We start from the raw sequence: 57,134 nt of genomic DNA, 5'->3' as shown, positions 1-57,134 counted from the left end.
AATGCGATCCAGCGCATGCATCTGGGCAGCGCGCCGCCGTCCACGCTCATGACCGGCACCACCACGCAGGTGATGATCGACCTTGCCGACCTCTGCAGGGGCGTCTCCGGCGAGGCGCGCACGGCCGCCGTCGGCCGCCTGCGCAAGATGCTGCCCGCCCTGGCGGCGTTTGCGTCCGGCTGCGCCATTGCCGCGCTGCTGTACTGGGCGTCCCTCATGTGGTGTTTCATCCTGCCGCCCATCGTCGCCGCGCTGGCCACCCTGGGCATCAAACGCGCCCCAACTGACCCTACTTGAGGGGGGACGCGCCATACCTTCGAACAATGTCGAGACGCGAACGTTTCCCCTATCCTGACATTCTCGTTAAGGCCCCTCCATTTCAACCCAAGGTGATTTTCATGTCCCAAGCAAAGCTCGAAGTCCTGACCCCGCAGAACAGCCAGATCATCTTCATCGATCACCAGCCGCAAATGGCCTTTGGCGTGCAGTCGATCGACCGCCAGACGCTGAAGAACAATGCCGTGGGTCTGGCCAAGGCCGCCAAGGTGTTTGGCATTCCCACCACCATCACCACCGTCGAGACCGAGTCGTTCTCGGGTTACACCTACCCCGAACTGCTCGACGTGTTTCCTAACCAGAAGGTCCTGGAACGCACCTCGATGAACTCGTGGGACGACCAGAAGGTGCGCGACGCGCTGGCCGCCAATGGCCGCAAGAAGGTTGTCGTGGCCGGTCTCTGGACCGAAGTCTGCAACACCACGTTTGCGCTGTGCGCCATGCTGGAGGGCGAATACGAGATCTACATGGTCTCCGACGCGTCCGGCGGCACGTCCAAGGAAGCGCATGACATGGCCATGCAGCGCATGATCCAGGCCGGCGTCGTGCCAGTCACCTGGCAGCAGGTGCTGCTGGAATGGCAGCGTGACTGGGCCCGCCGCGACTCGTACGATGCCGTGATGGAAATCGTCAAGGAACACTCGGGCGCGTACGGCATGGGCGTGGACTACGCCTACACGATGGTGCACAAGGCCGGCCAGCGCACGCAGACCGCCCACGACGCCATCGCGCCGGTGGCCGCGCCCGTCATCGCCCGCTGATGCCGCTGGGGTCCGCAGCCGCTCTTGCAGCGGCGCGGGCCTTTTTTGCTTTCTCCCGCAGCCTGCCAGCCCATGACGACCGCCGACTCCCCGCCCGCCACCCCAACCCAGCCTTCCTCGCCTTTCTCCTACTCCGCCTTCTCGGTGATCTGGATCGCCACCGTGCTGTCCAACATCGGCACCTGGATGCACGACGTGGGCGCAGGCTGGCTCATGACGTCGTTGTCGCCGTCGCCGATGTTCGTGGCGCTGGTGCAGACGGCGGGCGCGCTGCCGGTTTTTCTGCTGTCGCTCCTGGCCGGTGCGCTCGCCGACACGATGGACCGCCGCAAGCTGCTGCTGATGGTGCAGATCGCGATGGGCGTCATTGCGCTGGCGCTGGGGCTGGTGGTGTGGTTTGGCTTGACGACGCCGTGGGTGCTGCTGGGCTTCACGTTGCTGATGGGCATTGGCACGGCGCTGTCGGCGCCGGCCTGGCAGGCCATCGTGCCCAGCCTGGTGCCGCGCCCTTCGCTGCAGCAGGCCATCGCCACCAACAGCGTGGGCATCAACGTCAGCCGCGCCATTGGTCCGGCGCTGGCCGGCGTGCTGATCACCAGCATCGGCGTGGCCATTCCGTTCTTCGTCAATGCGGTCAGCTTCATCGTGGTGGTCGCCGCGCTGATCTGGTGGAAGCCGCCCGCCGCCGCCGAGAAGCGCCTGCCGCGCGAGCAGCTCTTTCATGCCATGCGTGCCGGCGTGCGCTTTGCGCTGCACAGCAAGCCGCTCAAGTCCACGCTGGTTCGCGCCGTCGCGTTCTTCCTGTTTGCCAGCGCCTACTGGGCCTTGCTGCCGGTGATCGTGCGTCAGGTGCTGCAGGGCGGCGCCTTGCTCTACGGCATCATTCTGGGCTGCGTCGGCGCCGGGGCAGTGATAGGTGCGATGGTGCTGCCGCCGCTGCGCAAGAAGCTGGGTCCTGACCGCAGCGTCATGGCCGGCACGCTGGGAACCGCGTTCACACTGGTGGTGTTTGCGGTGGTGCCGCATCCCGTGGTGGCCGGTGCGTTCAGCTTTCTGGCGGGCGCCTCGTGGATCATGGTGCTGACTTCGCTCAACGTCTCGGCGCAGGTTGCCCTGCCGGACTGGGTGCGTGCTCGTGGCCTGGCGATCTTCGTGACGGTGTTCTTTGGCTCGATGACCGCCGGCAGCATGATCTGGGGTCAGACGGCGGTGCGTGCCGGTGTGCCCGCCGCGCTGCTGATCGCCGCCGCCGGTTCGGTCGTTGCGATGCTGCTGACCCGCAAGGCCAAATTGCAGCTGGGCGCGGACCTGGATCTTGCGCCGTCGATGCATTGGCCCGAGCCGCTGATCGATCAAGAGGTGTCGCATGATCGCGGTCCGGTCATGATCACGGTCGAATACCTGATCGACCCGGTGCAAGGCGCTGACTTCGTGCGCGCCATGCAGCACGCCGGCGCAGAGCGCCGCCGCGATGGGGCCTACGCCTGGGGGATCTTCGAGGACGCGGCCCAACCCGGCCGCTACCTGGAATACTTCCTGGTGACCTCCTGGCTGGAGCATCTGCGCCAGCACGAACGCGTCACGCACGCAGACGCGGACCAGCAGGCGGAAGTGCGCGCCTTTCACATCGGCGACACGCCCCCGCGGGTCTCGCACTTCGTGGCGCCGATCGTGCAATAGGCTGAACCAACAAGACACCCGGCGCTGCCGCACACACCGTTACATGAGAAGAATAATTCCTGATTAGAATTGCGCCGACAGGGATTATTGCCGCGCGCCGACAGGCCTCGGCTGGGTGTGCGACATGGATAGTGCTCCTCGCTTCGAGGCAGTCAACGGGGCCCGTTTCGAGGTCCTGTGGGTAGACGGCGACCGGGTCTTCGGACGCGGCGACGCAACCCTTGCCGTCTGGCTGCGACCGAACGACAGCTCGGAATGCGCGCGCCACCTGCTGGACCAGGAATACGGCCTGCGCGACTACCTGCATCCCGGCTGGGCCGCCGTGCCGACCGCGCTGGCGCGCGTCGGCGGCTCCACCGTCCTGTATCTGCAGGATCCCGGCGGACAGCCCTTGGCGTCGCATCGTCCGCAGCCCATGCCCGCCAAGGCATTTCTGCGCTTGGCCATCGCGGCGGCGAACGCCCTCGGGCAAATGCACAACGCAGGTTTGATCCATCGGAATCTCAAACCCGCGCACATCCTGTTCAACGCGCATGACGAAGCGGCGCACCTGACCGGCTTTTCCTTTTCCACGCCGCTCGGCGCCTATCAGGCGGCGCCAGGCTCGCAGCCGGCAGACATCGTCGGCACCCTCGCCTACATGGCGCCCGAACAATCCGCCCGCGCCGGGCATCGCGCCGACGCGCGCTCGGACCTGTATTCGCTGGGCGTCGTGTTCTACGAGGCACTGACCGGCGAGCTGCCTTTTCAAGGCCAGTCGGCGCTGACGTGGCTGCACAGCCATTCCGCGCGCGTGCCGGTAACGCCTGCCGAACGACGCAGCGCAATACCGGCGACACTGTCGGCCATCGTCATGAAGCTGCTGGAAAAGTCGCCGGACGACCGGTATCAGACGGCAGAGGGGCTGGCGGCCGACCTGCAGTGCTGTCTGGCCGCGCTGATGATGGACCCCCACGCCACGCCGGACTTCGCGCTGGGTCGCTACGACCACCCTGGCCGGGTGCGCGTGCCTGCAACCCTGTACGGCAGAGGCGCAGAGCTTGACGTCCTGCTGGGCGCCATGGGCCGGGTGGCGGGATCCGGGCGCGCCGAGGTCGTGCTCATCTCGGGCGAGGCGGGCGTCGGCAAGTCGATCCTCATCGAAGAGCTGCATCGCGTTGTCGGCAGCGAGTACACCTTGCTTGCCAAGGGCAAGGGCGATCCTCACAGCCACGCCGGCCCCTACGCCGCGCTGGTCGAGGCGGCAAGAGGCCTGCTTCAGGCGGTGCTTGCCAAGAACGAAAGCGACCTGGACGAGTGGCGGGAGAAACTGCGCGTGGTGGTCTCGGCCGGCGGCGGCAGCCTGCTCACGCTGATTCCCGAACTGGCGCTGATCGTGCCGGACGCCAAGGGCCTGCTGGCCGAGGCGGACGCCAAGGCACGGCTGCTCCTGGCCTTTCAGCATCTGTTCTGCGCGTTCTCGTCACCGGGCCATCCGCTGATCCTGTTCCTGGACGACCTGCAGTCGACCGATGCCGCGACCCTGCGCGTGATCGAACAGCTTGCGCAGACCGGTCTGCAGAACATCCTGGTCGTGGGCGTGTATCGGGCCGAAGACATGACGGCGCGCCACGCGCTGGCTGCGTTCATCGCCGGCCTGCGGGCCAGCGCGATCCCCCTCACCGAACTCGCGCTCCACAATCTGCAGACGCGCGACTGCGCCCACCTGATCGCCGATGCGCTGCAAAGCAGGTCGCCCTGGATCGATCCGCTCGTCGCCCTGGTGCAGGCCAAGACGGCCGGCAACCCCTGCTTCGTGCTCCGGTTCCTGTCCACGCTCGCGGCCGAGGGATTGCTGCGCTACGACGTGGGGCGCCAGCGCTGGCTTTGGGATGCGGATGCCATCCGCGAACAGGCCTACACCGACAATGTGGTCGGCATCATCCTCCAGCAGGTCGAGCGTTTGCCGCGAGACAGCCGCGAAGCGATTCAACACATGGCCTGCCTTGGGCACGACGCCTCGCTGGACAAGCTGGCGGCGGCGCTGGGCTGGCCGCGGCTCGACGTGGCCACGGCAATGCGCGAGTGCGAGCGCCAGAGCCTCGTCTTTCGTAGCGGCGACGTGTACCGCTTTCCGCACGACCGGGTGCAGGCGGCCAGCTATGGCCTGATTCCCGAACGGCAGCGCGCGGCCACCCATCTGTCGATCGGCCGCCGTCTTGCCCAGGACCTGGAACCGGAACAATTGAAGGCGCGCGCCTTTGAACTGGTCGACCAGTTCAACCGTGCATGGCAACTTGTCCACAGCCCCGACGAACGCGTCCGGCTTGCCCATCTGAACGCCTTGGCAGGCGCGTTGGCCAAGGACACCGCCGACTATTCAGCCGCCATCCGCTATCTGGAAGCGGCCTCGGCATTCCTGTCCGACGAGGGCCGCCAGCGCGAGCCCGCGCTTGCCTTCACGATCGAGATCACCCGCGCCGAGTGCGAGTTGCGCAGCGGTGCGGTGGGCAGCGCCAGGCATAGGCTGGCCCGCCTGGGCGAGCGCGATGCGCCATTGACGGAACTGGCCCGCGTGACCCAGCTGCGCGTGGAAGTTTTCATGGCGCTGGGCGAGCGGCACGAGGCCATTCAGGCCGCGCTGCATTATCTTCGCCGCGCCGGCATCGACTGGACCGACAACCCTTCCGATGAGGCCGTCTCGGACGAGTACGCCCAATTCAATGCGCTGCGGGCCGGCCGGCCCGCGGCTACGCTGCTGGACCTGCCCGCGATGGAGAACCCGGAAGCGGAAGCGACGATGGGCGTGCTGACCGCACTGCTGCCGCCGGCCTGGACGCTCTTTGCGAATCTGCGCGAGCGCGTCATCCTGCGCATGGCCAACCTGAGCTTGCGGCACGGCAACACGGATGCGTCCAGCCTGGGATACGCGTGGCTGGGCATGATCCTGGCCGCGCGTACCGGCGACTACGCAGACGGCTACGCCTTCGGCAAGCTGGGCGTCGACCAGGTCCAGCAGCGCGCGCAGGTCCGCTTCGCCGCGCGGGTCTATCAGGTGTTCGGCGGCCAGATCGTTCCCTGGTCGCAGCCGATCAGCGAGGCGCGCAACATGCTGCAGACCGCCTTCGAACTGGCCAGCCAGCAGGGCGACTGGACCTACGCATCCTTCGCGCTGAACAGCCTGGTCACGCATATGCTGGCCTCCGGCGGCGCGCTGGACGCCATCCGCGCCGACGCCAGCCGCGGCCTGGCATTCGCGCGCAAGGCCGGGCTTGAAGTCCTGGACCGGTACACGTCGCAACTGCAACTGGCCAAGATGCTGCAAGGCATGACGCCGCATTTCGGCACGCTGGACGACGCTGGATTCACCGAGGCCGATTTCGAGCGCAAGCTCCAGGCCGAGGCCGGCTGGAATGTCACGGCGTGCTGGCACTACCTGCGCAAGCTGCAGGCCAGGGTGTTCGGCGGCGATTTCCCGGACGCCGTGCGGGCAAGCGAGGTAGCCTCACGGTTCGTCTGGACATCTCTGGCGTTCGTCGAGGAAATGGAGTTCCACTTCTACTCCGCGCTGGCGCACGCTTGGTGCCCCACGCCCGCAAGTCCGGCGGGACAAGCTGCCACGCTGGCTGCGATAGAGGTCCATCTGGCGAAGCTGCGTCCGTGGGCGGCGTCCTGCCCCTCCAACTTCCAAAGCCAGCGGATGCTGATAGACGCCGAAGTCGCGCGGGTAAAGGGCGACATCCTGGACGCCATGCAGCGCTACGACGATGCCATCCATTGCGCCAGCGACCACGGCCTTGTCCATGTCGAAGGGCTGGCCAATGAATGCGCCGCTCGGTTTTTCCAAAGCCGTGGCCAGCAACGCATCGCGCATACGTACCTGCAACACGCGCGCGCCTGCTATCAGCATTGGGGCGCGTCCGGCAAGGTCAGGCAGATCGATGCGTTGCACCCCACGCTGTTCGTGGATCTTGGCACCGCCGCCCACGATTCCACAATCGAAACGCCGGTGGAGAGCCTGGATCTGGCCACCGTCATCGACATCTCCCGCGCGCTCGCCAGTGCGCTGGACTTGCAGACGCTGCTCGACAAGCTGATGAAGATCGCGCTGGAGCAGGCCGGCGCCACGCGCGGCGTGCTCGTCCTGCATGCCGATGGTGACCTGTATGTGCGCGCCATTGCCACCACGTCCGGCGATTCCGTTGCGATCAGCCAGCACGCGCAGTCGCTGGACGAGGCCGGCCTGCCGCAGCAGATCGTGAACTACGGCTGGCGCACGGGTGAAACCATCGTGCTGGACGATGCGTGGAGCGCCGGCGCCTTCACCGGCGACCCCTACGTGCGCGCCGCGCGGCTGCCGTCGGTGTTGTGCCTGGCGCTCACCACGCAGTCCAAATCCATCGGCGTGCTTTACCTGGAAAACACCCTGGCGCGCGGCGTCTTTGCGCCGCACCGCACCGCCGTGCTGCGCCTGCTGGCCTCGCAGGCCGCCATCGCGATCGAGCGCGCGCGGCTATACCGTGACCTGGCGCAGCGCGAGGCACGGATTCAACGGCTGGTCGAGGCCAACATCATCGGGATCTGGTTCTGGAGCATCGAGGGGCAAGTGCTGGAAGCCAACGACCACTTCCTGTCCATGACCGGTTACGACCGCGACGACGTAAGCTCGGGCCGCTTGAAGTGGACCGCGCTTGTGTCGCGCGGCGGCCCGGTGACGCTGGACGAGCTGCTGCTGCGCGAGACCGCCGAACCGGTGGAAACAGAACTGATCCGCAAGGATGGCCGGCGCGTGCCGGTGCTGCTCGGCGCGGCCCGGTTTGCCGCCGGCGACAACCAGGGCGTCTCGTTTGTGCTCGACCTGTCCGAACGCAAGGCCGCAGAGACCAAGATGCAGCAGATCCAGTCGGATCTGGCCCACGTCACCCGCATGACCACTGTCAGCTCGATGACCGCCTCCATCGCCCACGACGTCAGCCAGCCGGTCTCGGCAGTCCTGACAGAAGCGCAGGCGGCGCTGAACTGGATTGCGCGCACCCCGCCCAACACCGAAGAGGTGGCGGAATCATTGCGGCGCATCGTGCAAAGCGGCCAACGCGCCGGCTCGATCATTTCCGGCGTAAGGGCGCTCATCAAGAAAGCGCCGGCAGCTTTCGCCCCCGTCGAACTGAATGGACTTGTGAAGGAAACCCTGGCGCTGCTGAGATCCGAGCTCGATTGCAGCGACGTCGACGTCACGCTGGATCTGGCCGATGCGCCCCTGCAAACGAGCGGCGACCGCGTTCAGCTTCAGCAAGTCCTGCTCAACCTGTATGTCAATGCGGTCGATGCCATGAAGCAGGCGCCAGGCGCGCGGCAGTTGCGCGTCGTCACCCGGCCGTCTTCGGCGGACGAACTGCTGGTGGAGGTGCTCGATACCGGCAGCGGCATCGATGCGGCGTCGGTGAAGAAACTGTTCGATCCGTTCTTCACCACCAAGACCCAAGGCCTGGGAATGGGCCTGGCCATCTGCCGCGAAATCATCCAGCTGCATCACGGCCAGATGTGGGCGCGGCCCAACAGCCCGGTGGGCGCGGTGTTCTATTTTTCGTTGCCCGCGCAGGCCTGAATCATCCGGCCTTATTCGCCGTCGCCATCGCCATCGCCGCGCAATTGCACGGCGTGCGCGGCAACTCTCGGATTGACCTTGATGATCATCTGCACCAGTTGCGCAAAGCTGCGCGCCTGCATCTTGCGGTAGGCACTTGCCCGATGCGCCTTGACGGTCACTTCGCTGATGCCCAACTGCTGTGCGACTTCCTTGTTCAGGCAGCCTGACGCAATCATCCCGATCACCTGCTGCTCGCGCGCCGTCAATGTCCGGTACAGCGCCAGGATCTTCTCGAATTCCTGCTCCTTGGCGCGCCGCGCGGCATCCGATTCCAGCGCGCGATGCACGGAGTCCAGCAGCCGTTGCTCGGAGATGGGCTTTTCGAGAAAATCGATCGCACCGGCTTTCATCGCCTTGACCGTCTGCCGGATATCCCCAAAGCCCGTCACCACCACGATCGGAATGTGATCGCCCAGCTCGCGCAGGCGAGCCTGCAGCGTCAGCCCATCGCCGTCGGACAGTTGAAGATCCAGGATCAGGCAGGAAGGCACCGGGGGACGCGCCGCCGCCTGAAACGCGCTGATCGAGTCGAAGGTCTCGGCATGGATGCCGATCGATGACAGCAGGCGGAACAGCGACTGGCTGACCTCGGGGTGGTCGTCGACGATATAGACGATCGCCGAGGGCGCGCCCAGTTTGTGTATGTTCAACGCTATGACTCCTTGCGAGGCGGACAGGCTCCGATGATTTCGTGCCTCGCATGCCGCGTGGGGCAGCCATCCCACTGCAAATGCGGCGATTTTAAGCGTTGTTAACCGTCCCTCTAATTCGCAAATCAGCCTGCGGCAGGCGACGCGCTGATGGCGTCGCGCAGCGCCATGATAAAGGCGTTCAGGCCCGCGTCGCGGTCGGGCTCATTGGCGCTCAGGTATTTAGGCTCCGGATAGGCGGCAAGCTGCACCACCGCCAACTGCGCGCGGGTGTCGATGAAGATGCGCTGGCCGGAGTGGCCCATTGCCATCATGGCGCCGTCCTCGCGCAGCCACCAGCTGTAGCCGTAGGCCGTGAGCCCCAGGGCCTGGCGCTGCGCGGTATGAAGATCGGGCGGAATCCGAAACGCGGGCGTACCGGACTGCGCGACCCATCCCTCGGGCAGGATGCGCTCGCCATTGGCCACGCCATCATCAAGCACAAACTGGGCAAATCGGCCGATGTCGCGCAGCGTCATGCCGGCGCGGCTGCCGCCGATCTCCTGGCCGTCTTCGGATTCCAGCGTATAGAAGCCGTCGAATTCCATCCCGCAGGGCTGCCAGATGCGGCGCGACATGTAGTCGGCCAACGTGCCGCCAGTCGCCGCGCTCAGCACGGCGCCCAGCAAATAGGTGTCGCCGGTGTTGTAGTGCCAGAAGCGTCCGGCGTCGTGGGCACGATGGCACGCGCGCAGCAGCGACAGCACGCCGCCCGGCACCTTGTCGGCCAGCGACTTGCTGTAGCGGTTCACGTCGGACGCCTTGTCGGTGTAATTCTCTTCCCACGCGATGCCGGACGACATCGTGAGCAGATGCCGGACCGTGACGGCATCGTAGGCGCAGCCTGCCAGCGCCGGCACATAGGCGGTGACCGGATCGTCCAGGCTCTTGATGGCGCCATCGTGCAGCGCCGCGCCGGTCAGCATGGCCGTCATGGATTTCACGGTGGACATGGTGGACCAGCGCTCCTGCGGCTGAAAGCCCAGCCCATAACGTTCCAGCACGATGTGGCCGCGGTGGATCGCGATCAGGCCGGCCACGTTGTTGCGGTCCATCAGGTCGCCCACGCCGAACGTGTCGCCGTCCTGCGTATAACGCACGTCGATCTCTGGCGCGCGCGGCAGGGGCCGGGGCGTCGGACCGCGCTGGATGGTGCGGGTGGCGAACAGGCGGTCGACGATGCGGTAGCCATAGGACTGCAGGCAGGGCGGCCACAGCAGGAAGTCTTCCCCGCGCGGCAGGTGTTCAACGGCTTCGGCCAGCGGCGCGGTGGGGATTGCGTTCATGGATGCCTCAAGTAAAAGCCGGGCGCGGGGCCCGGCACAGATCAGTCGTTGCGGATGCCGAGGCGCTTGACGATCGGGCCCCAGACCTCGGCCTCGGTCTTCATCGATTGCGCCACCGATGCGGCGCCAAGTTCCTTGGGCGGCGTCATGTAGATCTCGTCCATCTGCTTGCGTACGGCCGGGTCGGCCCAGAACTTGCGCGTGGCCTCGGTGAGCCGCGTCACGATTTCCGGCGGCGTGCCCTTCGGGGCCATCAGGCCATACCAGGCATCGCCCGGAAAGCCTTGCACGCCGACCTCCGCGATCGTGGGGACGTCGGGCAACTGCGCAACACGATCGGCGCCGAAGATCACCAGCGGCACCGCCTTGCCGGTCTTGACTTGCGGTACTGCACCGGTCAGGGCGTCAGCCGTCAGGTCGATCTGCCCGCCGATCAGGTCCATCATGGCCGGCGCCGCGCCCTTGTAAGGCACGTGCGACATGTCGATCTGGAAGTGTTCGGCCAGGAACGCGACGTTCAAGTGCGTGGAGTTGCCGATGCCCGCCGAGCCGTAGTTCAGGTGGCCCGGATTGGCCTTGGCCTTCTTCACCAGATCGTCCACCGACCGTATACCAGTCGCGGGATTGGCCACCAGCACCTGCGAGGTGCCGGCGATCTTCGTGACCGGATCGAAATCGCGCGTCGGGTTGTAGGCCAGTTGCGAGTAGGTAAACGGATTCACCGACATGTTCGACGTACTGCCAAACAGCAGCGCGTAGCCGTCCGCCGGTTGCTTGGCCACGAAGGCGGCGGCGATGCTGCCGTTGGCGCCGGGCTTGTTCTCCACCACCACGGTGCCGCCGATTTCCTTGCTGGCATAGGCGGCCCAGGCGCGCGCCAGCGCATCGGCCGCGCCACCGGCAGCCACTGGCACCACCACCGACACCGGGCGCGCGGGCCAGTCCGCCGCCGCGGCAGGCGCGGCAAAGGCCAGGACCAGCGAACCGGCCGCAGCCAGGCCCATCAGCCGTTGAACGACGCGGGAATTCGACTGCGGAAAGGGCAAATCGCGGGCCATGGCCAGTGCTCCAGAGGAAATCGGACGTTGAAGACCCGCATTCTGGTAGCGCTTTTTCATTACGTCCAATGCATAATTCATCATCAAACCATAATTAACGCGTAATAAAATCAGGGGCCGCGGATGAACCTTCAGCAGCTCGAACACTTCCTCGTGCTGGTCGAAACCCGCTCTTTCAGCCGCGCGGCAGCCAAATTGCATCTGACGCAGCCAGCGCTCAGCCGCAGCATCCAGGCGCTTGAAGACACGCTGGGCGGACGTCTGCTGGAACGCGACAAAGGGAAAACACTGACGGCGCTGGGCGAGCTGGCCATCGTGCGCGCGCGCAGAATTCGCGTCGAACTTGCCGAATTGCGCCGCAGCGCCAGCCTGCTGGCCGACTATGCGGGGGGCTCGCTGCGGTTGGGACTGGGCCCGACACCCACCGCAATCCTGTCGCTACCGCTGCTGCGCGAGATGAAGGAACGCTACCCGGCCATCAAGCTGCTGCTGAGCGGCGGCACGCCCGAGATGCAGGTCCAGGAGCTACGCGAAGGCGCGGTGGACGCCCTGGTGGTGCATCGCAATCACATCCCCGCAGACGCCGACCTGCACCTGCGCTTCTTCCCGCGCACCCCGCTCGGCTTCGTGGTGCGCGCAGGCCATCCGCTGGCGGGCAAGAATGGCCTGGATTTCGACGCGCTGCGCCGCTACGCGGTGGCGGCCAGCGGCCGCGCCATGAGCGACGAAGTGCTGCACCGGCTCAACGCGTATTTCGGTCCGCCGGTCCACTTCATCGACGCGATCCAATACCAGTCGAATGACATCCAGGCGCTGGTTGATCTGGTCCGCACCACCGACACCGTCTTCTTCGGCGTGCTGCGCGTGGCGCAACCGGCCATCGCGCGCGGCGAACTCGTGCATGTCGACGTGCGCCCGGCGCTCGAGCTGTCGTCGCAGTTCGTCTTCGTCACGCTCGAGGGCAAGACCTTGCCCCCGGCACTGCTTCGGCTCAGCGAGCTGTGCACGCGGTACATGTCAGGCGCTGAAGATCCGCTGCCTGCCTGATTACTTCTTCTTGTTGAGTCGATCACGCTTGCGTGCTCGATGATTTCACCGCGTGGCAGAGGCGGCACTCGCAGCCGCAGGCTGACGCGCCATCTCGATGAACGCTCGCTGGTAATCCAGGGCGTCATCGGCCTCGCGCGATCCCAGAAAGATCTGCTTGGCGATGCCGCGCGGGCCCAAGCGCACCGGCACCAGATCCATCTTGACCGCGTACTCCTCGACCAGCCAGCGCGGCAGCGCCGCCACGCCGCGGCCGCTGGCCACCATCTGCAGCATGATGTCGGTGGTCTCGATCGCCTTGTGCCGCTTGGGCGTGACGCCCGCCTTCAAAAGGAATTGGTTGTAGATGTCCAGACGCTCGATATCGACGGGATAGCTGATGAGCACTTCCTGCGTCAGTTGCTCGGGCTTCACATACGCGACGGATGCCAAGGGGTGGCCCTTGGCCACCACCAGCACCTGCTCGTAATCGAACACCGGTTCAAACTTCAATCCCGGCTTGAACAGCGGGTCGGGCGTGACCAGCAGGTCGATTTCGTAGCCGAAAAGCGCCCCGATGCCGCCAAACTGAAACTTCTGCTTCACGTCCACATCCACGTCCGGCCACGCCGCAAGATAGGGCGCCACCACCTTGAGCAGCCACTGATAGCACGGGTGGCATTCCATGCCGATGCGCAGCGCGCCGCGTTCGCCCTGGGCGAACTGGCCCAGCCGCTCTTCGGCCAGGTCCAGCTGCGGCAACACCCGGTTCGCCACCGCCAGCAGATACTGGCCGGCCTGCGTCAGGCGAAGCCGCCTTCCTTCGCGCAGCCAGATATCGGTGCCCAGCTGCTGCTCCAGCTTTTTCATGCTGTGGCTCAGCGCCGATTGGGTCAGGTTCAGCACGCCCGCGGCGGCCGTCAAGGAGCCCTGTTTCTCGACCTGCTGCACGATGCTCAGATGGATGCGCTCAAGCATTTATATGATCCAGATTCATGGATTTGTGAAATAAAACCATTTTACGTCATGGATATTGATCTTTAGCATTGCATTCTTTGTTTGCCGCTGTGCTGCGCAAGTTGACCTGATCAACGCGCAAGTTCCATGGCAAGTCGACCTCTTTCGTGCCGATTGGCTCCATGGAAGCAAAGATGACACCCCCCCTGCGACTGGTCGCCGTTTCCGGCGGCATGCAACGTCCCTCCAAGACCACCGCCCTGGCAGAGCAGTTGCTGGCGCTGATCGCCAACGAAATTCCCTGCGAACCCCGCCTGGTCGAAATGGGCCGGCTGGCGCCGCAGCTTGCCGGCGCGGTGTGGCGCTCGCAGTTGCCCGACACGGTCGAGCGCGAGCTGGTTGCGGTCGAGCAAGCCGATGTCCTGGTGGTGGCAACGCCCGTCTACCGGGGCTCCTACACCGGCCTGTTCAAGCACTTCTTCGATTTCATTCATCAGGACGCCTTGATCGACAAGCCCGTCCTCTTGGCCGCGACCGGCGGCAGCCAGCGTCATGCGCTGGTGATCGACCACCAGTTGCGGCCGTTGTTCAGCTTCTTTCAGGCGCGCACCTTGCCGCTCGGCATCTACGCGACCGACGAGGACTTCGTCGACTACCGCCTGCAGAACGACGCACTGATCCAGCGGGCCGGCCTGGCGGTCCAGCGCGCCCTGCCGCTGGTCGAACTGACGCGGCATGCGCGCGCCGCCGCGGCCCAAGAAGCCCTGGCGGCCTGACGCCGGGCCACCCTTACCGATCGTCGAACACGCAGCGTGACAGCACACGCTGATCGCGCCGGCAACGAATTCACGTTTATCGCAGCATTTTTGGCATCCGACACCCATGAGCAACGACTTCACCTTCAGCATCAAGAGCATCCGCTTCGATGAGAACTATCAGCCGTCGGACAGCACACGCATCACGACCAACTTCGCGAACCTGGCCCGCGGCGCCAGCCGCCAGGAAAACCTGCGCAACACGCTCAAGATGATCGACAGCCGTTTCAATGACCTGGCGCATTGGGACAACCCCACGGGCGACCGCTACGCCGTTGAACTGGACATCATCACCGCCGAGATGACGCTGGGCGAAGACGGAAGCACGTTTCCGCTGATCGAAATGCTCAAGACCAACATCGTCGACAAGCAAACGGACAAGCGCATCGACGGCATCGTGGGGAACAACTTTTCTTCCTACGTGCGCGACTACGACTTCAGCGTGCTGCTGCCCGAATTCAACGACAACAAAGCCACGTTCAGCACGCCGGAAGATTTTGGCGACCTGCACGGCAAGCTCTTCAAGCACTTCGTGCAATCGCAGGCCTACCAGGCGCAATTTGCGAAGCCGCCGGTCATCTGCATCAGCGTCTCCAGCAGCAAGACCTACCACCGCACCGACAACCACCACCCGATCCTGGGCGTGGAATATCAGCAAAGCGAATTCTCCTCGACCGATCACTACTTCGAGAAGATGGGCCTGCAGGTCCGCTACTTCATGCCGCCCAACAGCGTGGCGCCGCTGGCGTTCTACTTCCAGGAAGACCTCTTGGGCGCCTACACCAATCTTGAACTCATCGGCACGATCAGCACGATGGAAGCGTTCCAGCGCATCTACCGGCCGGAAATCTACAACGCCAATTCCGCGGCTGGAAAGCGCTATCAACCCAGCCTGAAGAACCAGGACTACTCGCTGACGCAGATCGTGTACGACCGCGTCGAACGCAGTCAGCTCGCCATCAAGCAGGGCAAGTTTGCCGAGACGCACTTCATCAAGCCGTACAAGCACGTGCTTGATCAATGGGCTGCCAGCTACTCCCATCAATGAACCGAAAACAGACGGACACTATCGCCATGAAAAAAATCTTGCCCACCTCGACCGCCGGCAGCCTGCCCAAACCGTCCTGGCTTGCCCAGCCTGAAAAGCTTTGGTCGCCCTGGAGCCTGCAAGACGAACAGCTGGCCGAAGGCAAACGGGATGCGCTGCTCCTGGCCCTGAAGGAACAGGAACTGGCCGGCATCGATATCGTCAGCGACGGCGAGCAGACGCGCCAGCACTTCGTCACCACGTTCATCGAACATCTGGACGGCGTTGACTTCGAAAAGCGCGAGACCGTCCGGATCCGCGACCGCTACGACGCCAGCGTGCCCACCGTCGTCGGCGCCGTCAGCCGCCAGAAGCCGGTGTTCGTCGAAGACGCCAAATTCCTGCGCCAGCAGACGAAGCAGCCCATCAAATGGGCGCTGCCCGGTCCCATGACCATGATCGACACGCTGTACGACGCCCACTACAAGAGCCGCGAAAAGCTGGCCTGGGAATTTGCCAAGATCCTCAACCAGGAAGCGCGCGAACTGGAAGCCGCCGGCGTCGACATCATCCAGTTCGACGAGCCTGCCTTCAACGTTTTCTTTGACGAAGTGAACGACTGGGGCGTCGCCACGCTGGAGCGCGCGATCGAAGGCCTGAAGTGCGAAACCGCCGTGCACATCTGCTACGGCTACGGCATCAAGGCCAACACCGACTGGAAGAAGACGCTGGGATCCGAATGGCGCCAGTACGAGGAGTCGTTCCCCAAGCTGCAGAAATCCAGCATCGACATCGTGTCGCTGGAATGCCAGAACTCGCACGTGCCCATCGACCTGATCGAACTGATCCGCGGCAAGAAGGTGATGGTCGGCGCCATCGACGTGGCCAACCACGCCATCGAAACCCCCGAGCAAGTCGCCGCCACGCTGCGCCAGGCGCTCAAGTTCGTGGATGCCGACAAGCTGTACCCGTGCACCAACTGCGGCATGGCGCCGCTGCCGCGCGCGGTGGCCAACGGCAAGTTGAAGGCGTTGAGCGCGGGCGCGGAGTTGGTTCGTAACGAACTTTCGGCTTGATGTAGCCGGTCGCAGACGGTGCGCGGAGATGATGCGCACCCTGCGAATCCCACGGTGACGGCGGCCAGGCCGCCGTCACCGTCAGATAGAACAGGTTGTTCAGTTCGCCTCAGGCCTTCGTGTCGCAATGACCAGTCCCGCGCAAACCATCGCGAGCGCAACGAGCACCGTCATCGGCGCAAGCCGCTGCGACAGCAGCGACTCGATGAGCGCGGCGGTCACCGGACCCAGGGCTTGGAAGGCCGTGACCTTGCTGGCAGCCAGCCTGCCCAGCGCCCACAACCAGCAAAAATAGCCCACCCCGCTCGACAAGCCAATGAACACGACGTTGACCCACTGAAGCCGATTCAGCGAGGGAACCAGCGGCTGCGAGGTGAGCACGCAGAATCCCAGCAGGAACACCACCGCGGCAACCATCGCGAGCCGGCAGGTCGCAAGCGCCGGATAGCGGCGCAGATAGGGACCGTACAGGATGCTTGTCACGGCACCGACGATCGTGGCGGATACCAGCGCCACCATCCCCCAGCCGTTGTGCGCCACGCCCGCCGCGGACGCGGAAGGCGACAGCAGCAGATACGCAACGCCAGCCACTGCGGTGCACACGCCAACCAGACCTCGGCCACTGTATGGCTCCTTGCCGGTGATCACCGCCAGGCACATCGTCACGAGCGGCATCGTGGCAAACACCAGCGCGCACACGGTTGCTGACACCGTCAACAGCGCATGGTTGAGCAACAGCACCAGCACGGCGAACTGGAAAACGCCCAGCGTGGCGATGGCAATTGCATCCTTGACCATGAAGGTCGTGCGTACGGCCGGGCCCAACGGCAACAACAGGACCGCCGCACCGATCAGATAGCGCAGGAATGCAAGTGTTGCGGGCGAGATGGCGCTGGACACCACGCTTGTGGAAACCATCGCCGCGCCCACGAGCATTCCCACCGTCGCGGCGGCGGCAATTGCGGCGCGCCCGGTGCGCATGGCAGGTCGGCCGCGCGGGTATCAGGCCGTGGGCTTGACGCGGGTGAACTGCTGCTCGGTGACGATGCTGCCCCACTGATGGCCATCTTCCTCATGCACAAGCTTGAATCCCACGGACTCATACAACTTGCGCGCCGCATCCAGGCCTTTGAAGGTCCACAACTGGCACGCCGAGAAACCGAACCGGTCACAGAAGTCCAGCGCCGCACCGATCAGCTTGCGGCCGGTTCCGCTGCCCCGGCATCCGTCATCCAGGATGAACCAGCGCAGGTGCGCCTGGCGATTGCCCAAGTCTTGCCCATCTATGGCGATGGAGCCGACAATCCGGTCGTTCTGAATCGCCGTCCACACCCCATTGCACGGCTCGCCGAGCCGCCCCGCGAACTCGGCGATTCCCGTGGCCACCTGGCTTTCGAAGAACTGGCCAAAGCCCGAGTGCCGCGAATAGAAGGCCGCATGCATCTCGGCCACGCGTCCCACCAGACCGGGCCGATAGCCGGGCACGATCTGCACGGTATCGCGGACCGCCGCGGATTGCGCCCCACGGCTCGCCTTGAGCGCCCTGGCGTACTCCGACAACCCTTGCGCGACCGCCTGCTGTTGCGAGGGATTCAAGTGCGCCATCGCCGAGGTGACCTGATTGCGGCCGTATGCATGGATTCTCTTGACCAACGCCTTGCCTTGCCCGGTCAGCGTCAATTGCTTCAGACGCGCATCCTCTGCGCTTGCCGACTCGGCAATGTCCCCGGCCGCGATCAGTTTGGCCAGCATGCGGCTCACGCTGGATTTTTCCAGGCCAAGCGCAGTGACCAGATGGGCCGCCGCCACCCCGCCTTGGGCATCGATTTCCAGCAACGCGTGCACGGCCGAGGCGGAGTAGGCGGTGCCCGCCAACGTCGGCCGCATGAAGCCCAGTTCGCGCACGATGGTGCGCGATGCGGACCGGATTTCGTCGATTGATTTGGCGGGCATCTGCATGGCGCGTCCATTAGGTTGTATTGCACAACCATAATGTTGCGCACTACAACCACCCTGTCAAGCTGCGAGCCACGCCGGGATTACCCGTAATAACAAAAATCTCTCAATTCGGCGGGCATTTGTGATTACTGACGGCCCAACCCTGCGTGCTAATTTTCCCTTCGGTCGACAGACCGTTTCATAACACCCAAGGGGAATCACACCATGCAAGCCGTGGGAAAAGCATGCCGCAAGGCAGGGATGGCTTCGTCCATTCGCCGCACGTTTCTGAAGTCGATGGCGCCGGCGCTGATCGCCGGCGTGGCCCTTGCCGTTTCCGCCGCGCCGGTGCAGGCCGCGGACTTTCCGGGCGACAAGCCCATCAGTCTGGTCGTGCCGTTTCCGGCTGGCGGCGGCACCGACTTCATCGGCCGCCTGCTCGCCGCGGAAATGGGCAAGGCGCTCAAGAGCACCATCGTGGTCGAGAACAAGGGCGGCGCCAATAGCAACATCGGGACCGCCTACGTGACGCAGGCGCGACCCGACGGCCACACGCTCCTGGTGTCGGGCGTGGGCATCGCCACCAATCAAGGGCTCTACAGCAAGCTGCCTTATAAGCTCGATCAGCTCGACCAGATTGCGATCCTTGCCTTTGGCTCTGACGTGCTCGTGACCGCGCCGGGATTTCCGGCCAAGACGCTGGCCGAGTTCGTCGATCTGGTGCACAAGGCGCCTGGCAAGTACTCCTACGCCTCGTCGGGCAACGGGACCACCGGTCACCTGGGCATGGAAATGCTCAAGCAACGCGCCAAGCTGGACATCATGCACGTGCCTTACAACGGCGGCTCGGCTGCGATCAACGATGTGCTGGCGGGCCGCGTCGACGTGCTGTTCGTCAATCAGGACACTGCGCTGCCGCACGTGCGCGCCGGCAAGCTGCGCGCGCTGGCCATTGGCAGCCCCCAACGCAATCCCACCTACCCCGACACGCCCACCGTGGCCGAGAGCGGTTACCCAGGCTTTTCTTCCGAGTACTGGTTTGGCCTGTCCGCCCCGGCTGGCCTGCCCGCGCCGGTGTCCCAGAAACTGTTCGAGGCCACGCGCACCGCCATGCAGTCGCCCGCCATCCAGGAGAAGCTGGGCGCGGTCGGCCTGGTGATTCCGCAGCTCACCGACCCCAAGCAGTTCGTGACGCTGGTGGATGCCGAAGTCCAGAAGTGGGGCGAGGTCGTGCGAGTGTCAGGCGCGCGGATCGATTGAATCCCACGCCGCGCGGCGCGAACCCGCCGCGCCGCACGCGATGGCATCACGCCGTTCGGGGCCGCGCAAGCGGCCCCTTTGTCATGCCTATGCCTTGCGGACAGGCGTGGGATCGGCCTCGATGGGCGCCAGGAAGTTCAGGCGCGTGAGGGTGTCGCGCGTGATGTCCACGATGGAATCGATGTGCGCGCCGTGCGAGGCCGTCAGGTACGAGATGTAGAAGCGCGCCGGCGGGATCGGCGGATCGGCGGGCAAGGCGCGCAGCACGCCCATGGTCAGCATGTCCTGCAGCAGCGGCACGGGCAGAATGCCGATGGCGTGGCCGGCCGCGATCAGACGCGAGATCAGCGCCAGCGAGTTGGTGGTGCTGGGACCCGACATGTCCACCCCGCCCGAGGCCAGCCAGTTCTCGACCACGGTGTACAGCGTCGAGGGAGGTGAGTGCGTGGCGATGTGATGGCCACGCGCGTGTTCCGCGCGAAAGGGATCGGCCGTGATGTGCAGCGTGGGCGAAGCGACCCAGTGAAATGTCATCCAGCCGATGAACACGTCGGTGATGGTGTCGCCCGTGGCCGGGTTGGTCAGCAGCGCCATGTCCAGCTCGCCCGCGTTGAGCTTGCTGTTCAGCACTGAACCCACGTCCACCGTCATCTCCAGCGCCAGCGTGGGATAGTGCTCCTTGAGCTGCGCGATCACGGCAGTCAGGCCCACGTTGGCCGAGCACTCATCCGCGCCCAGCCGCAGCTTGCCGCCCAGGCTGCGATCCTTGCCAAAGTGTTCCAGCTGCCGCGTGCTGTGCAGCGCGCTTTCGGCATGACGCAGCGCCGACTGGCCCACGTCGGTCAGGGTCACGCGCTGGCGCGAGCGGTCAAAGAGCTGCACTTCCAGCGCGCCTTCAAGTTCGCGCAGGCGGGCCGACACCGCCGGCTGCGTCACGTGCAGATGGCGCGCGGCCGCGTGGATACTGCCCAGCTTGGCGGTCCAGTAGAAGGCCTCAAGCTGGCTTAGGGTTATCCGCATGATAAGAACTCTTTTTCAAACTGCGCCGAAACTTTGATTATTGGCCCGGAAAGCCCGCGTGATACCTTTTTTTCACCGGCTTTCAGAGCCTTTTTCATTGTAGTGAAGACGACGCGATGTATCTGATTCATCCCCTGCCCGAGGCCTTGCCCCCCGAGGATCTGGCGCTGTTGCTCAAGGCCGAGCCGGCCACCATCGGCCACTTCCAGACCACCGGTTTCATGCGCGGCGACATCCGCGCGCACCAGCCGGATGTGCGCATTGCCGGGACTGCCGTGACGGTGCGCATGCCCGGCAACGACGGCGGCATCCTGCATCACGCGATGGGCTGCGTGCGGCCCGGTGACGTGCTGGTGATCGACCGGGCCGGCGAAGCGGTGACGGCAGCCTTCGGCGGCGCAATGGCCTACGCCGCCAAAGAGGCCGGCGTGGCGGGCATCATCGTCGACGGTCTGGTGACCGACCTGGGCGAACTGCGCCAGCACGGCATGCCGGTATGGTCGCGGGGGCCGTCGCCCATCACCACGCGCCTGCTGGGCCATGAGGGCGAGTTCTGCGGCACGATCCATTGCGGCGGCATAGCGGTGCAGCCCGGCGCGGCCGTGCTGGCCGACGAGAACGGTGTGCTAGTGCTGGACCGCCGCGCCGTGCGCGCCGCCGCACAGCAGGCCATCGGCTTCCAGACGCAGGAACAGACCACGCTGGCGCGCCTGCGCGCCGGCGAGAAATTCCCCGACATCGTGGGCTCGCGCGCGCTGATCGAACGCGCCATCGCGGCGGGCCAAGGAGCACTCGCATGAGCATCGATCTCACCATCACCGACCTCGCGCCGCGCCTGCGCCGCCGCGAGCTTCGCGCCGAAACGCTGGTGAGCGACTACCTGGCCCGCATCGCAGCGCTGGACGGCTGGCTGCATGCCTATGTCGCCGTGTACGCCGACGAGGCCCTGGCGGCCGCGCGCGCCGCCGACCTGCAGATGGACCAGGGCATCTGGCTTGGCCCGCTGCACGGCGTGCCGATCGCGTTGAAAGACCTGATCGACATCGCCGGCCGGCCCACCACCATCGGCTCGCCCATCCACGCCAAAACCATCGCCTCAAGCACGGCCCAGCTGGTGCAGCAGCTGCAGCGCGCCGGCGCCATCATCCTGGGAAAGACCCACATGGTGCAGTTCGCCATGGGCGCCTGGGGCCCGAACCAGCACATGGGCACGCCGCGCAATCCGTGGGACGACCGCGTGCACCGCATCCCCGGCGGATCAAGCAGCGGCTCGGCGGTCGCGGTGGCTGGGCGTCTGGCGCCCGCCGCCATCGGCACCGACACCGGCGGCTCGGTGCGCGTGCCCGCCAGCTACTGCGGCATCACCGGCCTGAAGCCGACCGTTGGCCGCATCTCGTCGCAGGGCGTGGTCACGCTGAGCCAGACCCTGGACAGCGTCGGCGTGTTCGCGCACAGCGCGGCCGACGCGCGCCTGTTGTTCGACGTGCTGGCGCCCGCCACGCCCGGCGAGTGGCACGAGCCGCTCGACGCCTCCCGCTTCGGCATTGCCGGCGCGACGCTGGGCCGTCTGCCCGACGCGTTCCTGGCCGACGTAACGCCGGCGGTTCGCCAAGCCTACGAGGCGTCCATCGCGCTTTTTGACAGCCTGGGCGCGCAGATCGTCGAGATCACCCCGCCCGCCACGCTGGCCGAATTCAAGGCCGTGACCGGCGACATCATGATGACGGAAGGCGTGGCCTCGTTCGAGCGCGAGATGACCGACCTGGACCTGCCCGTCGACGACTCGGTGCGTCCGCGGATGCTGGTCGGGCTGGAAGTCTCTGCGGTGCGCTACCTGGCCGCGCTGCGCGAACGCGATCGCCTGCAGGCCGCAATGCAAGCGCGGCTAGCGGGCGTGGCCGGGCTGCTTACGCCCACCACGCTCACCACCGCGCTGCCGCTCGATGAGGTGGATCACGGCAACGCGCCGGTGCAATACACGCGTATCGGCAACCTGCTGCAGATGTGCGGCGTCTCGGTGCCCAACGGCCGCGACGACGCGGGCCTGCCTACCGGCCTGCAGATTCTTTGCCCGGGCGGCGAAGACCGGCTGGCGCTGTACCTGGCCGAAGTCTTCCAGCGTCATTCCGATTGGTATCGCGTGCGCGCCAACCCGTGCACGCCAACGACCGTGGCATAACCCGATGCCGCGGCGGGGCGCACGCACCGCGCGCGCCCATACACAACAGGGGGGAAACATGAAACGAAGCATCCTGGCGGCGCTAATGGCGTCTGCCGTGACCGCGCTCGCAGTTGCCGGACCAGCAAGCGCGCAGACCGCCGCCTTGCCCGAAACCCACTTCGCGGTGGTCGGCGGCGGCAGCCACAACTACACCTTCGGCGCGGTTGAAAAGCCGTTCTGGGAAAAGACCCTGCCCGAGGCCTCCGGCGGCCGGGTCAAGGCCGAGCTGATCGGCCTGTCCGAGAGCGGCCTGAAAGGACCCGAGATCGTGCGCCTGATGCGCGCCGGCGCGCTGGACGTGGGCATGGGCGTGTTCGCCTTCGTGAGCGGCGACGACCCGACCTTCGAAGGCGTGGATCTGCCGGGCATGGCCACCGACTTTGCCACTGCGCGCAAGATGGTCGCCGCCTACCGGCCGGTGCTGGAGCAGCGCATGCTCAAGCGCCACGGTGTGCGGCTGCTGGCCACCGTGCCGTACACGGCCCAGGTGTTCTTCTGCCGCACGCCGGTCACAAGCCTGTCCGACCTGAAGGGCCGAAAGGTGCGCACGCGCGGCAGCAACATGGCCGAGTACGTGCGCGCGCTGGGCGCCTCGCCGGTGACCATTGCGTTTGCCGAGGTGATTCCCGCCCTGCAGACCGGCGTGGTCGATTGCGCGGTGACCGGCATCGGCTCGGGCAACGCGGCCAAGTGGTACGACGTGGCCAAGAACCTCTACCTGCTGCCGATCGACTGGTCCATCGGCTTTTACGCCATTGCCGAACGCCGCTGGCAGAAGCTCGATCCCGCCGTGCAGCAGTTCATGCTCAAGGAAGCGCAGGTGCTCGAAGAACGCCTGTGGGACGAGACTGGCCGCGAGGGCGGCTACGCGCTGGCCTGCAACACCGGACAGGGCGAATGCCGCATCCACAGCCAGGCCGACATGCAAGCCACAGCACCCACCGAGGCCGAGCGCGCCACCCTGCGCGAGGTGGCCACCGACATGGCAAGCCGCTGGGCCAAGCGTTGCGGCGACGAATGCGCCGCCAATTGGAGCGCCTCCGTCGGCCAGGCGCTGGGCGTCACGCTGCGCTGAACATCAAGGAACTCTTATGACGACAGAAACGCATGGTTCGCTACGCCTGCTTGATCGTGTGGCCCGCATCGGCGCCTGGATAGGCGGTCTGGGGCTGCTGCTCGTGTCCTGGCTCATCGTGGCCGACCTCGCCGCGCGCAAATTGGCCGGCGTCTCCCTTGGCGGCGCCGACGAGCTGGCCGGGTACACCCTCGCCGTGGCGAGCGCCTGGGCCTTCCCCATCACCTTGCTGCGCCGCTCGCACATCCGCGTCGACGTGGTCTACACCCACCTGCCCGCCAAGGCCCGCGTGGCGCTGGACCTGTTCGCGCTGGCATGCCTGGGCGTATTCGTGGGCACGCTGACCTGGCACGCGTGGTTCGTGCTGGCCGACTCCATCGCCTTCCAGTCGGTGTCCAACACGCCGCTGCAGGTGCCGCAATGGATCCCGCAGTCGCTTTGGTTTGCCGGCTACGCCTTCTTCCTCTTCACCATCGTGGTGCTGGGCGCCTGCGCGCTTGGCCGCGTGATGCGCGGCCGCTGGCAGGCGGTCAATGCGCTGATCGGCATCCACTCGGTGGAAGAGGGCATCGAAGAAGAAACCGCCGACGCGCCCGTGCCGGCGCGCACGCAACCCCAGGAGTGAGCCATGTTGATAATGACGATTTCCATGCTGCTCGGCCTCTTGGCGCTGAGCGTTACCGCCGCCGCCACGGTGGGTCTGTTGGGCATGAGCCTGGCCGGCGTCTACTCGCCGCTGAAACTGACCAACGCCATCGGTGAACTGGCCTGGGGCACCAGCGCCGAATTCCTGCTGGTCGCCATTCCGCTCTACGTCCTGATGGGCGAACTGCTGGTGCATTCCGGCGTGGCTGGCCGTATGTATGGCGCCGTGTCCAAGTGGGTGTCGTGGCTGCCGGGCGGACTGATGAACGCCAACATCGGCGCCTCCGCCATGTTCTCGGCCACCAGCGGTTCAAGCGTCGCCACCGCCGCCACCATCGCCACGCTGGCCCTGCCCGAGCAGCGCAAGTCGGGCTATAACGCGCCGCTGTTCCTGGGCTCGATAGCCGCGGGCGGCACGCTCGGCATCCTGATCCCGCCGTCGATCAACATGATCGTGTACGCGCTGATTGCCAACGTGTCGGTGCCCAAGCTTTACCTGGCCGCCACCTTGCCCAGCATTCTTCTCACCACGCTTTTCATCGCACTGATCGTCGGCCTGTGCCTGTGGCGGCCAAGCCTGGCCGGCAAGCGCCCGACGGTAAGCTGGGCTGAACGCATCGCGGCGCTTCCGCATCTGGTCCCGCCGCTTGCCATCTTCGCGCTCGTCATCGGCGTGATCTACGGCGGCATCGCCACCGCCAGCGAATCGGCCGCGCTCGGCGTGGTGGCCGCCACCCTGCTGTGCGCCTACAAGCGCGTGTTGACTTGGGAGATGCTGGGCCGCGCCTTCGAGGCCACGCTGCGCACCACCGGCATGATCATCCTGATCACGCTGGCCGCGTTCTTCCTGAACTTCGTGCTGTCCTCCATCGGCCTGACGACCCTGCTGGTCAATGCCGTGACCAGCCTGGACCTGCCGCCGCTGGGCATGATGCTGGCCATCATCCTCTTCTACCTCCTGCTCGGCTGCTTCATGGACACGCTCGCCATGCTGGTCACCACCGCGCCGCTCACCGTGCCCATCGTCATGGCGCTGGGCTACGACCCGGTGTGGTTCGGCGTGATGCTGATCGTGCTGTGCGAAATGGGCCAGCTCACGCCGCCCTTCGGCATGAATCTGTTCGTGGTGCACAGCGTGCGCGGCCAGGGCAAGTTCATGGACGTGGTGGTGGGCGTGCTGCCGTTTCTTGCCATGCTGCTGCTGATGATCGTGCTGCTGCTGGCCGTGCCGCAACTGGCGCTGTGGTTGCCGGGGCAGATGTCGACGCTGTGAGGGCGGGGCGTGGCAAGGCCAGCCCCGGCTCGCCTTGCCTTCCGTCTTCAGTGACTGATCATCCAAGGCCGGGCGCCAGCGAACGTCTTGCCGCCGTCGGCGGTCTGACGCGTCCGGCCCGCGGCGTTCGCGCCTGAGCAACAACTGCACCCCATGCCGTGGCCGCCCCGCGTGCTGCGGGGTTCATGGGCGGCGCGTTCGTTGACGGCGCGGGCGCGGTTCATTGCCGAGGACAGCGCCGAGACCGCGGGTGCGCCGCTGACGAAGCGCTCGCAGGAGACGCCGCAATCGGGGCAGGACGCGGGGTCACGCCATTGCGATAACGGCCTCAGAACCGAGAACTCGCCGCAGTCCTGGCAGCGATAGTCATAGAGCGGCATGCCGGCTCCTTAAAGGTCTTTGGCAATGGGCATGTCCATGCCGCGCTTGATCTGCGGCACGTCGCCCAGCGCATTGGGCTGGATGTCGATATCGAAGATCTCGGTCGGCAGCCACAACGTCGCGCACGCATTGGGAATGTCCACCACGCCGCTGATGTGGCCCTGCACCGGCGCCGTGCCCAATATCGAATACGCCTGCGCGCCCGAATAGCCAAACTTCTTCAGATATTCAATGGCGTTCAGGCAGGCCTGGCGATAGGCGATATGCACGTCCAGATAGTGCTGCTTGCCGCCTTCGTCGACCGAAATGCCTTCGAAGATCAGGTAGTCCTTGTAGTTGGGCGTGATGGGGCTGGGCTTGAAGATGGGATTGCGAATGCCGTACTTGGCCATGCCGCCCTTGATGAGAGAGACCCGCATGTGCACCCAACCCGCCATTTCGATGGCGCCGCAGAAGGTGATCTCGCCATCGCCCTGCGAGAAGTGCAGGTCGCCGACCGACAGGCCGCCGCCTTTGACGTAAACCGGAAAGAACACCCGGGATCCGCGCGACAGGTCCTTGATATCGCAATTGCCGCCGTGCTCGCGCGGCGGCACGGTGCGCGCACCGGTGGCGGCGGCACGATCGCGCTCGGCGCCCTTGAGCTTGCCCATGTGCGCCGTCTTGGGCGCGGGGGGATTGGCCAGGGGTGGCACGCGGTCGGGGTCGCTGTCTATCAGCTTCTGTTCGCGCTCATTCCACTTGTCCAGCAGCGCCTGATCCGGCAGGCAGCCGATCAGGCCCGGATGGATCAGGCCGGCGAAACGCACGCCAGGAATATGGCGCGAGGTCGTGAACATGCCTTCGAAATCCCAGATCGACTTTTGCGCCGACGGGAAGTGTTCGGTCAGAAAGCCGCCGCCATTGTTCTTGCTGAAAAAGCCATTGAAGCCCCACAGGCTTTCCTGCTTGGCGCCGATATCCAGCAGATCCACCACCAGCAAGTCCCCGGGCTCGGCGCCTTCGACGCCGACCGGGCCAGACAGAAAGTGCACCGTGGACAGGTCCACGTCGCGCACATCGGAGGCGTCGTCATCGTTCTTGATCGCGCCGCCGGTCCAGTCGTAGGTTTCGAGCACGAAATCATCGCCCGGCCGGACCCACGTCGCCATGGGGATATCGGGATGCCAGCGATTGTGCACGCCTTCGTTTTCGTAGGGGGATTGGGCCAGGTCGACCTTGATCAGGGTTTCAGGCATGTCATGCTCCTTTTGGATGGACAACGGCTTCAGACAGACAGGTATTTGCTGATCGTCTTTTCGTCCACGCGCCCGCGCGGGTCTTCGTGCACGAAGCGGCCCTTGTCGATCACGATGAGCCGGTCGGCGATCTGCATGGTGAAACTCAAGACTTGCTCGGACACCACAATGGCCAGGCTGCGCAATTTGCGGATTTCCAGCAGGCTACGGGCGATGTCCTTGATGATGGACGGCTGTATGCCCTCGGTGGGCTCGTCCAGCAGCAGCACGCGGGGGTTGGTGACCAGGGCGCGCGCGATGGCAAGCTGCTGCTGCTGCCCGCCAGAAAGATCGCCCCCACGCCGGCCGCGCATCTCGTGCAACACCGGAAACAGCGCGTAGATGTCCTCCGGGATGGTGTTGCGCAATGCCCGCCCGCGCATGCCGGTACGGATGTTTTCCTCGACAGTGAGGGTCGGGAAGATCATGCGGCCTTGCGGCACGTAGGCCACGCCGCTGCGCACGCGCTGATGGCTTTCCAGGCGTTCCAGCGCCTTGCCATCGAGCGAGATCGAGCCCTGCATGGCGGGCAGCATCCCCATCATGGTATTGAATAGCGTGGTCTTGCCCATGCCGTTTCGCCCCATCACGGCGACGATTTCACCGGGGGCCACGGCCAGATCGACACCGTGGATGACTTTGCTTTGCCCATAGCCCGACACCAGGCCAGCGATATTGAACATATTGCCTCCTGGCCTTAGTGGCCGAGATAGACTTCAACCACGCGCGGATCGGATTGCACCTTGTCCATGCTGCCCTCGGCCAGCACACGGCCCTGGTGCAGCACCGTGACCTTGTGCGCGATGTTCTTGACGAACTCCATGTCATGCTCGATCACGATCAGCGATCGATTCCGGCTGATTCGATTGAGCAGTTCGGCCGTGCGTTCGCGCTCGGACACGCTCATGCCGGCCACAGGTTCGTCCAGCATCATCAGCTCGGGCTCCTGCATCAGCAGCATGCCGATCTCCAGCCATTGCTTCTGGCCGTGCGAGAGCAGCTCCGCCGAGCGGTCAAGCTGGTCGGCAAGAAATATCTCTTCGGCCACCTGTTCCACCCGCTCGATCACGGCCGCGCTGCGCCTGAAGGTCAGCGCGCCCAGCACGCTGCGCCCGGCCGGAAACGAGACTTCCAGGTTTTCCCGAACGGACAGGGTTTCATAGATGGAGGGCGTCTGGAATTTGCGGCCCACGCCGGCGCGCACGATTTCGTACTCGGCCAGACCGGTCAGCTCGGTATCCTTGAATCGGATCGAGCCCGCGGTCGCCTTGGTGCGGCCGCAGATCAGGTCCAGCAGCGTGGTCTTGCCGGCGCCATTCGGGCCGATGACCACGCGCAGCTCTCCTTGGTCGACGTACAGGTTCAGGTCGTTGACGGCGACAAAGCCGTTGAACGACACGGTCAGGCCTTCGATGTACAACGCGAATTCTGACGGGTTCATGCTGCCTCCGCGGCGCCATCCGCCTGCTGGCGCGATGCTTTACGCGCCAGGCGCTTCTGGGTGTATTGGTGATACAGACCGGCCAGCCCGTTGGGAAACGCCATCACGACCGCAATGAACAGCCCGCCCATCAGGAACAGCCAGAGCTGCGGGAAACTCTCGGAGAAATAGCTCTTGCCGAAGTTGACCAGCAGCGTGCCGTAGACCGCGCCCAACAAGGACAGCCGGCCGCCGACCGCGGCAAAGATGACCATTTCAATGGATGGCACGATCCCCACGAAGGAAGGCGACATGAAGCCGACCTGCAAGGTGAACATGGCGCCACCGATCGCCGAGAACACGGCGGCCACGCAGAACACGAATACCTTGAAGCTGGCGACGTCATAGCCCGAGAAGCGCACGCGTTCCTCTTTGTCGCGCATGGCCATCAGAAGCTTGCCCAGTTTTGACGAAAGCAGGTAGCGGCCGAACAGGATGCACGCGAACAGCAGCACACCGTTGATGAAATACAGCACCAGCCGGGCGCTGTCCGTGCGAATATCCCAGCCCAGCAACGTCTTCAGATCGGTGATGCCATTGACGCCCCCCGTCCAGCCTTGCTGGCCGATGATGAGCACCGACAGGATCAGGGCCACGGCCTGCGTCACGATGGCGAAGTAGGTGTCGCCCACGCGGCGCTTGAACATGGCCGCGCCCAGAATCAACGCCAGCAGGCAGGGCAGCACCGGCACCGCCATCACGGTGAACCAGAAGCTCTTGAAGGGCACCCAGAACCAGGGCAGCGACGTCAGCTGGTTCCAATCCATGAAGTCCGGGATACCGGGCGTGGATTGAATCTTCGTGGCTTCCGGCGTCGAGGCTTCCAGCTTCAGAAACATCGCCATGCAATACCCGCCCAGCCCGAAGAACGCCCCCTGGCCCAGGCTCAGGATGCCGCCATAGCCCCAGCACAGCACCAGGCCCAGCGCCACAAAGGCATAAGACAGGTACTTGCCGATCAGGTTGAGCCGGAAGACGTCCAGGGCCAATGGAAACACCACGAACAGCAGCAGCGCCAGAATGGCCAGCCCTGCCAGCCCTTCGCGCCCGCCGATCACGTTGTGAAAGAATTTCTGCATGATGCGCCCCCTACCTGCGTACCTTGATGCTGAACAGGCCTTGCGGGCGCAGCATCAGAATGATCACGATGGCCGACAGCGTCAGCACTTTGGCCATCGAACCGGTCATGAAGAACTCGGAGATCGATTGCGTCTGCGCGATGACAAAGGCCGAAGCGATGGTGCCGAACAAGCTGGCCGCGCCGCCAAACACCACCGTCAGGAACGTATCGACGATGTAGAGCGAACCGCTGGTCGGGCCGGTGGAACCGATCGTCGTGAAAGCGGCGCCGGCAATCCCGGCAATCCCGCAACCCAACGAGAACGTCACGCGGTCCACACGCTTCGTATCGATGCCCACCGCGCCGCTCATGGCGCGGTTCTGCACCGTCGCGCGCACGTGCAAGCCCCAGGTCGACCGGAACAACGCCAGGAGCAGCGCGCCAGTCAGCACGATGCTGATGGACATGACGAACAGGCCATTGATCGGGATGTCCACCCCGTCCAGCGGCTGCCAGGATCCCATCAGCCAATCGGGCAGCGTGGGGCTGACTTCACGCGGACCGAACAGCGAACGCAGGGTCTGCTGCAGCACCAGCGACAAGCCCCAGGTCGCCAGCAGCGTGTCCAGCGGCCTGCGGTACAGATGACGGATCATCAGCCACTCGGTCAGCCAGCCCAGGCTGAAGGTCACCGCGAAGGCCAGCAGGATGGCGACAAAGAAGTAGGCCGGCATCAGGCCCGGCGCGTACTGCTGGACCAGTTCGGAACAGAGGTAGGTGCAATAGGCGCCCACCGCCAGGAACTCGCCATGGGCCATGTTGATGACGCCCATCTGGCCAAAGATGATCGCCAGGCCCAGGGCCATCAGCAACAGCACGCTGAAGACCGATAAGCCATTAAAGCCCTGCATCAGCAGGATGGCCCCAAGATCGGAGAAGGATTCCATGGATGGCTCCCGGCAGTGGAAAGGGCGTCGCGCGCGGCGCCCGGATCGACGTGATTACTGATAACCCTTGGGGAAGGGATCGGGCTTGATGAGCTCCGGGGTCTCGAAGATCACGTCGAACTGGCCGTCCTTGCGAATCTGGCCGATGCGGGTCTTGCTCCACAGATGGTGGTTGGGGTCGATCTTGACGTAGCCTTCGGGCGCTTCCTTGAATTCCAGTCCAGCCGACGCGGCGACCACTTTGTCGACATCGAAGCTGCCCGCCTTCTCCACCGCCATCTTCCACAGCCAGGGTCCCAGATAGGCCGCCTGGGTCACATCGCCGATCACGGCGTCGGCGCCATACCTGGCCTTGAAGGCCTCGACGAACTTCTTGTTGTTGGCATTGTCCAGGCTCTGGAAATACTTCATGCAGGACCAGAAGCCCTCGGCGTTTTCACCGCCAATGCCCAGCAGTTCATCCTCGGTCACCGAGATGGTCAGGAGCTTTTGCTTGCCGCTCGTGACGCCAGCCGCCTTGAGCTGCTTGTAGAACGACACATTGCTGCCGCCCACCACCACGGCGAACACCACGTCGGGCTTTTTCAGCTTGATCTTGTTGATCAGCGAGCCGAACTGCGTGTGGCCCAGCGGGTAGTATTCCTCGCCGACCACCTCACCCTTGAGCACGTTCTCGATGTGCTTGCGGGCAATCTTGTTGGACGTGCGCGGCCAGATGTAGTCAGAGCCGATCAGGTAGAAGGAACGCGCCTTCTTCTCGCGCGACAGCCAGTCCAGGCTGGACAGGATCTGCTGCGTGGCCTCCTGCCCGGTATAAAAGACGTTCTTGGACTGCTCCAGGCCTTCATAGAAGGTCGGGTAGTAGAGCAGGCCGTTTTCCTTTTCGAACACCGGCAGGACCGCCTTGCGCGACGCCGAGGTCCAGCAGCCGAACACCGTGGCGACCTTGTCGCTGACCAGCAGTTTGCGGGCCTTTTCGGCAAACGTCGGCCAGTCCGAGGCGCCGTCTTCCTGGATGATCTTGATCTTGCGGCCCAGAATGCCGCCCATTGCGTTGATCTGCTCGATGGCCAGGCGCTCGGATTGAATCGACCCCGTCTCACTGATGGCCATGGTGCCGGTCGCCGAGTGCAACTGGCCTACCGTGACTTCGGTGTCGGTAATGGCCAGGCCGGTGGTGTTGATGGCCGACGTGGCCGGCGCAGCGGCCCGCGACAGCGCCGGTATGCCCAGCAGCGGCAGGGAGGCAAAAGCCAGGGCCAGGCGCCGGCGCGAGGGCAGCTCCGGGGCATTATCAAAAGGGGTTTTGCCAGACATCGATGACTCCTCAGTGGATCACGACCAGGGAAACCGAGCATGCGCGGCACATGCCGCAGCCCGGAGGGTGAGGGCATACTAGGAGCCTATGACGCACTGCAACATACGTTGATTGACGTAGAGCCACCGCCGCCCCCAGGGCGTTACAACGGCATCTACGTTCAATGACGTATCCCCACCTTCCGCGGAGCCCGATTTGTCTGCCAGCGCGCCCCAACGCATCGTCAAGATCCGTCGCGACTACAACACCTGGGTCGCCAATGAGACGCTGGAAGACTATGCGCTGCGTTTCACGCCCGTGTCGTTTCGCAAATGGTCCGAATTACGGGTCGCCAATACCGCGCTGGGCGCCGTGTCGTTCCTGGCGCTGGAAGCCATCGGCGGCGCGCTGGCGCTGAACTACGGCTTCGTCAATGCGTTCTGGGCCATCATCGCCGTGGCGATCGTCACCTTTCTGACCGGGTTGCCGATTGCCTACTACGCGGCGCGCCATGGTCTGGACATGGATCTGCTGACGCGAGGGGCCGGCTTTGGCTACATCGGCTCGACCATTACCTCGCTGATCTACGCCTCCTTCACCTTCATCTTTTTCGCGCTGGAGGCGGCCATCATGGCGCTGGCCATCGAGCTGGCCACCGGCCTGCCGCTGTCCATCGGCTATCTCTTGTGCGCCGTCGTCATCCTGCCCATGGTGGCTTATGGCATTACCTTCATCAGCCGGCTGCAATCCTGGACGCAGCCGATATGGCTGGTGCTGCTGCTCTTGCCCTATGCGTTCATCGCCTGGCGCGATCCCGGGACATTGCAGGAGTTCCTGCGGTTTCCGGGCTACGACGGCCGGGGCGGCAATTTCAATCTGCTGATGTTTGGTTCGGCCGTTGCGGTTGCCGCCTCGCTGGTCACGCAGATCGGCGAGCAAGTCGACTTTCTGCGCTTTCTGCCCGAACGCACGGCCGCCAACCGCACGCGCTGGTGGCTCGCCCTTGTCTGCGCGGGTCCGGGCTGGATCGTGCCCGGCGCGGCCAAGATCCTGGGCGGGGCCTTTCTGGCCTGGCTGGCCCTGTCCCTGGGCACGCCGCCCGACAAGGCGGGCGACCCCACGCATATGTATCTGGCGGCCTATACCTATGTCGTCAGCCATCCCGGGCTGGCGCTGGCCTTGGTAACGGCCTTCGTGGTGATCTCGCAGGTCAAGATCAATGTGACCAATGCGTATGCCGGCTCGCTGGCCTGGTCCAATTTCTTTGCCCGCATCACGCATAGCCATCCAGGGCGGGTGGTGTGGCTGGTGTTCAACGTGCTGATCGCAGTTGTCCTGATGGAGATGGGCGTGTTCGGCGCGCTGGAGCATGTGCTGGCGGTGTTCTCGCACGTCGCGCTGGCCTGGATAGGGGCGCTGGTGGCTGATCTGGTGATCAACAAGCCGCTGGGGCTGTCGCCGGCACGGATCGAGTTCCGCCGCGCCTATCTGTACGACATCAATCCGGTGGGTGTGGGCAGCATGCTGATCGCCATGACACTGGGCCTGCTGGCCTTTGCCGGCGTGTTCCCGGGCACGGCGGGCGCGCTGGCGCAGGCCTTGTCGCCGTTTGTCGCCTTGCTGGCGGCCTTTGTCTGCGCACCGGTCATCGCCTGGCGCACGCGGGGCCGCTACAACCTGGCGCGCACGCCGGTCGATGTCGCGGGTTCCGATCATGTCTGCGTGATCTGCGCCAATCGCTTCGAACAGCCGGACATGGCGCATTGCCCGGCCTACAACGGGTCCATCTGTTCCTTGTGCTGCACGCTGGACGCCCGCTGCCAGGATCGCTGCAAGCAGCAGGGACGCTTGAAGGATCAGGTCCAGGCGGTCCTCACCCGTGTGTTGCCGGCGCGGGTCACACCGCTCTTGCATAGCCGCCTGGGCCACTACCTCCTGATTGTGATGGGGATGGGCGCACTGCTGGCCGGCATTCTGGGCTTGATCTACTACCAGGAGGTCGCCAGTCACATGCGGGGCGGGCTGGACCCCTCCGGCTTGCGGCCGACCTTCCTGAAGCTGTATGCCGCCTTGTTGCTGATCGGCGGCGTGGCGGCCTGGTGGCTGGTGCTGGCCCACGAAAGCCGGCGCGTGGCGCAAGAGGAATCAGATCGCCAGACCCATCTGCTGCTGCGCGAGATCCAGGCGCACAAGCAGACCGACGCGCAGTTGCAACAGGCCAAGGAGGCGGCTGAAAGCGCCAATCTGGCCAAAAGCCGTTTCATGGGCGGCATGAGCCATGAGCTGCGCGCGCCCTTGAACAGCATTCTGGGTTACGCACAGATTCTGCAGCGCGACCCCGGCTTGCCACCGGCGCGGCGCGAGGCGATCGACGTGATTCATCGCAGCGGCAAGCATTTGATCGGTCTCATCGACGGACTGCTGGACATCGCGCGCATCGAGGCCGGCCGGCTCAGGCTCGAGAACAGCGAGCTGCGCCTGCCCGAGTTTCTGGAGCAGATCGTGCAGATGTTCAGGCCGCAAAGCACGCTCAAGGGACTGACCTTCTGCTATGAAGCGGCCGAACTTCCCGCCATCGTGCATATCGACGAAAAGCGGCTGCGGCAGATTCTGATCAACCTGTTGAGCAACGCGCTCAAGTTCACCTCGGCAGGACAGGTGTCGATGCGCGTCAAGTCGGCCGCGGATATGGTGTTGTTCGAAGTGGAGGACACCGGCCGCGGCATACCGGCCGAGGATCTCGAACGGATCTTTCTGCCCTTCGAGCGCAGCTGGGCGGGGGTCGAGCAGGCCGATTCCGGCACGGGCCTGGGGCTGACCATCTGCCGCATGCTGACCGGCATCATGGGCGGCGAGCTGACAGTGCGCAGCGTCGTCGGCCGCGGCAGTGTGTTCACGCTCAAACTGTTCCTGCCGGAAGTGCGCTCGCCGCGCAGCGACGCCCGGCCCTCCGGGCTGGTGGTGGGCTACCGCGGCGAGCGCCTGCGGATTCTGACGGTGGATGACCAGCCCTCGCAGCGGCGCCTGGTTCGCGACCTGCTCGAACCGCTGGGCTTTGAGGTTCACGAAGCGCCGCACGGCGCCGCGTGCCTTGCCTGCGTGCACACCTTGCGGCCAGCGCTGATACTGATGGACGTCTCGATGCCGGACATGACCGGATGGGAAGTTGTGCGGCGCCTGCGCGATGAAGGCGTGGCCGTGCCTATCGTGATGCTGTCGGCCAATATCCTGGGGCTGGATCCGAAAGACCCGGCACAGAGCGGGCACAACGCCTTCATTGCCAAGCCGGTGATGGTCGAGGATTTGCTGAACCATCTGGGCCGTCTGCTCAAGCTGGACTGGCAGGTGGCGCCGGTCGAGGCGGCGCTGCCCGCGGGTGACCTGCATCGGGTGGCGCTGGAGCGCGAGGATGCCGAGGCGCTGCTGGAACTGGGGGCCATGGGCTACATCAAGGGCATCCAGGCCAAGCTGGAAGAAATACGGGGCCGCCGCGCCGAAACGCGCGAATTGACGGCGCATCTGCGCGCGCTGGCAGGCGAGTTTCAACTGAGTGAATTCAATCAGGTGCTTAAACACCATGTACAGCGTCACCATGCCCACGCCCGATAAGAACCTCGTCATGCTGGTCGATGATGCGCCGGACAATCTGAAAATGCTGTCCACCGCACTGGATGCGGCGGGCTATCAGGTGCTGGTGGCAATCGATGGCCAGTCGGCGATCGAACGGGTGGATTTCGTGGTGCCGGATATCGTGCTGCTGGACGCGGTGATGCCGGGCATGGACGGCTTCGAGACCTGCGCACGTCTGAAAGCGCACCCCGCGGCGGGAGATGTGCCCGTGGTGTTCATGACGGGCCTGACCGAGCCCGAACACGTGTTGAAGGCATTTCGCGTCGGCGGCGTCGACTATGTGACCAAGCCGCTGGACCCGGACGTGGTGGTGGCCAGGCTGCGAACGCATCTGCGCAATGCGCGCAGCCTGTCAGCCGCCTTTGACGCGATCGATGCGGCCGCACGCGCCGTGGTGGCGCTGGACGCGAGCGGGCTGCCGATCTGGAAGACGGGCAAGGCGCGGATCTGGTTGGCGGCGTATTTTGGCTGCGCGGAAGATGCGTCAGAGCTGCCCGCGCCCCTGGCGGATTGGGTGGCGCGCAACCTGAAGGCCGGCCCGGCGGCTGAGCCCTTGGTGCTGGCTAGCGCGCGAGGGCGTTTGACCTTGAGTCTGTCGGCATCCCGGCGCAGCGGCGAAACGCTGCTGCTGTTGCAGGAAACGGCGCCGTTGGCCACGGCCTACGGCCTGACGCCGCGAGAGGCCGATGTGCTGCGCTGGCTGGCCAAGGGAAAAACGAATCGGGACATCGCCGAGATACTGGGCATGTCGCCACGAACGGTGAATAAACACCTGGAACACATCTACGTCAAACTGGGCGTGGAAACGCGCGCGGCGGCGGCTGCGCTGGCGGTGCGGCAGGGAGAAGCGTTCTGACGCGGTCAGCGTCGCCGTATCGCCCGGCAATTCGATGTCGACGCGCGAGACCCGGCACGCATGCAAATCAAACGGGAGAATCCCGCCTCGCAGTATCGCCCTTGAGCAGCTCCGCCAACCGGGTCAGACCGTGCGTCAAACGCGTCCGGTCAATCGCTCCCCCCAACGACACCCGAAGCGCCAAGGGGCTGGATGCCCCCGTGGAAAATGACGCCGAATCAGTAACGCTCACCCCTTGCGCCAGCGCCGTCTGCTTGAGCCGGTAGCAGTCGATATGACGCGGCAATTCAAGCCAGAGGTGCAGCCCATTCGGGTCGGCATCAATCTTGCCCGGCAGGATCGACGCCGCGACGGCTTGGCGATGCTGCAGCTCGCTCCTGACCTGCGCCAGCCATTGAACGGCAGCGCCCGACTCGATCAACGTCGTCGCCATCTCCGTCATCCAGGGCGTGGGCATCAGCGCCAGCGAACGCAGGGCATCCAGCACAGGGCTCAACGGCTCGCCGGAAGGCACGACAAGGTAAGCAGTTCGAAGGCCGGGCGCGATGCATTTGGACAGCGTCGACACGTAGTACACCGGCGCCGCAGACGTGTTGGCCGCCAGAGAAAACATCGTGCTTGGCGCATGGTCGGCCAACAGCCAGTACGGATCATCTTCAATGACCGGCAGCGCATGTTTCGCCGCGACACGCAGCAATGCCGTTCGACGTTCCGTGGACAGCGTGATCGCGGTCGGGTTCTGAATCGTCGGATTCAAATACAGCATGGCGGGACGATGTCGTTCGCACACGCGTTCGAGGTCGGCGGGGTCCATGCCGAATTCATCTGACTTCACGCCAACGGCCGAACGCTGGAGCAGGCGGGCCGCGGCCAGAAAGCCCGGGTAAGTCAATGCATCGCACGCAATGGCGTCGCCCGATTGGCTCTTGGACAGCAGCAGCGCCGCGATCGCGGTTTGCGCGCCCGGGCAGACCACGATCCGCTCGATATCCGTGTCGCCCGTCATCGGCTGCAGCCACGTCGCGGCTACCGCACGATGCCGGTTGGCGCCGGCGCCCACGTGGTAACTCATCAGATCCGTTGCGCTTGCGGCTGCCTGGGTGGCGACGCTGCCTTGCGCAAGCAGGTCTGCAAACGCTGCACTGCCAAGCAATGGCGGGATGTTCATGCCCAGATCGATCGTCCCGCCCGCCTCCAATCCCGAATAGGACACATACGTCCCGCCGGCGCCCTGCGCTTCCAGGATCCCCTTCTGGCGCACTTCCGTGTACGCGCGCGTGACGGTCGTCAGGTCGACACCCAAGGTCTGGGCCAGTTCGCGCTGCGGGGGCAGCCGGTCGCCGGGCCGAAGGACACCGTCCTCCACCGCTGTCTCGATTTGCGTGGCGATCTGCTGGTACCGGGAGCCCGAGCCCGCGGTCAGGGGCCGCACCCACGACGTGTTGGCTTTTTTCAGGCGACGCGAGAGAGCCATGGCTTTTCTTTATGTATGGGTTTTGTGCCGCTTCCGGCGAGAGGGAATGCAGTCGGGGCCGGACGATTCAACTTCTTGTATGGATTTTCGCGGTAGAATTTGCGAACTTGTATGGATTATAGCGCTCGCTCTGCGCGCTCCTGGCCTTGTTGGGCATCGCCGGGGAGTCCACGAAGCTGCTGAAGGCAGCGTTTTGAGGCAATGATGAATTTCTGGATCCCCGTCGTCTTCGGTACGTTCAAGCTCGCCATTTTGGGCGTGTGCATGTTCCTCGCCATCAAGTCTCATCGCGAAGGCGCCAGAAAGGAGCGGGAGAAAAAAGAGCTGGAACGCCTTGAAAGTCTCAAGGCGCTGGCGCCGGAACGTTGAGCGGATCAGCGCGGAACTGCCTGTCCGTCCCACGCAAAGACGGATGAAGCCCAGGGCTGCATCCAAGCACGAAAGAATGCGGCTCGCGTGAGCCGCATCCGATAACGAGACAATTAAGACAGCTGCGGCGCCACGAAGTGGGACACCTTCGGCGGCGCGTCGCCGATGTGGAAACCGCGCACTTCGGCCTGCTGGTCCGCGTCGGCGTGGGTCACACGCTCATGCTGGCGCAGGTGCTCGAGCCACGAGGTCACCAGGAAGTACTCCTGGTAGCGGCCGGGTTGGGCGGCGTCTTCGAAGATCCCCCAGGCGTAGGCCCCATCGCGGCGGCGCTCCGCGCCGACGTGCTGCATGGCCTGCACGAAGTCGGCGCTGCGCGCCGGGTCGATCAGGTATTCCACGGTGATCATCACCGGGCCGCGATCATGCGACACCTCTTGATCGATCAGGGGCTCGGGCCAATGCATCGACGGCGCAAGATCCAGGTCCGCGCCCAGCTGCAATTTGGCCTTGCGGGTCAGCAGCATCGCAATCACCGAACCGGCGGCGGCGATCAGCAGCGCGGCGGGCACACCGGCACGCACCGCCGTCTGACCCCAGATCATGCTGCCGGCGGTCATCGAGCCAAAGAACACCGTCACGAAGATCGCCAGGCCACGAGCACGCACCCAGTCCGGCAGGGCAACCTGCGCCGAGACGTTGAGCGAAGTCAGCACCATGATCCACGAGGCGCCCGCCAGGAAGCTGAACGCACCGGCCACCACGGGATGCGGCACCACCGCAAACACCACCAGCGTGAACGCGGTTCCCAGCGTGCCGGCCATGACGCTGCGGTCAGGCCCCAGCTTCTTGCGCAGCGGCGGCAGCACCATCGCGCCTATCACCGCTCCGGCGCCGACGCAGCCCAGAATGATGCCGTAGAGCAAGGCGCCGCCCTGCAGCACCTGACGCACGATCACCGGCAGCAACGCCCAATAGGCGCTGGCAAACAGGAAGAACGCGACGGCGCGGACCAGCGTGGACTTGAGCGGCTTGCTGTGCAGCGCAAAGCGCACGCCGGCACGCATGGCATGAAACAGCTGCTCGCGGGGCAGGCGCTTCTCGGCGGCGGCGGGCGGCTTCCACCAGATCAGCGCGGCCACGACCACGATGAAGCTGACCGCATTGACGAAGAACGGAATGGCCACGCCGATGCTGGTGATCAGCACGCCGGCCAGCGCCGGACCAATGGCGCGGCTGACGTTGATACCCACGCTGTTGGTGGCGATGGCCTGCTGCAGCGACGGACGCGGCACCAGGCTGGGGACGATGGCCTGCCAGGCCGGCGCCGACAGCGCCGTGCCAATGCCCATCAGCAACGTGAAGCCCAGCAGCACCCACGGCGTCGTCAGGCCAAACCACACCACCAGCCCCAGCGCCAGCGCAATGACGCCCATCGCGATCTGCACCATCAGCAGCAGCTTGCGGCGGTCCATGGTGTCGGCGAGCGCACCGGCCAGGAGCGACAGCAGAAAAACCGGCAGCGCGCCCGCCGTCTGCACCAGCGCCACAAACATCGGCGACGGCGACAACGACGTCATGAGCCAACCGGCGCCCACGTCGTGCATCCAGGTGCCAATGTTGGACAGCACGGTGGCGATCCAGATCACGGAGAAGGCGGAGTAGGCGAAAGGCGAGGACGGCGAGGCGTCGGCGGGGCGGGTGTCGGCGGTCGTCATGGAAGGCTCCGGGCTGCCAGGCGGTATGGAAAAAAAAGCCCGCGGCATTGGCCGCGGGCCTGGGATTCAGCGAGCGGTAACCGGCGCCGCGACGGGCGCGATCGCCTCGTGTGCGGTCTGCGTGCGCTGACCGGCCTTGTGCACCATCGTGTAGGCGTAATCCACGCCCATGCCGTACGCGCCCGAGTGTTCCTTGACGATTTCCATCACGGCATCATACGAGTCACGGCGGGCCCAGTCACGCTGCCACTCCAGCAGCACCTGCTGCCAGGTGACCGGCACAACGCCGGCCTGGATCATGCGTTGCATGGCCATGTCGTGCGCTTCCTTGGACGTGCCGCCGGAAGCGTCGGACACCATGTAGATCTCGTACTCGCCTTCCAGCATCGCGCTCAGGGCGAAGGTGGTGTTGCACACTTCGGTCCAGAGACCGGCCACGATCACCTTCTTGCGGCCATTGGCGGCCAGCTGATCGCGCACCTTCTGATCATCCCAGGAGTTCATCGAGGTGCGTTCCAGCACTTTCTTTTCCGGGAAGACATCGAGCAATTCCGGATAGGTGTAGCCGGAGAACGATTCGGTCTCGACGGTGGTGATGATGGTCGGAATGTCGAACGCCTTGGCCCCCTTGGCCAGCCCCACGACGTTGTTCTTCAGCGTCTGGCGGTCGATCGACTGCACGCCGAAGGCCATTTGCGGCTGGTGATCGATGAAGATGATCTGGCTGTTTTCGGGGGTCAGCACTTCGAGCTTGGCGGTGGTGTGGGTCATGTCAGTGTCCTTGGAGAGGTAGGTTTGGGGTGTTGCTTGCAGCGCGTCGCTGCCATGACCAGAACTATATTCGGCAGGACAATCTGTCGGTAGATGGCGATTTTTGGCTTCAGCGTTCTTTTTTTGGAACGATGGTCAATTACGGAAAAATCATTCCGAAGGGGCGCGCCCGCCAGATCACGTTGTATGGCCGATAGCGCCACCAGAATCGGGGCCGCATGGGTATCATCCGCAGTCCTGCCGCTCAGACCGGCTTCAGCACACCAGCCTCCGATCCCATGCAATGCCCTCGCTGCAACTGGCAGAATCCGGCCGCCAACAAGCTGTGCTTCAGCTGCAAAGCCCCCCTGCCGATCACTTCCCAAGAGGCGACCGCCCAGCGCTCCAGCCCACGCGGCGACGCCCCCGTCTTTCCCAGCATCTGGGCCCGGCTGGCCGCCACGGCGTTCGACGTCGTCGTCATGGCGGCGGGGACGGTCGGCTTGTCCATGGCCGCTTCTTACACCTACCAAGGCCTGACGGGCGCAGACGCACCCGTGCTGCTGGCAATGGCTGGCGGGCTACTGGGCTTGTTGCTGCCCGCCTTCATGGACGCCTGGGGCAATGGTTCGCCCGGCAAGCGTCTCTTGAAGCAGCGAGTGGTGACGCGCAAGGGCTGCTCGCCTGGACTGCCGCGCTCGATCTGGCGGCATACCCTGAAGTACTCGCTGAATGTGGTATTACCCGGCATCTTCCACCATATACAGCAGTCTATTTTTGGCGAGCGCGCCATGCACAACGCCCTCGCCGGCACTCACGTGGTATCTAGCCAGGCCAATCCGCGGGCCGTGCTGCCCGCGCTGGCTCGGGTTCGCGCTGTCACAGGCGCGGGCCGCATGCTGTTCATCGTGTTCGGCATGGGGGGGCTGGTCCTGGCCGGCATGGTGATCGCAGTAGTCGCCCTGGAGAAGGATGACGGAGACAATCCGCTGCGCGCCAACGTCATACACCTGGATCTCGTGTCGGATCCCGTGCGCCTGCTCGCGGAAAGTCACTACCAGCGCACCAAAACGTTTGCGCCCGACATCGCCGCGCTCGGCGTGACGCTTGAATCGCTGCGAACCAGCGGCTTCAGCAACCTTGAGATGAATCCCGTCAACGGGGTGCTGCGCTTTACCATCGCGGGCGATCCGGGCACGGCGGACTCACCGTCGCTGGGCGGCAAGCACCTGATCTATCTGCCCGAGCTGAGATCCGAAAAGAAAGGCGGCGGCGTGCGCCGTTGGCAGTGCGGCAGCGACGACATCCCGCGCGAAGACCGCCCCTACCGTTGCCGTCACGACGCCGGCGCCCTGGCGCGCTAATCCAACCTTCCGAGTAGAGAACCCTGCGCATGTCCAGCCTGATCGAATCCATCCACCGCGCTGATGACGGCGGCGACCTTGCCCAAATGCTTGCCTTGTGCGAGCAAGGACTGCGCGAACAGCCAGATCTCGCCGTCATGTGGGCATTGCGCGCCCGCTACCACGACCAGCGCGGCGCGAACGCACAGCGTGACTCAGACCTGGACCGCGCGTTGGCGCTGGATCCGCACTGCAGCGACGCCATTCGCTTGCGAGTCACTGCGCTCTACGATGCGGGCCAACAGCAGCACGCTTGGCACATGCTGCGCGAGGCCAAGACACGCGCGCCGTCGCACTTCGGATTGCTGCTGGCCGAGGGCTACCTGTTGATCAACGACGGTCGACTGGACGACGCCATTGCAAGCTGGACCCGCGCCTCGCAACTGCGCCCATTTGCCGCGGCGCCGCATTGCTATATCGGATCGAACCTGCACAACGCAGGCCGCTACCAGGACGCGCTGCCCTACCATCAGCGCGCCGTCGCGCTGGCGCCCAACAACGGTGGCTTTCTCTACGACGCCGGCAACAACTACCGCCGTCTGGGTGACCTGAACAACGCCATCGCGATGTTCGACCGCGCCCGCGCCATCCTGGGCGAGAAGAACGCTATCCAGCACAATCGCGCCTCGTGCCTCCAGGCGCTCGGACGCCATGAAGACGCGGTGGAGGAATGGACCAGCCTGCTGCGCCGCGAACCCGACTGGGACTGGCCCCTCGAGGGCAAGGCGCGCTCCCTGCACCGCCTGGGCCGGGCTGACGAGGCGGCGCCGCTATGGCGGCGCCTGGACGCACTCTCGGACAGCGGCTGGGAAGGCCGCAAGGAGCAAGCCCGCGAGTATGTGCGCAGCGGCGACCCTGAGTTGGCGGAAGCGGCGTTGCTGGGCCTGGACCCGCTGTCCAGCGGTGACGCCCAGCTGCTGTTCATCGCCGGCAATGCGCAGCGCGACCAGCGCCGCTGGGAAGCAGCGCTGACCTATTACCTTCGCGGCTACGAACTCGCGCCCGACAACGACTTCCTGCCCGGCAACGCCGCCGACATGCTGAACAGGCTGGAGCGCCACGAAGAGGCCTTGCCCTTGTCCGAGGTCGCGATCTCGCTGGATCCCGACTGGCTGAAGTGGCGCCGCGCACGCATCGAGGCCCTGACCCACCTGGGGCGCGCATCCGAGGCCGTGGCCGACGCGGACCAGGCGATGGCGCACTGGCCCGAGAGCGGCCCCCTGCACGCCGAACGCGTCAATGCCCTGATCGCCGCCAACCGATACGAGGAAGCGCTTGCCGCCTGCGACCGCCTTATTGCGCTGGATCCCGACTACCGAAGCTGGGCGCTGTTCTCACGCGGGGAAACCTACGGCCACATGAAGCGCCATGCTGAATCGGCGCTGGCATTCCGCCAAGCGGCCGCCTCGTACCAACAGAACGGCAAGCCTCAGTTCCAGGAGCTGTCGATGCAGAATGCGCTGGCTGCCGAACAGGCCGCGGCCGCGCCGCGTGGCCTCCTCAGCCGCCTGTTCGGCCGCAAATAGGTGTTGAAATTCATCGCTTCCCAAGTTGAATCTACGCCAACCTTTCGAAGGCGACGACGCATCGGAACGAATGGAATCCGTGCTCTCAAACAACCATCGACTGCTGCGCAAAGCTCCCCGCCATCGCGCCTTGCCATGCTGCCGCGGTGACTGAATGCATGGCGGGGTTGGCAAGGCTATATCTGCGCTGATGCCCCCAAGCACCTCATCTAGGGTGAAGCCGGGGAGTTAAATGCGGGAATTTGTGAAAACACTTCCGCAATGAAATCCATGAACACGATCGCACGAGTCGGCAGCAACCTGCTCGCCACATAGACGATCTGTACAGGAACAGAGGGTGGAACGTGCGCGGTAAGAATGCGTCGAAGGCGTCCGTTCTTGAGCCCGTCCTCGAACAGCCAAGCCGGACCGTGCGCAATCCCAAGACCTCCAACGGCCGCCGCGCTGGCCGCGGATGGAGAATTCACTTTTATCCTGCCAGATACGGGAATGTCCACGTCGCGCAGTCGCCACGTCGCGCCGGACGATAGCAGCGTGTAAATCACGCAGTCGTGATTGCGCAGGTCGTCTGGCGTTTCCGGAACGCCGCGTCTGGCCAGATAGTCCTCGCTGGCCACGAAGACGCGTTCGTACGAGCCTATGGGTCTGGCGCGCAACGCGCTGTCTTGCAGGTGTCCGATCCGGATAGCCAGTTCGCTCCCTTCATCGACAAGATCCACATAACGATCATTGAGTTGCAGATCCAACGTCAGCCCCGGATACCGCTGAAGGAATGCCGGCACGTGGGGCATGACGAAAGCATGGCCGAGCGCGGTCGGGCACGCGACGCGTAAAAGTCCTGAAGGCTCCGTGCCACTCCGGAACGAGGATTCGGATTCGTCCACCGCATCCAGGATTCGCCGAATGTCGGCGTAGTAGCGTTCTCCTTCCGGCGTAAGAGACAGCTTGCGTGTGGAGCGGTGAAGCAGCCTTGCCTGCAGGTGATCTTCCAACGCCGCCACATATCGGCTCACATTGGGTTGGCCCAGACCGAGATCGCGTCCGGCAGCAGAGAAGCTTCCCGTCTCCACTGCGCGTGCAAAGCAGTTCATCAATAGAAAGCGATCCATACGTCCATCCTGCGATTCATGCTTTTATTGCATGAACCGTATTCAAAACAGCCATCTTATCGAAAATTCGGCATGAACCTACATTGCTTCTTGTGGACCGGTTGTGGTCAATATTCAAGGAGAAAGGTATGTCGCGCTTGCACGGTAAACGTACGCTCATCACGGGCGGCACCAGTGGTATTGGCCTGGAAACGGCCAAGCAGTTCCTGGCCGAAGGCGCTCGCGTCATCGTCACAGGCGTCAACCCCGATTCGATCACCAGGGCGCAGGCCGAGCTCGGATCGGACGTGCCGGTGCTGCGCGCGGACTCGGCCAGCGTCGCCGCCCAGAAGGAACTGGCACAGGCCGTCAAGGACCACTATGGCCAACTCGACGTGGCTTTTCTGAACGCCGGGGTTTCAGTCTGGTTGCCGATCGAGGAATGGTCGGAAGAGATGTTCGATCGTTCGTTCGACATCAACGTCAAGGGGCCGTACTTTCTGATGCAGGCCCTGCTGCCGGTGCTCGCAAACCCCGCCTCGGTCGTGCTCACCACGTCGGTAAGCGCGCATGCCGGGTCGGACCGCTCGTCCGTGTACGCCGCCACAAAAGCCGCGTTCCTGAACATGTCGAAAACGCTATCCACCGAACTGCTGGCACGCGGCATCCGGGTCAACGCGGTGAGCCCAGGACCCGTGGAGACGCCCCTCTACGACAAGCTTGGCATTCCCGCCGCCTACCGAGAGCAGGTCAACAAAGAGATTGCCGCGACCATTCCGCTTGGCCGGTTCGGCACCGCCAAGGAGGTCGCCAAGGCCGTCCTTTATCTCGCTTCCGATGAGTCGCAGTGGACAGTCGGGTCGGAAATCGTTCTGGACGGTGGACGCTTGCTTAACCGCTGAAACCGCCGCGCACGCAGCCCCTTTTGAGATCAGACATTGCGAGCGGGACGCGGCTATTGCGCCCGCTTCGCAATGCAGACACGGCCGGCATGCACCTGAATCCCGCCTATCCAACCAGGAGGGCGTGACAGAACGCCTTCCTGCGCTGATCGAATGCAAGGCCGCCCGTCTCTGGCTATCGCCAATGTTCGGGCCAGGAGCGCGAATACAACTGAGGGGTGAACGCTTCCACGGACGCTGTGGCGACGCCGGTTACCAGGAACGCATCTCCAGCCAGCAGGCGTGACAAGGCATCCCGATCCGCGCAATGAGCAATGACGAAGCCCCCATGCCATCTTCCGCCGATCCCGCGGCAATAATCTGCTGCGATGCGATGCCATCGAATAGCCACTGTCTATGCGATCAAGGTGAACGCCCAGGTTTTCCTTGGGCACCGTATAGGTCAACTTGACGATGAATATCATCTCGTCCGCCTCAGACGGTAAGCGCAAGCCGGACGATGTTGTCGATCTCCTCGCGCGCGCAGGCCATGGACTTGGCGCTCGCCTCCGTGCCGCGCGACATGTTTTCCGCACGCGCGGACTTGACGTCTGAAGTGCCCATGAATCCGAACGCCGCCTTGATTTAGGCCTCCTGGAATGAGAAAGCCATTCGCGGCAACCCACATACGCCTTTGCCGGCGTCAGTCATCCAGAACGCAGTGCGAGAGACTCCGCATGGCATCGATGGCGCGTTCGGTGGATTCGCCCATCTGGGCGTGCACGATGGCGCCGTCGATGGCGACCGTGAGGGGGCCGCCCAGGGAATGGCCAGGGCTTTCGAAGATCTCGTCCAGACATCTCGCGACGTCGTGCTTGTGCTCGCGCACGACCTTCAGTATCTCGGGATGCGTGGAGCCGAACTCGGCCGCGGCGTTCAAGAAGGCGCAACCGCGGAATTCCTCGCTATCGAACCAGTCGCGCAGCGTGAGCGCCAGCGAGTCGATCTGCGAGGCGCCGGCCGCCAGGTTGGACGCCAGACTCTCTCGAAACCACCGCATCCAGCGTTCGTGGCGGAACTCAAGATAGGCCATCACCAGCAATTCCTTGCTCGGATAGTGCCGATAGAACGTCACCTTGGTGACAGCGGCGGCTTCGATGATCTTGTCGACCCCGGTGGCGCGGATGCCCTGGCCGTAAAACAAGGCATGGGCCGCATGCAGGATGCGTTCACGGGGCGAGAGCGTATCGACGGGAGGAGTGTTGCGTGTCATGCCGCATTGTAGACAGATCGGTCCACCCCCTGCAATCAGTAGTAGACAGGTCGTTCCACTTGCATTAATCTGCGTATGTAGACAGATCGTTCTACTCTATTCTGCCCAGGAGCAATCATGGAAACTCGCCCCCCGCTGCCGCCGTTCACCAAGGAAACCGCCATTCAGAAGGTACGGCTCGCCGAAGATGGTTGGAACACGCGCGATGCCGCGAAAGTCGCGCTGGCCTATACGCTGGATACCAAATGGCGCAATCGCGCCGAATTCGCCAACAACCGGGCAGAAGCCCAGGGCTTTCTGGATCGGAAGTGGAAGAAGGAACTCGACTACCGGCTCATCAAGGAGCTCTGGGCACACGATGGCAACCGGATCGCCGTGCGTTACGCCTACGAGTGGCACGACGACGCGGGCAACTGGTTCCGCTCGTACGGCAACGAGAACTGGGAGTTCATGCCTGATGGATTGATGCACCGCCGCTACGCCTGCATCAACGACATGCCGATCAAGGAATCGGAGCGAAAATTCCATTGGCCGCTCGGCCGCCGGCCCGACGATCATCCTGGCCTGTCGGAACTCGGCCTCTGAACGACCGCAAGAATGGTGAGCCGGAGCGTCCAGTCCGTATCGGCTTGGCCTACGCTCCCGATTTCGCCTTATAACGCTGCCAAGCGCGCGGTCGTGCAACAGCTGGCGCACGCCAAGCTTTCAATCACGCGCATTTGTCGTGAACAAGGGCCGCTCGCGCGGCCCTTGCACATGTAAAAAGCGAAACGCAAGAACGGAATAAATCCGCTACCGCGTCACTCCACCGTCACGCTCTTTGCCAGATTCCGCGGCTTATCCACATCCGTACCGCGCGCGCATGCCGTGTGATACGACAGCAGTTGCAGCGGCACCGTATGCAGAATCGGCGACAGCTTGCCGTAGTGTTCCGGCATGCGGATCACGTGCATGCCTTCGGCGCTCTGGATCTTGCTGTCGGCGTCGGCAAACACATACAGCTCGCCGCCGCGCGCGCGCACTTCCTGCATGTTGGACTTCAGCTTTTCCAGCAGCTCGTCCTTGGGTGCGATGGTGACGACCGGCATGTGCTCGGTGACCAGCGCCAGCGGGCCGTGCTTCAGTTCACCCGCCGGGTAGGCTTCGGCGTGGATGTAGCTGATTTCCTTGAGCTTGAGCGCGCCTTCCAGGGCGATCGGGTAGTGCATGCCGCGGCCCAGGAACAGGGCATTTTCCTTCGAGGCAAAGCGGTCGGCCCACGCCATGATCTGGGGCTCCAGCGCCAGCACCGAGCCGATGGCGGACGGCAGGTGGCGCAGCGCCTTCAGGTGCTCGGCTTCCTGCTCTTCCGTGAGCTTGCCGCGCGTTTGCGCCAGCGCCAACGTCAGGAGGAACAGCGCGGTGAGCTGGGTAGTGAAGGCCTTGGTCGAAGCCACGCCGATTTCAACGCCGGCGCGCGTGATGTACGACAGCTTGCACTCGCGCACCATCGCGCTGGTGGACACGTTGCAGATGGTCAGCGTGTTTTCCATGCCCAGCGAGCGCGCGTGCTTCAGCGCGGCCAGCGTGTCGGCGGTCTCGCCGGACTGCGAGATCGTCACGACCAGCGAGCGCGGGTTCGGCACGCTGTCGCGGTAGCGGTATTCGCTGGCGATTTCGACGGCGACCGGGATCTTGGCGATCGATTCGATCCAGTACTTGGCGGTCAGGCCCGCGTAGTAGCTGGTGCCGCAGGCCAGGATCAGCAGGGAATCGACTTCCTTGAAGATCTTGTAGGCGTCGTCGCCGAAGAGTTCGGGCGTGATGGATTCGATATCTTGCAGGGTGTCGCCGACCGCGCGCGGCTGCTCGAAGATTTCCTTCTGCATGTAGTGGCGGTACGGGCCCAGTTCGGCGGCGCCCGTGTGCACGTGCACGGTGTGCACTTCGCGGTCGACGTTCTTGCCGGCGGCGTCCACAATCCAGACGCGCGACAGTTGCAGGTCGACGACGTCGCCGTCTTCCAGGTAGATGATCTGGTCGGTCGTGCCGGCCAGCGCCAGCGCGTCGGACGCCAGGAAGTTCTCGTTCTGGCCCACGCCCACCACCAGCGGCGAGCCCTGGCGCGCACCGACGACACGGTGCGGTTCGTCACGGCAGAACACGGCGATGGCGTATGCGCCATGCAAACGGCGCACGGCGTTCTGCACGGCTTCAAAGAGGTCGCCCGCGTACAGGTGGTTCACCAGGTGCGCGATGACTTCGGTGTCAGTCTGGCTTTCGAAGACGTAGCCGACGGCCTGCAGCTCGGCGCGCAGTTCGTCGTGGTTTTCGATGATGCCGTTGTGCACGAGCGCGATGCGCGGCTCGTCGTTGCCCAGATGCGAAAAGTGCGGGTGGGCGTTGTGCGTGGCGGGAACGCCGTGCGTGGCCCAGCGGGTGTGGGCGATGCCCGTGAAGCCTTGAACCTTGTCCTGCGCAACCTGATCGGCCAGTTCGGCGACGCGCTGCGTGCTGCGCGTGCGGCGCAGATGGCCGTCGGCGTAGACGGCGACACCGCAGGAGTCGTAGCCGCGGTATTCCAGGCGCTTCAGGCCTTCAACGAGGATCGGGGTGATGTCGCGCTGGGCGACGGCGCCAACAATGCCGCACATAGGAGTGACTCCGGGTAAGTTCAGTACCGACGCATTGTGCGCGAGTCATAAAGAAATTTGATTTCTTTATGTTCACTTATTTGGCAGTTAATTCCCTTACACAAATGTGATTAAATTATCTTTCGTCTGATCGACAGATTTGAATTAATCATGCAAAACACCCCGATTTCCCTGCCCGAACTCGATGATCTGGACCGGCGCATTCTTGAACAGTTACAAGAAGACAGCTCGCTGACCAACCAGGATCTGGCCGCGCGGGTGCACGCGTCGCCGCCGACCTGTCTGAGGCGGGTAAGGCGATTGCTGGAAGAAGGGGTGATCGACCGCCAGGTGGCGATCCTGTCGGCTGAGAAGCTGGGCAGCACGCTGACGGCAATCGTGGAGATCACGCTGGACGTGCAGGCCGCCGAAAGCCTGGACGCCTTCGAGCAAAGCATGGTGACCGAACCCGCGGTGCTGCAGTGCTATCGGGTGTCGCCCGGCCCGGATTTCGTGGTGATCGCGCAGGTAAAGGACATGCCGGCCTACCACGCGCTGGTGCATCGCGCCTTCACTGCACAAGCCAACGTGCGCAATGTGCGCACGTTTTTTTCGGTGCATCGGGCCAAGTTCGAGACGCGGATCGATGTGCGGGGGTGAGGGTTCGACAGCGGCAGCCGACGCTGCCTACCTGCGCCCCACCAGCCGCTCGAACTGCGCCAGATACCGGTTCCCCATCTTCTGCACGTCGTGTTCATTGCGCACGTACTCATAAGCACGTTCGGTGACCTCGTGCCGAAACGCCGCATCATCCAGGCAACGCGCCATGCCCGCCGCCATCGCCTGATGATCCCCCACGGCGCATAGCACGCCGCGGCCGTCGGCAAGGCTTTCCTTCAGGCCGCCGGCGTCGGTGGACACCACCGGCACGCGCTGCAGAAAGGCGTCCAGCACGCTGCTTCCCAGCGCTTCTTCCTCGGAGCTCATGACGAACACGTCGAGGATGCTGTAGAAGTCTTCCACGCCCTTGCGAAAGCCGGCAAAGCGGTAGACGTCTTCGATGCCGAGCTTGCCGGCTTCGTCCTTGGCCTGCTGTTCGCGGTCGCCGCCGGCGCCGAAATGCAGGAAGACAAAATCACGCCGCGTCTTGGCTAGTTCGCCGACGGCGCGCACCAGCGTGACCGGGTCCTTGTCCCGAATGAGCGCGGCAGAGGTCGCCATGACCTTCTTGCCTTCCAGATCGAACTCGCGCACCAGGTTGGCGACGTTCTCGGCGTTGATCTGATGAGGCTCGACCGCGCTGCGGATGATGACGGGTTCGATGCCCAGGCGGCGCGGCTCGCTGGCGGCCATCTCGCTGATGGCCACGAAGAGATCGGCGTGGCGCCACTTGTAGCCGGTCTTCCATTCGTCGCCCGGCTTGACCACGAACGACGTGCGGCGCGAGAACGCCACGGGCCGGCGGTGCAGCCATTTGGTCAGCACGGCCCAGGTGATGGTGTTGGCGGTCTGTGCGTGGATGATGTCGTAGCGGCCGGCGCCGGCCAGAAAGGCCAGCTGTCCGGGCACGTTGCGCACGGTGTGGGCGACGAATCCTTCCTGGCGGGCGCGCTCGGCCAGCGGCGCGCCTTCGCGGCACATCACTTCGACGTCATGGCCCGCCTTGCGAAAGGCGCGCATGCAGTACAGCGTCTGGCGCTCGCCGCCACGCCAGCCCTTTTCGAAGTTCAGTTGCAGGATCTTCATGCGCGGCCGATGCCCGAATACTCGAAGCCCAGGCTGCGCACGTCGGCCGGCGTGTAGAGATTGCGGCCGTCGATGATGAGCGGCGTCTTGAGCAGCGCCTTGACGCGATCGAAGTCGGGCGCGCGAAAGACCTTCCATTCGGTGGCGATGAGCAGCGCGTCCGCGCCGTCCAGCGCGTCGTACATGTCGGAGGCGAAGCTGACGCCTTGATGGCCGGCCAGCACGCGGCCGGCCTCGTGCATGGCCACCGGATCATAGGCGCGCACCTCGGCGCCGCGGCGCGTGAGTTCGGCGATGGCCGTCAGGCTGGGCGCTTCGCGCATGTCGTCGGTGTTGGGCTTGAAGGACAAGCCCCACAAGGCGATCTTGCGTCCGCGCAGGTCTTCGCCAAAGCGCGCCACCAGCTTTTCAGCCAGGCGGAACTTCTGCGCGTGGTTCGCGGCCTCGGCAGCCTCGATGACGCGCATCGGCAGGCCGTGTTCGGACGCGGTGTTGACCAGCGCCTGCACGTCCTTCGGAAAGCACGAGCCGCCATAGCCCGCGCCCGGGTACAGGAAGTGATAGCCGATGCGCGGGTCCGCGCCAATGCCGCGGCGCACCTGTTCGACGTCGGCGCCCAGCACTTCGGCCAGGTTCGCCATTTCGTTCATGAACGAAATGCGTGTGGCCAGCATGGCGTTGGCGGCGTACTTGGTCAGTTCGGCCGAGCGCACGTCCATCACCATCAGGCGGTCGTGGGTGCGCTGGAAGGGTTCATAGATGCGGCGCATGACGCCGATCGTGTAGTCATCGTCCGCGCCGACGATCACGCGGTCCGGACTCATGAAGTCGTTGATGGCCGCGCCTTCCTTCAGGAATTCCGGATTGGACGCCACCGTGAACGGGATGTCGACGCCGCGCTCGGCCAGTTCCTTGGCGACCACGGCGCGCACCTTGTCGGCCGTGCCGACGGGCACCGTGGACTTGTCCACGATCAGCTTGCGCGAGGTCATGTGGCGCGCGATGTTCTGCGCGGCGGCCAGCACGTACTTGAGATCGGCGGAACCGTCTTCGCCGGGCGGGGTGCCCACAGCGATGAACTGGACGTCGCCGAACGCGACGCTTTGCGCGATGTCATCGGTGAAATGCAGGCGCCCGGCCTGCACGTTACGGCGCACCAGGTCTTCAAGGCCCGGCTCGTAAATGGGAATGCCGCCCTGGCGCAGCAGCGCGATCTTGGCCGCATCCACGTCCAGGCACATGACATCGTTGCCCATGTCCGCCAGGCACGCTCCCGACACCAATCCTACGTAACCGGTACCCACGACCGTGATTTTCATGCCTGTGCGCCTTCAAAATAGGGAATCTTCGCGCCCGGAAAGTGAAACCGGGCGCCGGCCGCCATTATAGAAGCGGCCCGCACCCGGGGGTCCGGGCGGGGTTCGAGGGGTGTTGAACCGCTGCCGCCGCTAGGCCCGCAGCTTGTTGAAGCGGACGGTGTTGACCACCACGGCCAGCGCCGCGCACACCGTGCCCAGCACCAGGGCCAGCCCCGGCCCGTGGGCCGCGCTGACGCTGAACGCGATGGCCACCAGCGCGGTGCCAAAGCTCTGGCCAAACACCCGGGTCGTGGCCTGCAGGCCGCCCGCCGCGCCGCTGCGCATCCGGGGCGCTGCAGACAGCAGCGCGCGGTTGTTGGGCGTCTGGAAAAAGCCGAAGCCCACGCCCGCCACGAACATGCCGGCGATGACGGGCCAGTTTGACACCGTGGATGGCAGGAGCGCCAGCCACAGCATGCCCGCGACCATCGTCGCCGCGCCAATGCCGCTGAGCGTAGCGGCGGAGTAGCGGTCCGACAGGCGTCCGGCCAGCGGCGCGATGATGGCCGTGCCGACGGGCCATGCGCCCATCAGCATGCCCACTTCCAGATAGGGCCGGCCCAGCACCTGCTGGAAGTAGAACGGCAGCGACACATAGGACGCCATCTGCGCGGCGAAGGTGCAGGCCGATGCGCCCACGGCAAACGCCAGCGGGCGGATGCGCAGCAAGTCCACTGGCACCAGCGGCGCGGTCTGCTGGCTGGCGCGGCGCACCAGCACCAGCCCGGCCACCGTCGAGATCGCGACCAGGCCGATGCCCCGCAGCAGGTCCTCGCCCATCATGTCCACGCCTGAAATGAAGACGCCCAGCGTCGCCATGCAGAGCAGCGCGCTGATCCAGTCCAGCTTCACATCGTTGCGCGGCACTTCCGGCAGATGGCGCAGGCCAAACATGGCAAGCGCGCAGATCGGCAGGTTGACGGCGAAGATCCACGGCCACGGCGCCACGGACAGGATGGCCGAACCAATGGTGGGCCCGAGCACCGACATGACCGCCACCGTGGTGGCATTGATGCTGATGCCCCGGCCCAGCATCTTGAGCGGATAGATGTTGCGCACCAGGCCGCCGAACATGCACATGAGCGTGGCCGCCCCCAGCCCCTGGAACACGCGCGCGGCGGTCAATTGCCACAACGTGCCAGCAAGCGCGCAGCCCAGCGAGGCCAGCGTGAACAGCACCAGCCCGAACGTGAACATGCGGCGAAAGCCGATGCGCTCGGCCAGCGCGGACAGCGGCAAGAGCGCCATCACGACGGCAAGGTTGTAGGCGTTGACGATCCAGACTGCCTGCGCGGGCAGGGCGTTCAGATCCTTGGCGATCGTGGGCAGCGCCACGTTGGCGATGGTGGTGTCCAGCACCGACAGGCTGATGCCCGTCATCACGGTGGCCGCCGCCCAGTACCGGCGCGGCGCCGGCAGGCCGTCGGGGTGCGAGGGCCTGGCCCCACCCCCCGCGGCCGCTTCCTGATCCTGCGTCACGACTTCTTTACCGGGCGCTGCCATCCGTCAACGGTGACCTGCTTGGGACGCGACACGGTCAGCTTGTCGGCCGGCGCGTCACGCGTAAGGGTGGTGCCGGCGCCCAGCGTCGCGCCACGGCCCACGCGCACCGGCGCGACGAGCTGCGTGTCCGAGCCGATGAAGGCGTCGTCTTCGATGACGGTGCGGTGCTTGTTCACGCCGTCGTAGTTGCAGGTGATGGTGCCCGCGCCCACGTTCACGCGCGCGCCGATGTCCGCGTCGCCGATGTACGCAAGGTGGTTGGCCTTGCTGTCCGCGCCCAGCACGCTCTTCTTGATCTCGACGAAGTTGCCGACGTGGCTGCGGTCGCCCAGTTCAGCGCCGGGACGCAGGCGGGCATAGGGGCCCACGCGCGCATCGCGGCCGACTTCGGCCTGCTGCAGATGGCTGAAGGCCTCGATGTGCGTACCCGCGCCAACGCTGACGTCGCGCAGCACGCAGTGCGGGCCCACGCGCACGCCGTCAGCCAGGGACACCTGGCCTTCGAAGACGCAGCCCACGTCAATGAAGACATCGCGGCCGCAAGTGAGCGTGCCGCGCACGTCAAAGCGCGCCGGGTCGGCCAGGGTGACGCCCGCTTCAAGCTGGCGGCGGGCCTGCTCGGCTTGCCAGCGGCGCTCCAGTTCGGCCTGCTGCACGCGGCTGTTCACGCCCAGCGTTTCCCAGGCGGCGCCCGGCTGGGCCGCGCCCACGGGAATCTCGTCAACCACGGCCAGCCCGACCACGTCGGTCAGGTAGTACTCGCCCTGGGCGTTGTTGTTGTCGATGCGGGTGAGCCAGTTCTTCAGCTTCGCGGTGGGCGCGGTGAGGATGCCGGTATTCACTTCCTTAATCTCGCGCTCGGCTTGCGAGGCGTCCTTGTGTTCGACGATGCGGCACACGCTGCCCTTGGCGTCGCGCACGATGCGGCCATAACCGGTGGAATCGGCCAGCACTTCGGTCAGCACGGCGGCGCCCTGGCCGCGCGCGTCCAGAAGGCGCTTGAGCGTTTCCGGCGGCACCAGCGGCACGTCGCCGTACAGCACCAGCGTCACGTCGTCCTTGCCGTCGCCTTCCAGCAGTTGCGGCACGGCCTGCTGCACGGCGTGACCCGTGCCCTGCTGCGGCTGCTGCAGCACGAAGTGCAGATCCGGCTGGCCTTCGAATGCCTGCTTGACGCGATCGGCGCCATGGCCGACCACCACGACGATGCGCGCGGGATTCAGTTGGCGTGCGCTGTCCAGCACATGCGCCAGCATGGGTTTGCCGGCCAGCGTGTGCAGCACTTTGGGAAGGTCGGACTGCATGCGTTTACCCAGTCCGGCGGCAAGAATCACTACATTAAGCATAAGTTCCAGTAGGTTGAGAGACGGGCGGGCGGCCTGGCGGCGGCTCCGCGTGTCGATTGAAGGATGGGGTCAGGGCTTGCCGTCGGCAGGCCCGTTTTTCTTGGCTGTCTTGGCCGCTGGCTTGGCCGCTTTCTTGGCGGCGGCCGGCTTGCGTGCGGTGGCGGCGGGCTTGGCCGCGGGTTTGCCGGGCTTGGACTGCGGCTCGGCCGACGCCTTGGGATGCGAAGGTTCGGACTTGGCGCTGGCCGTGCCCGATGCGCCGGCGGGCATGGAGGCCGCGGTGGCGGCCGCGATCTGATTGAACTGCTGCTGCAGCAGCTCCCACCAGGCCTTGGAGGCCGACTGCGCCGCGGCGCCCATCTGCTCGCTCATGGCGGCTGCCGCATCCGGCCCGCCAGAGGCGTCTTCGCCTGGCGCCTTGGCGCCGGATTGTGCACCAGCGCTTTCCTTTTCATCTGCCGCCGCGGCATGGCCGGACGGCGCGGACGCCGCAGCCTTGGGCGCGGGCTTCAAGCCCAGCGCGACTTCCAGCGGCGACGGCGCGCCGGCGTCGGGGCTTGCTCCCATGTCCATGCGCGAGGCGCTGTCCACGAAGGCGCGCAGGGTGCTGATGGTGGAGCGTTGCACCTCCATGCCCTGGATGGTGCTGGAGAGCATGCTCAGGTTCATGCGCAGCCAGTTTTCCACCGAGCGCAGTTCGGCGATGCGGCGGTCCAGGTCTTCGAGATTCATGGGCGGCGCCATGGGCAGGCTGCTGGCAAGGCCGCCGGGGCCAGTCAGGCCCGCCCACGCCTGGCGCATCATCTCCATGCTGGCCAGAAGCGGATTACCCGAGAGATCGGAATTCTGGCCCATGCCGGGCAGGACGAACGGGTTGTTGAATTGGTCGCTCATTCCAGATCTCTCCATAGTCGGATGCTTGCCGCCGTCGGCCGGGATCAACCGGGCAGCAATTGATTGTTCTCCACGCGCACGTGGTCGCCGGAGGCAAACGAGAACGGCTGCGCGCTGCGGAACTGGCGCTTGCTGCCGTCATTCATGCGGACCGTGAGCTCATAGTGCGTCACTGTTTGTTGCTGTCTGATATTACGCTCAACTTCACGGCCTGCCAAAGCGCCGCCGACCGCGCCCAGCACCGTCAGCGCGGTCTTGCCGTTGCCTCCACCAAACTGATTACCCACAACGCCACCGGCCACGCCGCCCGCGATGGTGCCGACCAGATGGTTGCTGTCATCCTTGGCGGGCACCTGCACCTGGCGAATGGTCTCGACCACGCCGCAGGTGGCGCACGCCTGCTGCGCGGGCGCGGCGGCGGGACGGGGGGACGGGGCGGCCTGCGCTTGCTGCGCGTCACGCATCTGGCCGGCGGGCCGGCCCGCGCCGGGCGGCT

49 protein-coding genes (1 of these 49 running past the window's edge) are annotated in these 57,134 nt (G+C 64.9%); 22 read left to right on the top strand and 27 right to left on the bottom strand.

From position 1 onward, the window contains the following. The 4 genes from HV786_RS17545 to HV786_RS17530 all read left to right on the top strand — a co-directional run. A protein-coding gene (locus tag HV786_RS17545) for a YoaK family protein (protein ID WP_128830144.1) crosses the window boundary here: on the top strand, positions 1–297 show its final stretch. Its footprint begins 396 nt before the window's first position; 297 of the gene's 693 nt are visible here — the last part of the coding sequence; its start codon lies beyond the left edge, outside the window; the stop codon is at positions 295–297. 101 nt (positions 298–398) lie between these two features. After that, positions 399–1,097, top strand: a complete 699-nt coding sequence (locus HV786_RS17540; RefSeq protein ID WP_056319499.1) for a hydrolase — start codon at positions 399–401, stop codon at positions 1,095–1,097. Between the two features lie 72 nt (positions 1,098–1,169). Then, positions 1,170–2,777, top strand: a complete 1,608-nt coding sequence (locus tag HV786_RS17535) for an MFS transporter (RefSeq protein WP_175211366.1) — start codon at positions 1,170–1,172, stop codon at positions 2,775–2,777. Positions 2,778–2,901: 124 nt separating this feature from the next. Continuing rightward, positions 2,902–8,361 (top strand): AAA family ATPase, encoded by a 5,460-nt coding sequence (locus HV786_RS17530; RefSeq protein WP_128830246.1) that lies wholly within the window; start codon positions 2,902–2,904, stop codon positions 8,359–8,361. 11 nt (positions 8,362–8,372) lie between these two features. Here HV786_RS17530 and HV786_RS17525 read toward each other — a convergent pair whose 3' ends face one another. The 3 genes from HV786_RS17525 to HV786_RS17515 all read right to left on the bottom strand — a co-directional run bounded on the left by HV786_RS17525 (position 8,373) and on the right by HV786_RS17515 (position 11,436). After that, positions 8,373–9,053: a response regulator transcription factor gene (locus HV786_RS17525; RefSeq protein WP_218895233.1), complete on the bottom strand. Its 681-nt coding sequence runs from the start codon at positions 9,051–9,053 to the stop codon at positions 8,373–8,375. A 125-nt stretch (positions 9,054–9,178) separates the two neighbouring features. Continuing rightward, positions 9,179–10,378 (bottom strand): serine hydrolase domain-containing protein, encoded by a 1,200-nt coding sequence (locus HV786_RS17520; RefSeq protein ID WP_128830245.1) that lies wholly within the window; start codon positions 10,376–10,378, stop codon positions 9,179–9,181. A 41-nt stretch (positions 10,379–10,419) separates the two neighbouring features. After that, positions 10,420–11,436: a Bug family tripartite tricarboxylate transporter substrate binding protein gene (locus HV786_RS17515; protein WP_254599490.1), complete on the bottom strand. Its 1,017-nt coding sequence runs from the start codon at positions 11,434–11,436 to the stop codon at positions 10,420–10,422. 123 nt (positions 11,437–11,559) lie between these two features. Here HV786_RS17515 and HV786_RS17510 point away from each other — a divergent pair, with 123 nt between their 5' ends. Next, complete coding sequence (locus tag HV786_RS17510; RefSeq protein ID WP_128829546.1) at positions 11,560–12,483, top strand: LysR family transcriptional regulator; 924 nt, start codon at positions 11,560–11,562, stop codon at positions 12,481–12,483. Positions 12,484–12,528: 45 nt separating this feature from the next. On the opposite strand, the gene HV786_RS17505 is transcribed toward HV786_RS17510, so the two are convergent. Next, on the bottom strand, positions 12,529–13,440 hold the full coding sequence (locus tag HV786_RS17505; RefSeq protein ID WP_128829547.1) for a LysR family transcriptional regulator: 912 nt from the start codon (positions 13,438–13,440) through the stop codon (positions 12,529–12,531). Positions 13,441–13,613: 173 nt separating this feature from the next. Between HV786_RS17505 and msuE the strand changes: the two genes are divergently transcribed. The 3 genes from msuE to HV786_RS17490 all read left to right on the top strand — a co-directional run bounded on the left by msuE (position 13,614) and on the right by HV786_RS17490 (position 16,337). Continuing rightward, a complete protein-coding gene (gene msuE / locus HV786_RS17500) occupies positions 13,614–14,195 on the top strand; it encodes an FMN reductase (protein ID WP_128829548.1) in 582 nt (193 codons plus the stop codon). Positions 14,196–14,301: 106 nt separating this feature from the next. Next, entirely contained in the window at positions 14,302–15,282 is a 981-nt protein-coding gene (locus tag HV786_RS17495; RefSeq protein ID WP_128829549.1) for a DUF1852 domain-containing protein, read from the top strand. A gap of 26 nt (positions 15,283–15,308) precedes the next feature. Next, entirely contained in the window at positions 15,309–16,337 is a 1,029-nt protein-coding gene (locus tag HV786_RS17490) for a methionine synthase (protein ID WP_128829550.1), read from the top strand. 99 nt (positions 16,338–16,436) lie between these two features. Here HV786_RS17490 and HV786_RS17485 read toward each other — a convergent pair whose 3' ends face one another. Together HV786_RS17485 and HV786_RS17480 are read right to left on the bottom strand one after the other, a co-directional pair. Then, positions 16,437–17,318, bottom strand: coding sequence for a DMT family transporter (locus HV786_RS17485; RefSeq protein ID WP_128829551.1), 882 nt, complete (start codon positions 17,316–17,318; stop codon positions 16,437–16,439). Positions 17,319–17,339: 21 nt separating this feature from the next. Further along, positions 17,340–18,296 (bottom strand): bifunctional helix-turn-helix transcriptional regulator/GNAT family N-acetyltransferase, encoded by a 957-nt coding sequence (locus tag HV786_RS17480; RefSeq protein ID WP_128829552.1) that lies wholly within the window; start codon positions 18,294–18,296, stop codon positions 17,340–17,342. A gap of 240 nt (positions 18,297–18,536) precedes the next feature. On the opposite strand from HV786_RS17480, the gene HV786_RS17475 reads away from it, so the two are divergent. Next, on the top strand, positions 18,537–19,535 hold the full coding sequence (locus tag HV786_RS17475) for a Bug family tripartite tricarboxylate transporter substrate binding protein (protein WP_252870358.1): 999 nt from the start codon (positions 18,537–18,539) through the stop codon (positions 19,533–19,535). An 87-nt stretch (positions 19,536–19,622) separates the two neighbouring features. Here the strand turns inward: HV786_RS17475 and HV786_RS17470 are convergent, their stop codons facing one another. Beyond that, positions 19,623–20,555 (bottom strand): LysR family transcriptional regulator, encoded by a 933-nt coding sequence (locus HV786_RS17470; protein ID WP_056320668.1) that lies wholly within the window; start codon positions 20,553–20,555, stop codon positions 19,623–19,625. Between the two features lie 116 nt (positions 20,556–20,671). On the opposite strand from HV786_RS17470, the gene HV786_RS17465 reads away from it, so the two are divergent. From HV786_RS17465 to HV786_RS17445, 5 genes are read left to right on the top strand one after another with little or no spacing between them, the layout of a single operon-like run. Beyond that, on the top strand, positions 20,672–21,355 hold the full coding sequence (locus tag HV786_RS17465) for an RraA family protein (RefSeq protein WP_128829554.1): 684 nt from the start codon (positions 20,672–20,674) through the stop codon (positions 21,353–21,355). Then, positions 21,352–22,734 (top strand): amidase, encoded by a 1,383-nt coding sequence (locus HV786_RS17460; RefSeq protein WP_175211364.1) that lies wholly within the window; start codon positions 21,352–21,354, stop codon positions 22,732–22,734. Before HV786_RS17465 ends, HV786_RS17460 begins: the two co-directional genes overlap by 4 nt. A 58-nt stretch (positions 22,735–22,792) precedes the next feature. Then, a complete protein-coding gene (locus HV786_RS17455; RefSeq protein WP_128830303.1) occupies positions 22,793–23,851 on the top strand; it encodes a TRAP transporter substrate-binding protein in 1,059 nt (352 codons plus the stop codon). 16 nt (positions 23,852–23,867) lie between these two features. Continuing rightward, the gene (locus HV786_RS17450) at positions 23,868–24,476 is read left to right on the top strand and encodes a TRAP transporter small permease subunit (RefSeq protein WP_128830302.1); all 609 of its coding nucleotides are present in this window, start codon (positions 23,868–23,870) and stop codon (positions 24,474–24,476) included. 3 nt (positions 24,477–24,479) lie between these two features. Then, positions 24,480–25,769 (top strand): TRAP transporter large permease, encoded by a 1,290-nt coding sequence (locus HV786_RS17445; RefSeq protein ID WP_142051803.1) that lies wholly within the window; start codon positions 24,480–24,482, stop codon positions 25,767–25,769. Between the two features lie 47 nt (positions 25,770–25,816). On the opposite strand, the gene HV786_RS17440 is transcribed toward HV786_RS17445, so the two are convergent. The 7 genes from HV786_RS17440 to urtA are packed head-to-tail and all read right to left on the bottom strand — an operon-like array spanning position 25,817 to position 32,231. Then, a complete protein-coding gene (locus HV786_RS17440) occupies positions 25,817–26,149 on the bottom strand; it encodes a zinc ribbon domain-containing protein (protein WP_128828575.1) in 333 nt (110 codons plus the stop codon). Between the two features lie 9 nt (positions 26,150–26,158). Continuing rightward, on the bottom strand, positions 26,159–27,388 hold the full coding sequence (fmdA, locus tag HV786_RS17435; protein ID WP_128828576.1) for a formamidase: 1,230 nt from the start codon (positions 27,386–27,388) through the stop codon (positions 26,159–26,161). Between the two features lie 29 nt (positions 27,389–27,417). Then, positions 27,418–28,110, bottom strand: a complete 693-nt coding sequence (gene urtE / locus HV786_RS17430) for an urea ABC transporter ATP-binding subunit UrtE (protein ID WP_128828577.1) — start codon at positions 28,108–28,110, stop codon at positions 27,418–27,420. A gap of 14 nt (positions 28,111–28,124) precedes the next feature. Beyond that, positions 28,125–28,868 carry an urea ABC transporter ATP-binding protein UrtD gene (urtD, locus tag HV786_RS17425; RefSeq protein WP_108696590.1) on the bottom strand — a complete coding sequence of 248 codons (744 nt, stop codon included), beginning with the start codon at positions 28,866–28,868 and terminating at the stop codon, positions 28,125–28,127. Continuing rightward, positions 28,865–29,986 (bottom strand): urea ABC transporter permease subunit UrtC, encoded by a 1,122-nt coding sequence (gene urtC / locus HV786_RS17420; RefSeq protein WP_128828578.1) that lies wholly within the window; start codon positions 29,984–29,986, stop codon positions 28,865–28,867. The genes urtD and urtC overlap by 4 nt, the downstream gene beginning before the upstream one ends. Positions 29,987–29,996: 10 nt before the next feature. Next, the gene (gene urtB, locus HV786_RS17415; RefSeq protein WP_056320639.1) at positions 29,997–30,914 is read right to left on the bottom strand and encodes an urea ABC transporter permease subunit UrtB; all 918 of its coding nucleotides are present in this window, start codon (positions 30,912–30,914) and stop codon (positions 29,997–29,999) included. A 54-nt stretch (positions 30,915–30,968) separates the two neighbouring features. Next, complete coding sequence (urtA, locus tag HV786_RS17410) at positions 30,969–32,231, bottom strand: urea ABC transporter substrate-binding protein (RefSeq protein ID WP_152383164.1); 1,263 nt, start codon at positions 32,229–32,231, stop codon at positions 30,969–30,971. Between the two features lie 196 nt (positions 32,232–32,427). Between urtA and HV786_RS17405 the strand changes: the two genes are divergently transcribed. After that, a complete protein-coding gene (locus HV786_RS17405) occupies positions 32,428–35,820 on the top strand; it encodes a hybrid sensor histidine kinase/response regulator (RefSeq protein ID WP_128829770.1) in 3,393 nt (1,130 codons plus the stop codon). After that, positions 35,789–36,697: a response regulator transcription factor gene (locus tag HV786_RS17400; RefSeq protein ID WP_128829769.1), complete on the top strand. Its 909-nt coding sequence runs from the start codon at positions 35,789–35,791 to the stop codon at positions 36,695–36,697. Before HV786_RS17405 ends, HV786_RS17400 begins: the two co-directional genes overlap by 32 nt. 67 nt (positions 36,698–36,764) lie before the next feature. Here HV786_RS17400 and HV786_RS17395 read toward each other — a convergent pair whose 3' ends face one another. After that, positions 36,765–38,171 carry an aminotransferase-like domain-containing protein gene (locus HV786_RS17395; RefSeq protein WP_128829768.1) on the bottom strand — a complete coding sequence of 469 codons (1,407 nt, stop codon included), beginning with the start codon at positions 38,169–38,171 and terminating at the stop codon, positions 36,765–36,767. 204 nt (positions 38,172–38,375) lie between these two features. Between HV786_RS17395 and HV786_RS17390 the strand changes: the two genes are divergently transcribed. After that, entirely contained in the window at positions 38,376–38,540 is a 165-nt protein-coding gene (locus tag HV786_RS17390) for a hypothetical protein (RefSeq protein ID WP_172802189.1), read from the top strand. Positions 38,541–38,653: 113 nt separating this feature from the next. Here HV786_RS17390 and HV786_RS17385 read toward each other — a convergent pair whose 3' ends face one another. Further along, the gene (locus HV786_RS17385; RefSeq protein ID WP_128829767.1) at positions 38,654–40,258 is read right to left on the bottom strand and encodes an MFS transporter; all 1,605 of its coding nucleotides are present in this window, start codon (positions 40,256–40,258) and stop codon (positions 38,654–38,656) included. A 66-nt stretch (positions 40,259–40,324) separates the two neighbouring features. Further along, positions 40,325–41,029 (bottom strand): hydrolase, encoded by a 705-nt coding sequence (locus HV786_RS17380; RefSeq protein WP_056320255.1) that lies wholly within the window; start codon positions 41,027–41,029, stop codon positions 40,325–40,327. A gap of 278 nt (positions 41,030–41,307) precedes the next feature. Between HV786_RS17380 and HV786_RS17375 the strand changes: the two genes are divergently transcribed. Then, the gene (locus HV786_RS17375) at positions 41,308–42,372 is read left to right on the top strand and encodes an RDD family protein (RefSeq protein ID WP_128829766.1); all 1,065 of its coding nucleotides are present in this window, start codon (positions 41,308–41,310) and stop codon (positions 42,370–42,372) included. 29 nt (positions 42,373–42,401) lie between these two features. Further along, a complete protein-coding gene (locus HV786_RS17370) occupies positions 42,402–43,937 on the top strand; it encodes a tetratricopeptide repeat protein (RefSeq protein WP_128829765.1) in 1,536 nt (511 codons plus the stop codon). Positions 43,938–44,146: 209 nt separating this feature from the next. Here HV786_RS17370 and HV786_RS17365 read toward each other — a convergent pair whose 3' ends face one another. Next, a complete protein-coding gene (locus HV786_RS17365) occupies positions 44,147–45,046 on the bottom strand; it encodes a LysR family transcriptional regulator (RefSeq protein ID WP_128829764.1) in 900 nt (299 codons plus the stop codon). Between the two features lie 128 nt (positions 45,047–45,174). On the opposite strand from HV786_RS17365, the gene HV786_RS17360 reads away from it, so the two are divergent. Then, complete coding sequence (locus tag HV786_RS17360) at positions 45,175–45,927, top strand: SDR family oxidoreductase (RefSeq protein WP_128829763.1); 753 nt, start codon at positions 45,175–45,177, stop codon at positions 45,925–45,927. Positions 45,928–46,401: 474 nt separating this feature from the next. Here HV786_RS17360 and HV786_RS27470 read toward each other — a convergent pair whose 3' ends face one another. Both HV786_RS27470 and HV786_RS17355 read right to left on the bottom strand, forming a co-directional pair. Then, positions 46,402–46,530: a hypothetical protein gene (locus HV786_RS27470; protein WP_256387897.1), complete on the bottom strand. Its 129-nt coding sequence runs from the start codon at positions 46,528–46,530 to the stop codon at positions 46,402–46,404. A 79-nt stretch (positions 46,531–46,609) separates the two neighbouring features. Continuing rightward, positions 46,610–47,179, bottom strand: coding sequence for a TetR/AcrR family transcriptional regulator (locus tag HV786_RS17355; RefSeq protein WP_128829762.1), 570 nt, complete (start codon positions 47,177–47,179; stop codon positions 46,610–46,612). Between the two features lie 117 nt (positions 47,180–47,296). Between HV786_RS17355 and HV786_RS17350 the strand changes: the two genes are divergently transcribed. After that, positions 47,297–47,764, top strand: a complete 468-nt coding sequence (locus HV786_RS17350; protein WP_128829761.1) for a nuclear transport factor 2 family protein — start codon at positions 47,297–47,299, stop codon at positions 47,762–47,764. A 215-nt stretch (positions 47,765–47,979) separates the two neighbouring features. Here the strand turns inward: HV786_RS17350 and glmS are convergent, their stop codons facing one another. Next, complete coding sequence (glmS, locus tag HV786_RS17345) at positions 47,980–49,812, bottom strand: glutamine--fructose-6-phosphate transaminase (isomerizing) (protein ID WP_056320281.1); 1,833 nt, start codon at positions 49,810–49,812, stop codon at positions 47,980–47,982. A gap of 150 nt (positions 49,813–49,962) precedes the next feature. On the opposite strand from glmS, the gene HV786_RS17340 reads away from it, so the two are divergent. Next, entirely contained in the window at positions 49,963–50,451 is a 489-nt protein-coding gene (locus HV786_RS17340) for an Lrp/AsnC family transcriptional regulator (protein ID WP_128829760.1), read from the top strand. A 27-nt stretch (positions 50,452–50,478) separates the two neighbouring features. Here HV786_RS17340 and HV786_RS17335 read toward each other — a convergent pair whose 3' ends face one another. The 6 genes from HV786_RS17335 to HV786_RS17310 form a co-directional block, all read right to left on the bottom strand. Then, complete coding sequence (locus tag HV786_RS17335; RefSeq protein ID WP_128829759.1) at positions 50,479–51,537, bottom strand: glycosyltransferase family 4 protein; 1,059 nt, start codon at positions 51,535–51,537, stop codon at positions 50,479–50,481. After that, positions 51,534–52,856 (bottom strand): UDP-glucose dehydrogenase family protein, encoded by a 1,323-nt coding sequence (locus HV786_RS17330; protein WP_128829758.1) that lies wholly within the window; start codon positions 52,854–52,856, stop codon positions 51,534–51,536. The genes HV786_RS17335 and HV786_RS17330 overlap by 4 nt, the downstream gene beginning before the upstream one ends. Before the next feature lie 129 nt (positions 52,857–52,985). Continuing rightward, positions 52,986–54,374, bottom strand: a complete 1,389-nt coding sequence (locus tag HV786_RS17325) for an MFS transporter (RefSeq protein WP_254599489.1) — start codon at positions 54,372–54,374, stop codon at positions 52,986–52,988. Then, positions 54,371–55,744: a bifunctional UDP-N-acetylglucosamine diphosphorylase/glucosamine-1-phosphate N-acetyltransferase GlmU gene (gene glmU / locus HV786_RS17320; protein ID WP_128829757.1), complete on the bottom strand. Its 1,374-nt coding sequence runs from the start codon at positions 55,742–55,744 to the stop codon at positions 54,371–54,373. The genes HV786_RS17325 and glmU overlap by 4 nt, the downstream gene beginning before the upstream one ends. 69 nt (positions 55,745–55,813) lie before the next feature. Next, positions 55,814–56,638, bottom strand: coding sequence for a PhaM family polyhydroxyalkanoate granule multifunctional regulatory protein (locus HV786_RS17315; protein WP_175211360.1), 825 nt, complete (start codon positions 56,636–56,638; stop codon positions 55,814–55,816). A 44-nt stretch (positions 56,639–56,682) separates the two neighbouring features. Then, the coding region (locus HV786_RS17310) for an outer membrane lipoprotein (RefSeq protein WP_175211358.1) at positions 56,683–57,134 on the bottom strand (452 nt) is incomplete at its 5' end.

The sequence above is a fragment of the Achromobacter mucicolens genome (genome assembly GCF_902859725.1).
GTDB lineage: Bacteria > Pseudomonadota > Gammaproteobacteria > Burkholderiales > Burkholderiaceae_B > Achromobacter > Achromobacter mucicolens.
Note: the sequence above shows the minus strand (reverse complement) of the source record. Positions and strands in the feature narration are given on the sequence as shown.

What these genes read in the sequence shown, in the direction of transcription:
- HV786_RS17540 (WP_056319499.1), top strand. Translation starts at nt 399, where the DNA reads ATGTCCCAAGCAAAGCTCGAAGTCCTGACCCCGCAGAACAGCCAGATC.
- HV786_RS17535 (WP_175211366.1), top strand. Translation starts at nt 1,170, where the DNA reads ATGACGACCGCCGACTCCCCGCCCGCCACCCCAACCCAGCCTTCCTCG.
- HV786_RS17530 (WP_128830246.1), top strand. Translation starts at nt 2,902, where the DNA reads ATGGATAGTGCTCCTCGCTTCGAGGCAGTCAACGGGGCCCGTTTCGAG.
- HV786_RS17520 (WP_128830245.1), bottom strand. Translation starts at nt 10,378, where the DNA reads ATGAACGCAATCCCCACCGCGCCGCTGGCCGAAGCCGTTGAACACCTG.
- HV786_RS17515 (WP_254599490.1), bottom strand. Translation starts at nt 11,436, where the DNA reads ATGGCCCGCGATTTGCCCTTTCCGCAGTCGAATTCCCGCGTCGTTCAA.
- HV786_RS17510 (WP_128829546.1), top strand. Translation starts at nt 11,560, where the DNA reads ATGAACCTTCAGCAGCTCGAACACTTCCTCGTGCTGGTCGAAACCCGC.
- HV786_RS17505 (WP_128829547.1), bottom strand. Translation starts at nt 13,440, where the DNA reads ATGCTTGAGCGCATCCATCTGAGCATCGTGCAGCAGGTCGAGAAACAG.
- msuE (WP_128829548.1), top strand. Translation starts at nt 13,614, where the DNA reads ATGACACCCCCCCTGCGACTGGTCGCCGTTTCCGGCGGCATGCAACGT.
- HV786_RS17495 (WP_128829549.1), top strand. Translation starts at nt 14,302, where the DNA reads ATGAGCAACGACTTCACCTTCAGCATCAAGAGCATCCGCTTCGATGAG.
- HV786_RS17490 (WP_128829550.1), top strand. Translation starts at nt 15,309, where the DNA reads ATGAAAAAAATCTTGCCCACCTCGACCGCCGGCAGCCTGCCCAAACCG.
- HV786_RS17485 (WP_128829551.1), bottom strand. Translation starts at nt 17,318, where the DNA reads ATGCGCACCGGGCGCGCCGCAATTGCCGCCGCCGCGACGGTGGGAATG.
- HV786_RS17480 (WP_128829552.1), bottom strand. Translation starts at nt 18,296, where the DNA reads ATGCAGATGCCCGCCAAATCAATCGACGAAATCCGGTCCGCATCGCGC.
- HV786_RS17475 (WP_252870358.1), top strand. Translation starts at nt 18,537, where the DNA reads ATGGCTTCGTCCATTCGCCGCACGTTTCTGAAGTCGATGGCGCCGGCG.
- HV786_RS17470 (WP_056320668.1), bottom strand. Translation starts at nt 20,555, where the DNA reads ATGCGGATAACCCTAAGCCAGCTTGAGGCCTTCTACTGGACCGCCAAG.
- HV786_RS17465 (WP_128829554.1), top strand. Translation starts at nt 20,672, where the DNA reads ATGTATCTGATTCATCCCCTGCCCGAGGCCTTGCCCCCCGAGGATCTG.
- HV786_RS17460 (WP_175211364.1), top strand. Translation starts at nt 21,352, where the DNA reads ATGAGCATCGATCTCACCATCACCGACCTCGCGCCGCGCCTGCGCCGC.
- HV786_RS17455 (WP_128830303.1), top strand. Translation starts at nt 22,793, where the DNA reads ATGAAACGAAGCATCCTGGCGGCGCTAATGGCGTCTGCCGTGACCGCG.
- HV786_RS17450 (WP_128830302.1), top strand. Translation starts at nt 23,868, where the DNA reads ATGACGACAGAAACGCATGGTTCGCTACGCCTGCTTGATCGTGTGGCC.
- HV786_RS17445 (WP_142051803.1), top strand. Translation starts at nt 24,480, where the DNA reads ATGTTGATAATGACGATTTCCATGCTGCTCGGCCTCTTGGCGCTGAGC.
- HV786_RS17440 (WP_128828575.1), bottom strand. Translation starts at nt 26,149, where the DNA reads ATGCCGCTCTATGACTATCGCTGCCAGGACTGCGGCGAGTTCTCGGTT.
- fmdA (WP_128828576.1), bottom strand. Translation starts at nt 27,388, where the DNA reads ATGCCTGAAACCCTGATCAAGGTCGACCTGGCCCAATCCCCCTACGAA.
- urtE (WP_128828577.1), bottom strand. Translation starts at nt 28,110, where the DNA reads ATGTTCAATATCGCTGGCCTGGTGTCGGGCTATGGGCAAAGCAAAGTC.
- urtD (WP_108696590.1), bottom strand. Translation starts at nt 28,868, where the DNA reads ATGAACCCGTCAGAATTCGCGTTGTACATCGAAGGCCTGACCGTGTCG.
- urtC (WP_128828578.1), bottom strand. Translation starts at nt 29,986, where the DNA reads ATGCAGAAATTCTTTCACAACGTGATCGGCGGGCGCGAAGGGCTGGCA.
- urtB (WP_056320639.1), bottom strand. Translation starts at nt 30,914, where the DNA reads ATGGAATCCTTCTCCGATCTTGGGGCCATCCTGCTGATGCAGGGCTTT.
- urtA (WP_152383164.1), bottom strand. Translation starts at nt 32,231, where the DNA reads ATGTCTGGCAAAACCCCTTTTGATAATGCCCCGGAGCTGCCCTCGCGC.
- HV786_RS17400 (WP_128829769.1), top strand. Translation starts at nt 35,789, where the DNA reads ATGTACAGCGTCACCATGCCCACGCCCGATAAGAACCTCGTCATGCTG.
- HV786_RS17395 (WP_128829768.1), bottom strand. Translation starts at nt 38,171, where the DNA reads ATGGCTCTCTCGCGTCGCCTGAAAAAAGCCAACACGTCGTGGGTGCGG.
- HV786_RS17390 (WP_172802189.1), top strand. Translation starts at nt 38,376, where the DNA reads ATGAATTTCTGGATCCCCGTCGTCTTCGGTACGTTCAAGCTCGCCATT.
- HV786_RS17385 (WP_128829767.1), bottom strand. Translation starts at nt 40,258, where the DNA reads ATGACGACCGCCGACACCCGCCCCGCCGACGCCTCGCCGTCCTCGCCT.
- HV786_RS17380 (WP_056320255.1), bottom strand. Translation starts at nt 41,029, where the DNA reads ATGACCCACACCACCGCCAAGCTCGAAGTGCTGACCCCCGAAAACAGC.
- HV786_RS17375 (WP_128829766.1), top strand. Translation starts at nt 41,308, where the DNA reads ATGCAATGCCCTCGCTGCAACTGGCAGAATCCGGCCGCCAACAAGCTG.
- HV786_RS17370 (WP_128829765.1), top strand. Translation starts at nt 42,402, where the DNA reads ATGTCCAGCCTGATCGAATCCATCCACCGCGCTGATGACGGCGGCGAC.
- HV786_RS17365 (WP_128829764.1), bottom strand. Translation starts at nt 45,046, where the DNA reads ATGGATCGCTTTCTATTGATGAACTGCTTTGCACGCGCAGTGGAGACG.
- HV786_RS17360 (WP_128829763.1), top strand. Translation starts at nt 45,175, where the DNA reads ATGTCGCGCTTGCACGGTAAACGTACGCTCATCACGGGCGGCACCAGT.
- HV786_RS27470 (WP_256387897.1), bottom strand. Translation starts at nt 46,530, where the DNA reads ATGGGCACTTCAGACGTCAAGTCCGCGCGTGCGGAAAACATGTCGCGC.
- HV786_RS17355 (WP_128829762.1), bottom strand. Translation starts at nt 47,179, where the DNA reads ATGACACGCAACACTCCTCCCGTCGATACGCTCTCGCCCCGTGAACGC.
- HV786_RS17350 (WP_128829761.1), top strand. Translation starts at nt 47,297, where the DNA reads ATGGAAACTCGCCCCCCGCTGCCGCCGTTCACCAAGGAAACCGCCATT.
- glmS (WP_056320281.1), bottom strand. Translation starts at nt 49,812, where the DNA reads ATGTGCGGCATTGTTGGCGCCGTCGCCCAGCGCGACATCACCCCGATC.
- HV786_RS17340 (WP_128829760.1), top strand. Translation starts at nt 49,963, where the DNA reads ATGCAAAACACCCCGATTTCCCTGCCCGAACTCGATGATCTGGACCGG.
- HV786_RS17335 (WP_128829759.1), bottom strand. Translation starts at nt 51,537, where the DNA reads ATGAAGATCCTGCAACTGAACTTCGAAAAGGGCTGGCGTGGCGGCGAG.
- HV786_RS17330 (WP_128829758.1), bottom strand. Translation starts at nt 52,856, where the DNA reads ATGAAAATCACGGTCGTGGGTACCGGTTACGTAGGATTGGTGTCGGGA.
- glmU (WP_128829757.1), bottom strand. Translation starts at nt 55,744, where the DNA reads ATGCTTAATGTAGTGATTCTTGCCGCCGGACTGGGTAAACGCATGCAG.
- HV786_RS17315 (WP_175211360.1), bottom strand. Translation starts at nt 56,638, where the DNA reads ATGAGCGACCAATTCAACAACCCGTTCGTCCTGCCCGGCATGGGCCAG.